General features: G+C 65.2%; 60 protein-coding genes, 1 tRNA gene and 1 pseudogene (2 of these 62 running past the window's edge). 37 read left to right on the top strand and 25 right to left on the bottom strand.

What is annotated here, in order from left to right; translation table 11 throughout:
* Positions 1 to 1,148: pseudogene (purL, locus tag EGH24_RS02440) on the bottom strand (phosphoribosylformylglycinamidine synthase subunit PurL) (it extends 1,054 nt beyond the left edge of the window).
* Positions 1,149 to 1,243: 95 nt separating this feature from the next.
* Between purL and EGH24_RS02445 the strand changes: the two are divergent.
* From EGH24_RS02445 to EGH24_RS02475, 7 genes are all read left to right on the top strand, one after another.
* Positions 1,244 to 1,435 carry a hypothetical protein gene (locus tag EGH24_RS02445; protein ID WP_142978583.1) on the top strand — a complete coding sequence of 64 codons (192 nt, stop codon included), beginning with the start codon at positions 1,244 to 1,246 and terminating at the stop codon, positions 1,433 to 1,435.
* 69 nt (positions 1,436 to 1,504) lie between these two features.
* Positions 1,505 to 2,191, top strand: a complete 687-nt coding sequence (locus EGH24_RS02450; RefSeq protein ID WP_142978584.1) for a PHP domain-containing protein — start codon at positions 1,505 to 1,507, stop codon at positions 2,189 to 2,191.
* Positions 2,188 to 3,354 carry an asparagine synthase C-terminal domain-containing protein gene (locus EGH24_RS02455; protein ID WP_142978585.1) on the top strand — a complete coding sequence of 389 codons (1,167 nt, stop codon included), beginning with the start codon at positions 2,188 to 2,190 and terminating at the stop codon, positions 3,352 to 3,354. The genes EGH24_RS02450 and EGH24_RS02455 overlap by 4 nt, the downstream gene beginning before the upstream one ends.
* A 37-nt stretch (positions 3,355 to 3,391) precedes the next feature.
* Positions 3,392 to 3,892: a hypothetical protein gene (locus EGH24_RS02460; protein ID WP_142978586.1), complete on the top strand. Its 501-nt coding sequence runs from the start codon at positions 3,392 to 3,394 to the stop codon at positions 3,890 to 3,892.
* A gap of 170 nt (positions 3,893 to 4,062) precedes the next feature.
* Positions 4,063 to 4,293, top strand: a complete 231-nt coding sequence (locus EGH24_RS02465; RefSeq protein ID WP_142978587.1) for a hypothetical protein — start codon at positions 4,063 to 4,065, stop codon at positions 4,291 to 4,293.
* A 243-nt stretch (positions 4,294 to 4,536) separates the two neighbouring features.
* A complete protein-coding gene (locus EGH24_RS02470) occupies positions 4,537 to 5,127 on the top strand; it encodes a 50S ribosomal protein L15e (RefSeq protein WP_142978588.1) in 591 nt (196 codons plus the stop codon).
* 132 nt (positions 5,128 to 5,259) lie between these two features.
* On the top strand, positions 5,260 to 7,062 hold the full coding sequence (locus EGH24_RS02475; protein WP_246057871.1) for a methyl-accepting chemotaxis protein: 1,803 nt from the start codon (positions 5,260 to 5,262) through the stop codon (positions 7,060 to 7,062).
* 15 nt (positions 7,063 to 7,077) lie between these two features.
* Here the strand turns inward: EGH24_RS02475 and EGH24_RS02480 are convergent, their stop codons facing one another.
* Positions 7,078 to 7,332: a hypothetical protein gene (locus EGH24_RS02480; protein ID WP_142978589.1), complete on the bottom strand. Its 255-nt coding sequence runs from the start codon at positions 7,330 to 7,332 to the stop codon at positions 7,078 to 7,080.
* 90 nt (positions 7,333 to 7,422) lie between these two features.
* On the opposite strand from EGH24_RS02480, the gene ubaA reads away from it, so the two are divergent.
* From ubaA to EGH24_RS02530, 10 genes are all read left to right on the top strand, one after another.
* Positions 7,423 to 8,247 (top strand): SAMP-activating enzyme E1, encoded by an 825-nt coding sequence (gene ubaA, locus EGH24_RS02485; protein ID WP_142978590.1) that lies wholly within the window; start codon positions 7,423 to 7,425, stop codon positions 8,245 to 8,247.
* 62 nt (positions 8,248 to 8,309) lie between these two features.
* Positions 8,310 to 9,683 carry a bifunctional hydroxymethylpyrimidine kinase/phosphomethylpyrimidine kinase gene (gene thiD, locus EGH24_RS02490; RefSeq protein WP_142978591.1) on the top strand — a complete coding sequence of 458 codons (1,374 nt, stop codon included), beginning with the start codon at positions 8,310 to 8,312 and terminating at the stop codon, positions 9,681 to 9,683.
* Positions 9,684 to 9,746: 63 nt separating this feature from the next.
* A complete protein-coding gene (gene mutS, locus EGH24_RS02495; RefSeq protein WP_142978592.1) occupies positions 9,747 to 12,446 on the top strand; it encodes a DNA mismatch repair protein MutS in 2,700 nt (899 codons plus the stop codon).
* Between the two features lie 240 nt (positions 12,447 to 12,686).
* Positions 12,687 to 12,941 carry a hypothetical protein gene (locus tag EGH24_RS02500; RefSeq protein ID WP_142978593.1) on the top strand — a complete coding sequence of 85 codons (255 nt, stop codon included), beginning with the start codon at positions 12,687 to 12,689 and terminating at the stop codon, positions 12,939 to 12,941.
* 3 nt (positions 12,942 to 12,944) lie between these two features.
* Positions 12,945 to 13,214, top strand: a complete 270-nt coding sequence (locus EGH24_RS02505; RefSeq protein WP_142978594.1) for a DUF7123 family protein — start codon at positions 12,945 to 12,947, stop codon at positions 13,212 to 13,214.
* A 262-nt stretch (positions 13,215 to 13,476) separates the two neighbouring features.
* Positions 13,477 to 13,908 carry an NUDIX hydrolase gene (locus tag EGH24_RS02510; protein WP_142978595.1) on the top strand — a complete coding sequence of 144 codons (432 nt, stop codon included), beginning with the start codon at positions 13,477 to 13,479 and terminating at the stop codon, positions 13,906 to 13,908.
* Positions 13,901 to 16,153, top strand: coding sequence for a DNA mismatch repair endonuclease MutL (gene mutL / locus EGH24_RS02515; RefSeq protein WP_394348356.1), 2,253 nt, complete (start codon positions 13,901 to 13,903; stop codon positions 16,151 to 16,153). The genes EGH24_RS02510 and mutL overlap by 8 nt, the downstream gene beginning before the upstream one ends.
* Before the next feature lie 74 nt (positions 16,154 to 16,227).
* Complete coding sequence (locus EGH24_RS02520; RefSeq protein ID WP_142978596.1) at positions 16,228 to 18,075, top strand: PINc/VapC family ATPase; 1,848 nt, start codon at positions 16,228 to 16,230, stop codon at positions 18,073 to 18,075.
* Positions 18,076 to 18,243: 168 nt separating this feature from the next.
* Positions 18,244 to 19,380 carry a citrate synthase gene (gene citZ, locus EGH24_RS02525; RefSeq protein WP_142978597.1) on the top strand — a complete coding sequence of 379 codons (1,137 nt, stop codon included), beginning with the start codon at positions 18,244 to 18,246 and terminating at the stop codon, positions 19,378 to 19,380.
* A 39-nt stretch (positions 19,381 to 19,419) separates the two neighbouring features.
* Positions 19,420 to 20,598, top strand: a complete 1,179-nt coding sequence (locus tag EGH24_RS02530) for a glycoside hydrolase family 27 protein (protein WP_142978598.1) — start codon at positions 19,420 to 19,422, stop codon at positions 20,596 to 20,598.
* Positions 20,599 to 20,622: 24 nt separating this feature from the next.
* Here EGH24_RS02530 and EGH24_RS02535 read toward each other — a convergent pair whose 3' ends face one another.
* Genes EGH24_RS02535 through EGH24_RS02545 form a run of 3 tightly spaced genes read right to left on the bottom strand, consistent with a single transcriptional unit; the run spans position 20,623 to position 23,515 of the window.
* Positions 20,623 to 20,853: a hypothetical protein gene (locus tag EGH24_RS02535; protein ID WP_142978599.1), complete on the bottom strand. Its 231-nt coding sequence runs from the start codon at positions 20,851 to 20,853 to the stop codon at positions 20,623 to 20,625.
* A complete protein-coding gene (locus EGH24_RS02540; RefSeq protein WP_142978600.1) occupies positions 20,831 to 21,433 on the bottom strand; it encodes a hypothetical protein in 603 nt (200 codons plus the stop codon). Before EGH24_RS02540 ends, EGH24_RS02535 begins: the two co-directional genes overlap by 23 nt.
* Positions 21,434 to 21,484: 51 nt before the next feature.
* Positions 21,485 to 23,515 (bottom strand): glycoside hydrolase family 15 protein, encoded by a 2,031-nt coding sequence (locus EGH24_RS02545; RefSeq protein ID WP_142978601.1) that lies wholly within the window; start codon positions 23,513 to 23,515, stop codon positions 21,485 to 21,487.
* Between the two features lie 103 nt (positions 23,516 to 23,618).
* Between EGH24_RS02545 and EGH24_RS02550 the strand changes: the two genes are divergently transcribed.
* Positions 23,619 to 25,934 (top strand): alpha-amylase family glycosyl hydrolase, encoded by a 2,316-nt coding sequence (locus EGH24_RS02550; protein ID WP_221886696.1) that lies wholly within the window; start codon positions 23,619 to 23,621, stop codon positions 25,932 to 25,934.
* A gap of 37 nt (positions 25,935 to 25,971) precedes the next feature.
* Here the strand turns inward: EGH24_RS02550 and EGH24_RS02555 are convergent, their stop codons facing one another.
* The 6 genes from EGH24_RS02555 to EGH24_RS02580 form a co-directional block, all read right to left on the bottom strand.
* Positions 25,972 to 26,217 (bottom strand): DUF3194 domain-containing protein, encoded by a 246-nt coding sequence (locus EGH24_RS02555; RefSeq protein WP_142978602.1) that lies wholly within the window; start codon positions 26,215 to 26,217, stop codon positions 25,972 to 25,974.
* Entirely contained in the window at positions 26,218 to 26,610 is a 393-nt protein-coding gene (locus tag EGH24_RS02560) for a prefoldin subunit beta (RefSeq protein WP_142978603.1), read from the bottom strand.
* Between the two features lie 99 nt (positions 26,611 to 26,709).
* The gene (locus tag EGH24_RS02565; protein WP_142978604.1) at positions 26,710 to 26,973 is read right to left on the bottom strand and encodes a KEOPS complex subunit Pcc1; all 264 of its coding nucleotides are present in this window, start codon (positions 26,971 to 26,973) and stop codon (positions 26,710 to 26,712) included.
* Between the two features lie 9 nt (positions 26,974 to 26,982).
* The gene (locus EGH24_RS02570) at positions 26,983 to 27,117 is read right to left on the bottom strand and encodes a DNA-directed RNA polymerase subunit P (protein WP_142978605.1); all 135 of its coding nucleotides are present in this window, start codon (positions 27,115 to 27,117) and stop codon (positions 26,983 to 26,985) included.
* Positions 27,114 to 27,395, bottom strand: a complete 282-nt coding sequence (locus EGH24_RS02575) for a 50S ribosomal protein L37ae (RefSeq protein WP_142978606.1) — start codon at positions 27,393 to 27,395, stop codon at positions 27,114 to 27,116. The genes EGH24_RS02570 and EGH24_RS02575 overlap by 4 nt, the downstream gene beginning before the upstream one ends.
* A 68-nt stretch (positions 27,396 to 27,463) precedes the next feature.
* Positions 27,464 to 28,198: a hypothetical protein gene (locus tag EGH24_RS02580; RefSeq protein ID WP_142978607.1), complete on the bottom strand. Its 735-nt coding sequence runs from the start codon at positions 28,196 to 28,198 to the stop codon at positions 27,464 to 27,466.
* Positions 28,199 to 28,318: 120 nt separating this feature from the next.
* Between EGH24_RS02580 and EGH24_RS02585 the strand changes: the two genes are divergently transcribed.
* The gene (locus tag EGH24_RS02585) at positions 28,319 to 29,467 is read left to right on the top strand and encodes an MBL fold metallo-hydrolase (protein WP_142978608.1); all 1,149 of its coding nucleotides are present in this window, start codon (positions 28,319 to 28,321) and stop codon (positions 29,465 to 29,467) included.
* A gap of 27 nt (positions 29,468 to 29,494) precedes the next feature.
* Here EGH24_RS02585 and EGH24_RS02590 read toward each other — a convergent pair whose 3' ends face one another.
* From EGH24_RS02590 to EGH24_RS02630, 9 genes are all read right to left on the bottom strand, one after another.
* On the bottom strand, positions 29,495 to 31,036 hold the full coding sequence (locus EGH24_RS02590) for a cobyric acid synthase (RefSeq protein WP_142978609.1): 1,542 nt from the start codon (positions 31,034 to 31,036) through the stop codon (positions 29,495 to 29,497).
* 1 nt (position 31,037) lies between these two features.
* Complete coding sequence (locus EGH24_RS02595) at positions 31,038 to 31,772, bottom strand: cob(I)yrinic acid a,c-diamide adenosyltransferase (RefSeq protein WP_142978610.1); 735 nt, start codon at positions 31,770 to 31,772, stop codon at positions 31,038 to 31,040.
* Between the two features lie 55 nt (positions 31,773 to 31,827).
* Positions 31,828 to 32,832 (bottom strand): threonine-phosphate decarboxylase CobD, encoded by a 1,005-nt coding sequence (gene cobD, locus EGH24_RS02600; protein WP_142978611.1) that lies wholly within the window; start codon positions 32,830 to 32,832, stop codon positions 31,828 to 31,830.
* A gap of 84 nt (positions 32,833 to 32,916) precedes the next feature.
* Complete coding sequence (locus tag EGH24_RS02605; RefSeq protein WP_321167805.1) at positions 32,917 to 33,573, bottom strand: NTP transferase domain-containing protein; 657 nt, start codon at positions 33,571 to 33,573, stop codon at positions 32,917 to 32,919.
* Complete coding sequence (cobS, locus tag EGH24_RS02610) at positions 33,558 to 34,334, bottom strand: adenosylcobinamide-GDP ribazoletransferase (RefSeq protein ID WP_246057874.1); 777 nt, start codon at positions 34,332 to 34,334, stop codon at positions 33,558 to 33,560. The genes EGH24_RS02605 and cobS overlap by 16 nt, the downstream gene beginning before the upstream one ends.
* Positions 34,327 to 35,256, bottom strand: a complete 930-nt coding sequence (cbiB, locus tag EGH24_RS02615) for an adenosylcobinamide-phosphate synthase CbiB (RefSeq protein WP_142978612.1) — start codon at positions 35,254 to 35,256, stop codon at positions 34,327 to 34,329. The genes cobS and cbiB overlap by 8 nt, the downstream gene beginning before the upstream one ends.
* Entirely contained in the window at positions 35,247 to 35,891 is a 645-nt protein-coding gene (locus EGH24_RS02620) for an HAD family hydrolase (RefSeq protein ID WP_142978613.1), read from the bottom strand. Before EGH24_RS02620 ends, cbiB begins: the two co-directional genes overlap by 10 nt.
* Before the next feature lie 116 nt (positions 35,892 to 36,007).
* Positions 36,008 to 36,616, bottom strand: a complete 609-nt coding sequence (locus EGH24_RS02625) for a translation initiation factor IF-2 subunit beta (RefSeq protein ID WP_142978614.1) — start codon at positions 36,614 to 36,616, stop codon at positions 36,008 to 36,010.
* A gap of 264 nt (positions 36,617 to 36,880) precedes the next feature.
* Positions 36,881 to 36,954: transfer RNA gene (locus EGH24_RS02630), tRNA-Tyr, on the bottom strand.
* 117 nt (positions 36,955 to 37,071) lie between these two features.
* Between EGH24_RS02630 and EGH24_RS02635 the strand changes: the two genes are divergently transcribed.
* The 3 genes from EGH24_RS02635 to ftsZ all read left to right on the top strand — a co-directional run bounded on the left by EGH24_RS02635 (position 37,072) and on the right by ftsZ (position 39,223).
* Positions 37,072 to 37,653 (top strand): double zinc ribbon domain-containing protein, encoded by a 582-nt coding sequence (locus EGH24_RS02635; RefSeq protein WP_142978615.1) that lies wholly within the window; start codon positions 37,072 to 37,074, stop codon positions 37,651 to 37,653.
* Positions 37,654 to 37,853: 200 nt separating this feature from the next.
* The gene (locus EGH24_RS02640) at positions 37,854 to 38,036 is read left to right on the top strand and encodes a ribbon-helix-helix domain-containing protein (protein ID WP_142978616.1); all 183 of its coding nucleotides are present in this window, start codon (positions 37,854 to 37,856) and stop codon (positions 38,034 to 38,036) included.
* Between the two features lie 2 nt (positions 38,037 to 38,038).
* A complete protein-coding gene (gene ftsZ, locus EGH24_RS02645) occupies positions 38,039 to 39,223 on the top strand; it encodes a cell division protein FtsZ (RefSeq protein ID WP_142978617.1) in 1,185 nt (394 codons plus the stop codon).
* Positions 39,224 to 39,304: 81 nt separating this feature from the next.
* Here the strand turns inward: ftsZ and ncsA are convergent, their stop codons facing one another.
* Positions 39,305 to 40,276, bottom strand: a complete 972-nt coding sequence (ncsA, locus tag EGH24_RS02650) for a tRNA 2-thiolation protein NcsA (RefSeq protein ID WP_142978618.1) — start codon at positions 40,274 to 40,276, stop codon at positions 39,305 to 39,307.
* 159 nt (positions 40,277 to 40,435) lie between these two features.
* On the opposite strand from ncsA, the gene EGH24_RS02655 reads away from it, so the two are divergent.
* From EGH24_RS02655 to EGH24_RS02665, 3 genes are all read left to right on the top strand, one after another.
* On the top strand, positions 40,436 to 41,098 hold the full coding sequence (locus tag EGH24_RS02655) for a DUF7095 family protein (RefSeq protein WP_142978619.1): 663 nt from the start codon (positions 40,436 to 40,438) through the stop codon (positions 41,096 to 41,098).
* A 49-nt stretch (positions 41,099 to 41,147) separates the two neighbouring features.
* The gene (locus EGH24_RS02660) at positions 41,148 to 41,393 is read left to right on the top strand and encodes a hypothetical protein (protein WP_142978620.1); all 246 of its coding nucleotides are present in this window, start codon (positions 41,148 to 41,150) and stop codon (positions 41,391 to 41,393) included.
* A complete protein-coding gene (locus tag EGH24_RS02665; protein WP_142978621.1) occupies positions 41,390 to 41,785 on the top strand; it encodes a PIN domain-containing protein in 396 nt (131 codons plus the stop codon). The genes EGH24_RS02660 and EGH24_RS02665 overlap by 4 nt, the downstream gene beginning before the upstream one ends.
* On the opposite strand, the gene EGH24_RS02670 is transcribed toward EGH24_RS02665, so the two are convergent.
* Together EGH24_RS02670 and EGH24_RS02675 are read right to left on the bottom strand one after the other, a co-directional pair.
* Positions 41,786 to 42,601, bottom strand: a complete 816-nt coding sequence (locus EGH24_RS02670; RefSeq protein ID WP_142978622.1) for a class I SAM-dependent methyltransferase — start codon at positions 42,599 to 42,601, stop codon at positions 41,786 to 41,788. It abuts the gene before it with no gap.
* A gap of 3 nt (positions 42,602 to 42,604) precedes the next feature.
* On the bottom strand, positions 42,605 to 43,471 hold the full coding sequence (locus EGH24_RS02675) for a deoxyribonuclease IV (protein ID WP_142978623.1): 867 nt from the start codon (positions 43,469 to 43,471) through the stop codon (positions 42,605 to 42,607).
* 190 nt (positions 43,472 to 43,661) lie between these two features.
* On the opposite strand from EGH24_RS02675, the gene EGH24_RS02680 reads away from it, so the two are divergent.
* The 6 genes from EGH24_RS02680 to EGH24_RS02705 all read left to right on the top strand — a co-directional run bounded on the left by EGH24_RS02680 (position 43,662) and on the right by EGH24_RS02705 (position 50,682).
* Positions 43,662 to 44,657 (top strand): TAXI family TRAP transporter solute-binding subunit, encoded by a 996-nt coding sequence (locus EGH24_RS02680; RefSeq protein WP_142978624.1) that lies wholly within the window; start codon positions 43,662 to 43,664, stop codon positions 44,655 to 44,657.
* A 203-nt stretch (positions 44,658 to 44,860) separates the two neighbouring features.
* Positions 44,861 to 45,304: a DUF1850 domain-containing protein gene (locus EGH24_RS02685; protein ID WP_221886705.1), complete on the top strand. Its 444-nt coding sequence runs from the start codon at positions 44,861 to 44,863 to the stop codon at positions 45,302 to 45,304.
* A complete protein-coding gene (locus EGH24_RS02690) occupies positions 45,301 to 48,015 on the top strand; it encodes a TRAP transporter permease (RefSeq protein WP_142978625.1) in 2,715 nt (904 codons plus the stop codon). The genes EGH24_RS02685 and EGH24_RS02690 overlap by 4 nt, the downstream gene beginning before the upstream one ends.
* Before the next feature lie 76 nt (positions 48,016 to 48,091).
* The gene (locus EGH24_RS02695; protein WP_142978626.1) at positions 48,092 to 49,009 is read left to right on the top strand and encodes a DUF4392 domain-containing protein; all 918 of its coding nucleotides are present in this window, start codon (positions 48,092 to 48,094) and stop codon (positions 49,007 to 49,009) included.
* A gap of 63 nt (positions 49,010 to 49,072) precedes the next feature.
* Positions 49,073 to 49,672 (top strand): DJ-1/PfpI family protein, encoded by a 600-nt coding sequence (locus EGH24_RS02700; protein ID WP_142978627.1) that lies wholly within the window; start codon positions 49,073 to 49,075, stop codon positions 49,670 to 49,672.
* A gap of 95 nt (positions 49,673 to 49,767) precedes the next feature.
* The gene (locus EGH24_RS02705) at positions 49,768 to 50,682 is read left to right on the top strand and encodes a serine/threonine-protein kinase RIO2 (protein ID WP_142978628.1); all 915 of its coding nucleotides are present in this window, start codon (positions 49,768 to 49,770) and stop codon (positions 50,680 to 50,682) included.
* Positions 50,683 to 50,781: 99 nt separating this feature from the next.
* On the opposite strand, the gene EGH24_RS02710 is transcribed toward EGH24_RS02705, so the two are convergent.
* Both EGH24_RS02710 and EGH24_RS02715 read right to left on the bottom strand, forming a co-directional pair.
* A complete protein-coding gene (locus EGH24_RS02710) occupies positions 50,782 to 51,219 on the bottom strand; it encodes a PIN domain-containing protein (protein WP_142978629.1) in 438 nt (145 codons plus the stop codon).
* The gene (locus EGH24_RS02715) at positions 51,216 to 51,509 is read right to left on the bottom strand and encodes an AbrB/MazE/SpoVT family DNA-binding domain-containing protein (protein WP_142978630.1); all 294 of its coding nucleotides are present in this window, start codon (positions 51,507 to 51,509) and stop codon (positions 51,216 to 51,218) included. The genes EGH24_RS02710 and EGH24_RS02715 overlap by 4 nt, the downstream gene beginning before the upstream one ends.
* Positions 51,510 to 51,621: 112 nt before the next feature.
* Between EGH24_RS02715 and EGH24_RS02720 the strand changes: the two genes are divergently transcribed.
* The 6 genes from EGH24_RS02720 to EGH24_RS02745 form a co-directional block, all read left to right on the top strand.
* Positions 51,622 to 51,795 (top strand): hypothetical protein, encoded by a 174-nt coding sequence (locus EGH24_RS02720; protein WP_221886697.1) that lies wholly within the window; start codon positions 51,622 to 51,624, stop codon positions 51,793 to 51,795.
* A 70-nt stretch (positions 51,796 to 51,865) separates the two neighbouring features.
* The gene (proC, locus tag EGH24_RS02725; protein ID WP_142978632.1) at positions 51,866 to 52,636 is read left to right on the top strand and encodes a pyrroline-5-carboxylate reductase; all 771 of its coding nucleotides are present in this window, start codon (positions 51,866 to 51,868) and stop codon (positions 52,634 to 52,636) included.
* Positions 52,629 to 53,495 (top strand): glutamate 5-kinase, encoded by an 867-nt coding sequence (gene proB / locus EGH24_RS02730; protein ID WP_142978633.1) that lies wholly within the window; start codon positions 52,629 to 52,631, stop codon positions 53,493 to 53,495. The genes proC and proB overlap by 8 nt, the downstream gene beginning before the upstream one ends.
* The gene (locus tag EGH24_RS02735; protein ID WP_142978634.1) at positions 53,488 to 54,861 is read left to right on the top strand and encodes a glutamate-5-semialdehyde dehydrogenase; all 1,374 of its coding nucleotides are present in this window, start codon (positions 53,488 to 53,490) and stop codon (positions 54,859 to 54,861) included. The genes proB and EGH24_RS02735 overlap by 8 nt, the downstream gene beginning before the upstream one ends.
* A gap of 70 nt (positions 54,862 to 54,931) precedes the next feature.
* Entirely contained in the window at positions 54,932 to 55,450 is a 519-nt protein-coding gene (locus EGH24_RS02740; RefSeq protein ID WP_142978635.1) for a DUF7342 family protein, read from the top strand.
* Positions 55,447 to 55,846: the 5' portion of a hypothetical protein gene (locus EGH24_RS02745; RefSeq protein WP_142978636.1), read on the top strand. It continues 38 nt past the right edge of the window; the window shows 400 of its 438 coding nt (coding positions 1–400); its start codon is at positions 55,447 to 55,449; its stop codon lies off the right edge, out of view. The genes EGH24_RS02740 and EGH24_RS02745 overlap by 4 nt, the downstream gene beginning before the upstream one ends.

Consider the following 55,846-nt stretch of genomic DNA (forward strand, 5'->3'; position numbering starts at 1 on the left):
ACGCTGTCGAGGTCGTTCATCGGCGCGCCNTCCGCGAGNNANTCNGNGGNNACGTCGACGACGNNCTCNCCCTCGAANGTNCAGNNGTAGTTNCCNTCNNTNACNTCGCCGATGACCGAACAGCCGAGGTCGAACCGNTCGGCGANNTCCNGNACNNNNTCGACGTNNTCGGGANNGACCTCGTAGCACATCCGCTCNTGGGATTCGGCGAGCAGGATTTCGAGTGCGTTCATGTTGGGTTCGCGCTGGTGGACGCGATCCAACTCGATGGCCGCGCCGAAGCCGCCCTTGGCGACGAGTTCGGACGAGGCGCCGCCGAGACCGGCCGCCCCGAGGTCGCGGGCCGACTGGATGAGGTTCTCGTCAATGAGCGTCTCGCTGGCCTCAATGAGCAGTTTTTCGCTGTAGGGGTCGCCGACCTGCACCGCCGGGCGGTCCTCGGTTTCGGCGTCCTCGTCGAGGTCCTCGCTGGCGAAGGAGGCCCCGCCCAGCCCGTCGCGGCCGGTCGCGTTCCCGAAGATGACGAGCTTGTTACCGGCCTGCTGGGCTTCGGCAGTGATCAGCCGCTCCTCGTCGGTCAGCCCGACGCAGGCGACGTTGACNAGCGGGTTCCCCTCGTANNCGTCGTGGAANNCGACGCTNCCNGCNACCGTCGGGACGCCGATACAGTTGCCGTAGTGGCTGATTCCCTCGACGACGCCCTCNAANAGNTACNGGGAGTGTTCGCGNTCGAAGNCGCCGAAGTAGAGNNNNTCGGCNANNGCGATNGGGTANGCNCCCATCGANAGNGTNTCNCGGACGATNCCGCCGACGCCGGTGGCCGCGCCGTCGAANGGNTCGACGTAGCTCGGGTGGTTGTGGCTCTCGATGCCGAGGGTGATGTAGGTCTCGCTGTAGTCCTCGCGCGCCCGCTCGCTCGCGGGTGTGTCGGCGGCGTCGGGTTCGGGGACGGCGATGACGGCGGCATCGTCGCCAGGCCCGATGACGACCTGCTCACCCGCGCTGTCGAAGGCGCCGAGCAGCGGCCGGGACGACCGGTAGGCGCAGTGTTCGCTCCAGAGATTCTCGAACAGGTTCACCTCGGCGGGCGTGGGCTCACGGCCGAGTTCAGCCGTGATAAGGTCGTGATCCGACTCCGGGAGACTCATTTGGGCTCCCTTTCGAATCGCCGGCTTAATCTCTTTCCATGCGGAGGCTACCGAAATCCGATACCTCCTTGTACGACGACCGAAACAGCCGAACTATGAACGAGAACCTCAAGTGGGGCGGCGCGGGGCTCCTGCTCGCACTCGCCGGCAGCGGGTTCGTCGCCAGCGAGATCCAACACGGTATCGAGGTCGGCAACCCCCTGCCGATCGCCTACGGCGCGGCGGTCGTGATCGCAACGCTCGTCGCCGTCCTCCTGATCGCACCGAGCTTCCGAACGGCGAGCTAAGGGCCGACAGCGACGGCCCCGATTGGCTCGACTGAGCAACTTTATTATCATTGCCGCGAAGATAGGGACGTGTTTCGGGTCGAGCTCCACACGCACTCCGAGCTATCACACGACGGCCGCGACCCCGTCGATCTCCTCCTCGAACAGGCCGCGGCCGTGGGGCTCGACGCTATCGCTATCACTGATCACGACGAAATCGACGCCAGCGTCGAGGCCGCGGTGAGCGCGCCCGACTACGGGCTGGTCGGCATCGTCGGCATGGAAGTCACCAGCGCGGTCGGCCACATCCTCGCGCTCGGTATCGACGAGATCGTCCCGCCCGGACTCCCCTACGACGAAACGCTCGACCGCATTCACGACCAAGGCGGGATCGCCGTCGTTCCCCATCCGTTCCAGAAATCCCGCCACGGCGTCGCCCCGCACATCACCGACGACCAACTCGCCAGCGCGGACGCCATCGAGGTTTACAACTCCCGGCTGTTCACCGGCCGGTCGAACCGCCAAGCCGAATCGTTCGCCATCGATCGCGGCCTGCCGATGACCGCCGGCAGCGACGCCCACATCTCCGAACTGGTCGGCCAAGCGATCACCGAAGTTGACGCCGACGAGCCGACCGCCGACGCGATCCTCGATGCGATCCGCGAGGGCCGCACCAGCGTCATCGGCCACCGGACGCCGTGGCGCGTCAGCCTCCGGCAGTTCGGCGGCGGCGCGAAACGCCGCGCCCAGCGGGCGATCCGCGAGTTCTTCCGATGAGCCAGCCACCACAGCCGCCGCTTCGCGGTGCCGACGCCGCTGTCGTCCGAAACGCACTCGCGGCCCGCGATCCACTCCCCGGCGCGAGCGGCCTCGGGCCCGCAGCGATGGGCGGCTTCGGCGGCCGCATCGGCGACCGACTCGTCCGGGACGTGCTGGGTCGCCAGCCGGTCTACAGCGAGGCCGACGCCGCCGACCCGACCGCCGATGGCGCGTGGGCGTTTGCGCCGAGCACCCTCGACAATCCGGTCGTCGTCCCGCCCGGAGGCGTCCGCACCGCCGACGACGACGAGCAGGTACTCACACTGCCAAAGCCGCCCGCTGCCGACCGGGACGAGGCGATGACAGCCGTAACCGACGCGCTCAGCGGCGCGCTCGACGTTGGCGACGATAATAAGAAAACCACAGACGACGTGGCCGTCGCCTTCTCCGGCGGGGTCGACTCGACGCTCGTCGCTAGCGGCTTCCCCGACGCACCGCTCTACGTCGTCGGCTTCGAGGGCTGCCACGACATCACCGCCGCCCGCGAGGCCGCCGCCGGGATCGACCGCACTGCCGACCTCACGGTCATCGAACTCACCCACGACGACCTCATCAACGCCGTCCCGCGGGTCGCTGCCGCGACCGGCCGGACGAACCCGATGGACGTGACCATCGCGTTGCCGCTGCTGGTCGTCGCCGAGCGGGCCGCGGCCGACGGCTACGACCGCCTCGCGCTCGGACAGGGCGCGGACGAACTGTTCGGGGGCTACTCGAAAGTCGTCGAGCCAAGCGAGGACCACCGCGTCGACAGCGAAACGGTTCGGGGTGCGGTGCGGGAAACGATCGATACGCTGCCCGGCCAACTGGAACGCGATGTGTGCGGTCTCGACGCCGTGGGCATCGAACCGGTGACACCCTTCCTGCAGGACCGCGTCGTCGACGCCGCGCTGCGGCTGCCCGGCGAGTTGCTGGCGACGCCCGAGGCACGCAAGATCGCCCTCCGGGAGTTCGCCCGCGAGACGGTCGGCCTCCCCGAGTCCGTCGCCGGCGCGGACAAAAAGGCCGTGCAGTACGGCACCTACGTCAGCCGCGAGTTGGATCGGCTGGCTCGCCAGAACGGCTACAAACGACGGATGGACGACCACGTCGGCCAGTATATTCGAGAACTGTGTGCGGACTGAGAGCCGCGTTTTTCAGCGTCGCGGCTGAACCCCCGCTATGGAGCGACGCGATGTGCTCAGAATCGGCGGCCTGACGCTGGCGGCGACGCTGGCCGGCTGTGTGGACGACTCGCCCAGCAGCGACACGGCTACTGACCCCGAGAGCGATAGCGACGATATGGCCAGTGAGTTGGATCTCCGTGAGGCGAACGTGGTCGGCGTCGAGTTCGAGGAACGCGACGAAGGCTACCGGTTCGACGTGACGCTGCATCACGATGACGACGGCGAGGACGGCTATGCGAACTGGTGGCAAGTCGAAACACTCGACGGCACGCAACTCGGCCGCCGGGTGCTGACACATCCCCACTCCCGCCAGCCATTCACACGGTGGGATATCATCGAAATCCCCGACAGCGTGACCTGCGTCGTCGTGCGCGGTCACGACCAGACCCACGAGTACGGCGGCCGAGCGGTCGTCGTGAACCTTGACTCGGGTGCGCAGAACGCGATCTCACAGGGGTCGGAACGACAGACCGTCAGCGAGAGCGACTGCCCGTAATCGGAGCGGGGAGCCAGCCAGAGAGGTGTGGCTGTTGGGGAGCGTTGTTACAAACTACCGATATTTTAGTTACGTCTGTTCGGTTTTTACCCGTTTGTTAATTGTTTTATGATTTCTAAAACCCAAGAAACCCAAAGAAATTTCACTATAGCCCTGTATGCTAGTCAACTATGAAGCAACACATCAATGGTCCCCGCGAGTTTCGCGTGCTGCGAGAGATGAATTCGAACAACGCAATAAACCTCCTCTGTCCCTCGGCGGATCGGGTCTTCCAGATCGTCGACTACGAGGACCACAACCTCAAAACGGAACTGGCGTCGCTTGAGTCCGGAAAACTCATCGAACTCGACCTCGATCGGATCGCTAGCCGCGCGAACGTCTGGCGAGCGAACTGGCCGTAACGCCGAGCCGGTACTGTCGCCGCAGTCGAAACGTCGTCGACGCCGAGATGTGTTGTTTCCTGTTGTGTCGGTGAGACGCTGTGCGAACGGTTCTCGTATGCAAGCGAGTCCGAAGCGGTTAAACGGGCTTCGCCGGTAGGACGAGTAACTCACTGCGGAGACGGGCAACCAGTGGGCACCCGGTTCGCCGGGACGAAATGTGGTCGGCTTGACCGACTGAATCGCAAGCGCCCGAGGACACCTATGGCACGAAGCGTCTACTCACATATCCGAGAAGCATGGCGAAGCCCCGACGAGGGGAAGCTCGCCGAACTACAGTGGCAGCGCAAACAGGAGTGGCGAAACCAAGGGGCTGTCGAGCGAATCGACCGCCCGACCCGCCTCGACAAGGCCCGCACGCAGGGCTACAAAGCCAAGCAGGGCATCGTCGTCGCCCGCGTCNCCGTCCGNAAGGGCGGGGCNCGCAAGCAGCGNNNCAAGGCCGGTCGTCGCTCGAAGCGACAGGGCGTGAACAAGATCACTCGCCGGAAGTCCATCCAGCGCATCGCCGAGGAACGCGCCTCCCGGAAATTCCGCAACCTCCGGACGCTCAACTCCTACTGGGTCGGCGAAGACGGCTCGCAGAAGTGGTTCGAGGTCATCCTGCTCGACCCNNANCACNNGGCNATCNAGAACGACGACGACCTNANCTGGATCTGCGAAGACCAGCACAAGGGTCGCGCGTTCCGCGGGCTGACCGGGGCCGGAGACAAGGGCCGCGGCATGCAGAAACGCGGCAAAGGCACTGAACACGCGCGTCCGAGCGTCAACAGCGACCGAAACCGCAGCAAGTAACGCGCGTCGCCACCGCGACGACCACGCAGTTTTTACAGTCAATATTTCCGGGTAGTACCACGGCTGGGAGCGATTCCCACGCGATGAAAACGCCCGTCTCGGTTCTTTAGGGAAGTGTCCGTAGGTACAGCTATGTCGCTTACAGCCACCTACGAAGCCGCCCTCTGGAAAACGATGGACTGGCTCCGGATCGCCGATTCGCTGCGCCGGAAGATGGTGGCCGCGGTTGCCATTCAGTTTGGCGTCGCAATCGGCCTGTTCGGCCTCCCGTTCGTCCTCTCGGGGACGCTGCTGACGGCGGCCCAAGCCCTGCTGTTCGCGGGGGCGACCGTGGCGTTCGTGAACACCGTGTTGATCGTCCAACGCGACCTGATCGAGCCGCTGGCCGCGATGGAGCAGGCCGCGGGTCGGATCGCCGACGGCCACGTCGATACCGAGACGGTCGCCGTCGAGCAGGCCGACGAGGTCGGCGAACTCAGCCGCTCGTTCAGCGCGCTGCAGTCGTACCTCACCACCGTCTCCGCACAGGCCGACGCGCTGGCCGACCAGGAGTTCGACGATCCGGCACTCGATGAGCCCGTTCCGGGCCCCTTCGGCGAGTCGCTGGATCGGATGGCCGAAAACCTCGAATCCTACACACAGGAGATCGAAGCCCGCAGCGAACGGCTCGAAGGACTCGTCGACGCCTTCGAGACATCGACGGCCGCCGCTATCGACGGCGACCTCACGGCGACGATCGATCCCAGCGTGATCGACGACGACAATTACACCGTCGTCATCGAGCGGTACAACGAACTGCTACGGACGCTGCAGGAGTCACTCGGCGAAACCGCCGCCTTCGCCGCCGAGGTCGCCCGCTCGACGGACACCGTCGTCGAGAGCACGACCGAACTCGACCGCGCGGGCGACGAGATCGCCGCCGTGACCGACGAGATCGCCGCCGGAGCGGACGAACAGCGCGAACAGCTCCAGACCGCCGTCAACGAGGTCAACACGCTGTCGGCGACTGTCGAGGAGATCGCAGCTTCAGCCGAGGAAGTCAGCCGGACGGCCGAAACCGCAAGCGAGGCCGCGACCGAAGGCCGCGAGGAGGCGACCGAAACCGCCGCCGAACTCGACGAGATCGAATCGGAGATCACCGAAGCCGCCGACAGCGTCGAAGCCCTCGGCAGCCGGATCGACGAGGTCGACGAGATCGTCTCGGTCATCACGGATATCGCCGAGCAGACGAACCTGCTCGCGCTCAACGCCTCGATCGAAGCGGCCCGCGCCGACGGCGATGGCGACGGGTTCGCGGTCGTCGCTAACGAAGTGAAATCGCTGGCTGAAGAGACGAAAGAGGCCGCCGCGGAGATCGGCGATCGCCTCGAAGAGATCCAAGCCCAGTCCGACGAGACCATCGACGAGGTCGAAACCGCCAGCCAGCGCGTCAGCGAGAGCACCGAGGCGGTCGAACGTTCGCTGGGCCGGTTCGACGAGATCGCCGAGGTCGTCACCGAGTTGAGCGACAGCGTCCACGAGATCAGCAACGCGACCGACCAGCAGGCCAATTCGGCCGAGGACGTGGCTGCCGTCGTCGATGAGGTCGCTACGATCAGCGATGAAACCGCCGAAGACGCTGCCAGCGCGGCCTCGGCCGCCGAGGAACAGACCGCCTCGCTGTCGAGCGTCTCGGAGACGGTGGGCGAGTTGGCCGACGAAGCCGACGAACTCGAAGCACTGCTCGCACAGTTCGATCTCGAGGCGGACGGCGAAACGGAGCCACAGCTGACTTCCCCGGCCGGCACGAGCGAGACAGCGAACGGGGCGGACACCTCAGAAGCGACCAACGGTGCCGACACAAGCGAAGCGACCGATACGACCGACAGCGACGTGATCGAACACCGAGAGTCACCGGATTCGACCGACCAGTTCACGCTGCCGGCTGACGATTAGCGCGGGTCATCCACGTTATCGGTCATCCCACCAGTCTTTGATCCGGTCGAGGGCGTCGTCGACCTTCGGGAGCAGATCGGGGATTGACACCTGCGCCTGTACCTCGTCGTCGAGTTCACTGTGCACTTGGGCGGCGATTGCAACTTCGGTGGCGACAAGCTCGGCGATTGTATCATCCCGCTCGGCGACGAAATCGACGAACTCGGAGAGCTCGTCGGTCTCCTGATCAACGGTCAGATCGTCGTTGTTGGGAAAATCGTTCGGTGGCATACACCCTATCATTAAATGTAGAATATCTAATCTTTTTCGGCGATCACGCGTACCCACACCGCTTATTCGCTCCCATCGCAAAACGAGCCCATGAGCCTCTCGCTGGAGTCGACTCAACTCGACCGCTACTCGCGGCATATCATCATGGACGAGATCGGCCCCGAGGGGCAGGCCGCACTACTCGACAGCCGCGTCCTCGTTGTCGGCGCGGGCGGCCTCGGCGCGCCGGTNATNCAGTANCTCGCNGCNGCGGGCGTCGGNACNCTCGGNATCGNCGACGACGACGTCGTCGAGCGGTCGAACCTCCAGCGACAGGTGATNCACGCCGACNNCGACGTNGGNNNGCCGAAGGTCGACNNCGCGGCNGANTNCGTCGCCGACCTCAACCCCGACGTGACCGTCGAACCCCACGAGCGGCGACTGACACCCGAGAACGCCGACTCGATCATCGCCGACTACGACCTCGTTGTCGACGGCTCCGACAATTTCCCGACGCGGTACCTCCTCAACGACGCCTGCCGGCTCGCGGGCATCCCGCTGGTCAACGGCGCGGTCTACAAATTCGAGGGGCAGGTCACGACGCTCGTGCCCGACGGGCCGTGCTACCGATGTCTGTTCCCCGAGGCCCCCGATCCTGGCACCGTTCCCGACTGTGCGACGACGGGTGTTCTCGGCGCGCTGCCGGGGACGATCGGCTGCCTGCAGGCGACTGAGGTCGTCAAACTGCTGGTCGATATCGGCGACCCGCTGGTCGGGACGCTACTCTCGTATGACGCGATGGACCTCTCGACCGAACGCGTGCCCTACCAGCAGTCGCCCGACTGCCCGGTCTGCGGCGAGGACGGCATCGACTCCGTAGCAAGCGTCGAGTACGGCGACGGCTGCGGGATCGACGAGCCGACGACGAACGCTTGAGGGCGACGACGAGGAAGCAGCGAAGCCCCCGACTTTTTACCGAAACCGACGTATCCGTAGCTATGACCCGGACCCACGCGCCCGTCTCCCTGCCGGTCGCGCTCACCATCGCCGGCAGCGACTCCGGCGGCGGCGCGGGCATCCAAGCCGACCTGAAGACGATGGAGGCCCACGACGTCTTCGGCACCTCGGCGATCACCGCGACGACCGCCCAGAACACCAGCGGCGTCGAGGACATCAACGTCCTCCCGACCGACCACATCGCCGCCCAGTACGACGCCGTCGTCGACGATTTCGCTGTCGGCGCGATCAAAACCGGGATGCTCGCTACCGCCGAGGTGATCGAAACCGTCACCGACTGCCTCGCCGACTTCGCGGGCCCGGTCGTCGTCGACCCTGTCATGGTCGCGGCGACCGGTGACCGCCTGCTGAGCGAGGAGGCCGAAGCCGTCTACGAGGACCTCTTCGACCACGCGACGCTCGTGACGCCCAACGCCGACGAGGCCGAACTCCTGACCGACCGGACGGTCGACAGCGTCGACGCCGCCGAAGCCGCCGGCCGCGACATCGTTGAGTTGGGAGCCGACGCCGCGCTCGTGAAGGGTGGCCACATCGACGGCGATAGCGGAACTGCTGGCGACAGCGACGAAGTCGTCGATACGCTCGTCATCGACGAGTCGGCCACCGACGCGACTCACACCGAGCAGTTCACCCATCCCCGCATCGACACCGACGCAACCCACGGCTCGGGCTGTACGCTCTCCAGTGCGATCGCGGCGCGCATGGCCCGCGAGGAGACACTCACCGAGGCCGTCGCCGGCGGCGTCGCGTTCATGGAGCGGGCCGTCCGCTACGGGATCGACGCCGGCAGCGGGCCCGGATCGGTTCACCACCTCGTCGAGATGCGTGAACGCGCCGACCGCGAGGCGACGACGGCCGCCGTCGAGCGGATCGTCGCGCGACTGGTCGAGGCGAACGTCGAAACGCTCGTCCCCCCAAGCGGAATGGATGTCGTCGGTGCGACCCCCTACGCCGAAACACCAGCCGAGGTCGTCGGTGTCGACGGCCGGCTCAGCCGCACCCGAACCGGCATCCGGCACAACGCCGGGGTTCGCTCGGGAACCGCAAGCGACCTCGCCCACCAGTTACTGGCCGCCCGTGAGGCGTTTCCCGCGCTCCGCTTTGCGTGCACCATCCGGTTCGACGACGCCGTCGAACACGTACTCGAAACACTGGATGGCCCGGTCGTCCGCGGCGACCCCGGCACGCCGACCGACGCCGCGGCGGCCGCCGTCGCCGACGCCGACCAACCGCCAGCCGCGATCATCGACCCTGGTGACGAGGGTCGACAGCCAGCAGTGATCCTCGTCGCGGCCGACGCGGCCACGCTCCACGAGCGGACGCTGTCGGTCGCAGACGCCCTGCTTACCGAGTGAGAACTACCGGTCTGTCGCCGGCCGCATCGTAGCGTTTTAGCGACTGTCAGCCCCACCCCCGGTATGTCGCAGGGAATCGTCGGGCAGTTTCACGCACTCAAGGCCGACAGCGACGCCGACCTGTTGGCGATGCAGTGCGGCGATTTCTACGAGTTCTTCGACGACGACGCCGAGTGCGTCGCCGCCGAACTCGATCTGACGACCTCCACCAAATCCTCCGGCGGCGAATCCTATCCGATGGCCGGCGTCCCGGTCGGCGAGCTAACGCCCTACCTCACCGCGCTGGTCGAACGGGGCTACACCGTCGCCGTCGCCGACCAGTTCGAAGACGAGGGCGGCGACTTCTACCGGGAAATCACCCGCCGCGTTACGCCCGGGACGCTGCTGGAAACCACCGACAGCAACGCCCAGTACCTCGCCGCAGTCGTCGCGCCGGACGAGCAAACCGACGACGAATCGACCGGCCCCTACGGGCTGGCGTTCGCCGATATCACGACCGGCCAGTTCCTCGTTACCGAAGTCGACGACGCCGACAGCGCGGTCGCCGAATGCTACCGGTTCGACCCGGTCGAACTGCTGCCCGGCCCGGCCGTCCGCACGGACGACGCGTTCCTCACCGCAGTCACTGACCGCAGCGACGCCGAGGTGACGCTGCACGCCACCGACGCCTTCGCACCGGGGCGGGCGACCCACACCGTGAACGAACAGTTCGGCGACGAAACCGCCGACAGCATCGGCCTCGATTCCGAGTTGGCCGTCCGCGCCGCGGGCGCGATCCTCGCGTACGTCGCCGAAACCGGCGTCGGCGTCCGGCAGTCGATGACGCGGCTCCAACCCTACACGGCCGATGACCACCTGACGCTGGATGCGACAACCCAGCGCAACCTCGAACTCGTCGAGACGATGCAGGGCGACAGCGAGGGGTCGCTGCTGGCGACGATCGATCACACCGAAACGAGCCCGGGGCGTCGCCTGCTGCGGGAATGGCTGACCCGCCCACGGCGTGATCGAGCGACGCTGGATCGCCGCCTCGACAGCGTTGCCGCGATGGCGGCGGCCGCGCTGCGTCGCCAACGACTCCAGGAAACCCTCGACGGCGCGGCCGACCTGGAACGCCTCGCCAGCCGCGTCGCCAGCGGGAGCGCGGGCGCGAACGAGTTGTTGTCGATCCGCGAAACGCTGGCACTCTTGCCCGCTATCGACGCCGAACTCACCGACGGCGAGCTCGCGGACTCACCGCTACCCGCCGTGCTTGACGATATCGACCGCGAGGCCGCGGCCGACCTCCGAGAGACGCTGGCCGACGCCATCGTTGACGATCCGCCGCAGACGGTGACACAGGGCGGGCTGTTCAAACGCGGCTATCACGACGACCTCGACGACCTCATCGACCAACACGAGGCCGCCAAAGAGTGGATCGACGGGCTGGCCGACCGCCTCAAACAGCGGCATGAACTCACCCACGTCTCGGTCGGACGCAATAAGACCGACGGCTACTACATTCAGGTCGGCCAGTCAGAAGCCGACGCCGTCCCCGACTCGTTTTCACACGTCAAGACCCTGAAAAACTCCAAACGGTTCGTCATCGACGAATTGGCTGAACGGGAACGCGAAATTCTCCGGCTGGAAGAACAGCGCGGCGAACTCGAATACGAACTGTTCGAGGAACTCCGTGAGACGGTCGCCGCACAGTCGGCGTTGCTGCAGGATGTCGGCCGGGCTATCGCCGAACTCGACGTGTACTGCTCGCTGGCGACTCACGCCGCGAGCAACGGCTGGCGCCGCCCGACGCTGGCCGAGCCCGGCGAACTCGCCATCGACGCCGGCCGCCACCCCGTCGTCGAGCAGNCCNNCGAGTTCGTNCCNAACGATCTCNNNCTCGACCGCGANCGNNGCTTCCTGCTCGTCACCGGGCCGAACATGAGCGGGAAGTCGACGTACATGCGCCAGGCGGCGCTCATCACCCTGCTCGCNCAGGNCGGNAGCTTCGTCCCNGCCGACGCNGCGNNNGTNGGCNTCGTNGACGGGATCTATACNCGCGTCGGCGCGCTCGATGAGCTNGCANANGGNCGNTCNACGTTCATGGTCGAGATGNNNGAGCTNTCNAACATNCTCCANTCGGCNACCGACGAGTCGCTGGTGNTCCTCGACGAAGTCGGCCGCGGGACCGCGACCTACGACGGGATTTCGATCGCATGGGCCGCGACCGAGTACATCCACAACCGAATCGGCTGTCACTGCCTGTTTGCGACCCACTACCACGAACTAACGGCCTTGGCCTCGCATCTCGACCGCGTCGGCAACGTCCACGTCGCCGTTGCCAACGAGGACAGCGGCGACGGCGAGGAGATCACGTTCCTCCGCACGGTCGAGGAGGGTGCGACCGACCGCTCCTACGGGATTCACGTCGCCGACCTCGCGGGCGTTCCGGAGCCCGTCGTCGGCCGCGCGCGAGACGTCCTCGACAGACTCCGTTCGGAGAAAGCTGTCGAAGCGAAGGGTAGCGGCTCCAAGGAACCGACACAGGCCGTCTTCGACCTCAGTTCGGGTGAGTTCCGCGCGGCCGACAACGGTACGGACGCGGACGCGAGCGCGGACGCAGACGAGGCTGACGACGCGGCTGGCGGGCCCGATCCAGACGTCGAATCCGTACTTTCGGAGCTGCAGGCGACCGATATCGATGAAACACCGCCGGTAGAGCTGATGGCAAAAGTCCAACAGTGGCAGGAACAACTCGACGGGCGGGAGTTCAACCAGCACTGAGGACGCGCCAACGCGGTTCATCGGGAGTTGTTGCTCGCAGTCGAGGAGGTGATCGGTGTTTTGGTGTTAGTTCTCTATTACGCCTTCAGAGTCGTTTGTAAAAAGTCTAACCTGATTTAAGACGTTTGTAAAATGTCATACGAGCCCATTTTTCTACCTTTTACGCCGTGAATTGCCCCGAACGCTCTGTGTATTATATGTGGGTATGGGGTATTGTGTGTGACAGACGGTGAGCACTCGATGACAGGTTCCACATCCAATGTCGGCCACGCCACCGCGGCCGAGACCGACACGGTTGGATCGACGGTTCGGCAGGACCGCACGGCGCTCACACAGTCGATCCGCTGGCTCGCCTTCTGGACGGCCATCGTCCTGCCAGCGATCTACCTGCCAGTCCTCTCGGTCGGTATCGGCGCGAACACCGGCGCGGTCGTCCTTGGACTGCTCGGTCTGCAACTGCTTGCACTGCGTGCTGGACACAGCTACACACCATAATCTATGAGTGCGACACAACCCCTTCCCGCCGACGAATCGCCCGACACCGACAGCCCCCAGTCGAAAGAAGCGCGCCTCGCCGCCTACCTCCGCGAACGCGCGGAGGCCGGCGACATGTACTTCAAGAGCAAGTTCATCGCCGAGGAAGTCGGCCTCTCCGCAAAGGAGATCGGCGCGCTGATCGTCAAACTGCAGGACTCCGTCGATGACCTGTCCATCGAGCGATGGTCCTACACCGGCGCGACAACTTGGCGCGTCGAGCGGACCGCCTAAGCCACCGTCTACCACCCCACTCCCTTCACCCCACTCCTTCGACGCGACACCGGGAGCGGCAGTGCTTCACTGTCGACCCCGGATTTCGATAACAGGACCGTGACACCACGGTGGACCTACCACTGTGGCAACAATGGATTGATAGGCCCCAGTCCCGTTGACACACCAATGCGCCGACGCGCAGTTCCCTCGTCGCGCCGCGCTAGTCGCCGCCGCGTCAGCGGCGGCACCGGTTCGACCACCGACAGCCGGAGGTGGAGCAATGACTGAACAGCCGCTGATCGCCGAAGTCAGCCAGAAGGCGATCATCGAGTCGCCGGACGGGTCGCTGTTGGTCATGCAGATGGACGAGACGACGTGGGAACTCCCCGGCGGCCGAATGGGAGCCTACGAGGAGCCGGTCGTCGGCCTCAAACGCGAGATCAGGGAGGAAACCGGTCTCTCGGTGACTATCGACGAGCCGATCCACACAGCCGCATGGCGAAACGACCAAGGCCGCGGCCGCTACAGCGTGGTCTACGCCTGCGAGACCGAGGAAACCGAGGTCACACTGAGCGAGGAGCACTGCGATTACGAGTGGGTCTCCCCCGAAACCGCCCGCGACGAGTTCCTGACCGTCAGCATCCACCAAGCTGCAATCGACCGCCTGCTGGCTGCCGAATCAGCCGACCAAGCCACAGCACGCAATGACTGACGACGCTTCGTCTGCGACCGAGTCGACCGACGAACCGATGAGCGATATCCACCACCTCGACGAGCAGACGATCCAGCGGATCGCCGCCGGCGAGGTCGTCGAACGCCCGGCGTCGGTCGTCAAGGAACTCATTGAAAACAGCCTCGATGCGGGAGCGACCCGTATCTCCGTCGCCGTTGAGGGCGGCGGCACCGAATTCCTCCGCATCCGCGACGACGGCCACGGTATCCCGGAATCCGAACTCCCGCTGGCGGTCGCCGAACACGCGACCAGCAAGATCAGCAATATTAACGATCTGGATTCGGGCGTCGCCAGCCTCGGTTTTCGGGGGGAAGCCCTCTCGACGATTGGGGCGGTCTCGAAGCTGACGCTCCGCTCCCGGACGGCAGATGCGGCATCCGGGGCCGAACTCACCGTTGACGGCGGCGAGATCGGCGAGATCGAACCCGCCGGCTGCCCGAAGGGAACGACCGTCGAAGTCGAAGACCTCTTTTTCAACACGCCCGCCAGACGAAAGTTCCTCAAACGCGACCGCACCGAGTTCGACCACATCAACACCGTCGTCAGCCAGTACGCGCTGGCCAACCCCGAAGTGGCCATCGCACTGGAACACGACGGCCGGGAACTGTTTGCGACCGAGGGCACCGGCTCGCTCCGCTCGGCCGTCCTCTCGGTCTACGGCCGCGAAGTCGCCGAGTCGATGATCGAACTCGACTACGAGGCTGACGATAACGGGCCGATTGAGGGAATCTCGGGGCTCGTCAGTGACCCCGAAACGACCCGCAGTACCCGGGAGTATCTGGCGACGTTCGTGAACGACCGCTACGTCACTGCAGCGACGCTCCGCAACGCGGTGATCGCCGGCTACGGCGGCCAACTCGCCCCCGACCGCTACCCGTTCGCCGTGCTCTTCGTCGAGGTGCCGCCGGGCGCAGTTGACGTGAACGTCCACCCACGAAAAACCGAAGTCCGCTTCGACGACGAGGCAGCGGTCGAGGCCGCAGTCCAGCAAGCCGTCGAAAGCGCGCTCATCGACAACGGGCTGATCCGGTCGTCGGCCCCACGCGGCCGGTCAGCCCCCGAAGAGACGACGATCCAGCCCGAAGCCCCCGACACCGAGGCTGTCGGCGGCGGTGGCATCGACGACGAGCGATCTGAGTCGCCGGCGGCGGACGCCGCAACCGAGCAAGAGCGCACGACACCAGAAGAGCCAGCCAGCGATCACGAGCCGACTGAGAGTGACTCGACAACCGCTGATCCGGTCGATCCCGCTGCGGAAGATAGCTGGGTCGTCGACGATCTCGACCACTCGGCGTCGCCAACGACGACCGACGACGCATCGGCAAACGAATCAGTGCCGAGCGGTCTCGACTCGGAGTCAGCAGCAGAGGTCGAAACGACCGCGTCAGCGGACGCCGAACCGGCGTCGACGACAACCGAGTCGCAACCGACAGCCGATCCGTCGTCACCGACTGAATCGGCGTCGTCAGCAACTGAACCAGCGTCGTCAACACGAAATCCGGAGGATCCACACGAAACAGTCGCTAACGCCGACGACTCACGGCAGTCGGCAACCCCGACTACCCAACGAACGCTCACCGGTGACACAACGACCGGCGGGCGGCAGTACGACTCGCTACCGGATCTCCGCGTTCTCGGGCAGGTCTACGATACTTACCTGCTGGCTGAAGCCGACGACGGACTACTGTTGATCGACCAACACGCTGCCGACGAGCGGGTCAACTACGAGCGGCTGCAGACTGCCCTCGGGGAGTCGCCAGCGACCCAGCAGCTCGCCGAGCCGGTCACGCTCGAACTCACGGCGCGGGAGGCCGCGCTCTTCGAAACGGCAGCCGAGGGGCTGAGCGAGATCGGCTTCGAGGCCGAGCAGCGCGAGGGCCGCGAGATCGCCGTCACCGCGGTCCCGGCGGTCTTCGAGACGACGCTCGATCCGACGCTGCTCCGTGAGGCCCTGCTCGGCTTCGTCGATGCCGCGGACGACGCCGATACCGTCGCGGCTGCTGTCGATGACCTGCTGGCCGACCTCGCCTGCTACCCATCGGTAACGGGCAACACCTCGCTCACGGAGGGGTCGGTCGTCGAGCTGCTGGAAGCCCTCGACGACTGTGAGAACCCGTACGCGTGCCCGCACGGGCGACCCGTCGTCATCGAGATCTCACGGGAGGAAATCGGCGACCGCTTCGAGCGCGACTATCCCGGCCACGCCGGTCGCCGTGAGGAGTAAGACCCACCTCCGGGGACGACCGGCGAAATCCCCAACGCATCACCCTTATGCCTGCGCCTGAAGTAGGAAGAGACATGAAATTAGTGCCGGACACGAGCGCGGTGATTGACGGTCGTGTGTCCGAGCGACTCGCAGACAGCGACGAGACGCTGACGGTGTTGATCCCCGAAGCCGTCGTCGGCGAACTCGAATCACAGGCCAACGCAGGCTACGACAGCGGCTGGAGCGGGCTCGAAGAACTCCAGCGGCTCGCCGGCCTCGCTGACGAGGGCACCATCAACCTCCAGTACGTCGGCCGCCGGGCCAGCGGGAGCGAGCAGGCCGCCGCCAGCGAGGGCGAGGTCGACGCGATCATCCGCGACGTAGCCGACGACCACGACGCGACGTTGCTCTCCAGCGATATCGTCCAATCAGAGGTCGCGAAAGCCAAGGGCCTCGACGTGGAGTACGTCGAGCCGCGCATCGACAGCGACGAGGGCCTTCCAATTGCCGACTTCTTCGACGAGGAGACGATGAGCGTCCACCTCAAAAGCGGGACCCGTCCGAAGGCCAAACGCGGCGCGCTCGACGGCATGAGCTACAAACAGATCGACGACACCGTCAGCTCCGACGAGCAGATGGACGAGTGGGCCGACGACATCGAATCGCTGGCCCGCAGCAGCAACGAGGGGTTCGTCGAACTCTCCGAACCGGGCATGACGATCATCCAGTACAAGGATTACCGAATTTCGGTTGCCCGTCCACCGTTCTCGGATGGCATCGAGATCACGGCCGTCCGGCCGATTGCGAAGACGACGCTGGACGACTACGCCTTCGATGACCGCCTCCGGGAGCGACTGCTCGAACGCCAGCGCGGTGTCCTCATCTCCGGCGCGCCGGGCGCGGGGAAATCGACGTTCGCACAGGCCGTCGCGGAGTTCCTCACCGACAACGACTACGCGGTCAAAACGATGGAGAAACCCCGGGACCTGCAGGTCGGCCCCGACATCACCCAGTACACCGCCCTCGCCGGCGACATGGCGAAAACCGCGGATTCGCTGCTGCTCGTCCGGCCGGATTACACGATCTACGACGAGGTGAGGAAAACGGAGGACTTCGNCGNGTTCNCCGANATGCGGCTCGCGGGCGTNGGNATGNTCGGNGTCGTCCACGCGACNCGCNCNATCGACGCCTTACAGCGGCTCGTCGGCCGCGTCGAGCTCGGGATGATCCCGCAGGTGGCCGACACTGTCGTCTACATCGAGNCCGGCGANGTNNACACCGTCTACGACGTGNCGACNGAGGTGAANGTNCCCNANGGNCTGANGGNNGAAGACCTCGCCCGACCGGTGATCCAGATTTCGGACTTCGAGACCGGCAAACCGGCCTACGAGATCTACACGTTCAACCGACAGGTCGTCACCGTCCCGCTCGGCGACGAGAAGGGCAGCGACACCGGCGTCAACCGCATCGCCAAACAGGAGATCGAACGCGAGATCCGCTCAGTCGCCCGCGGCCACGTCACCGTCGAACTCACGGGCCAGAACAACGCCATCGTCTACGTCGAGGAGGGCGACATTTCCTACGTGATCGGCAAGGGCGGCGGCCGGATCAGCGATATCGAGGATCGCCTCGGCATCGACATCGACGTGCGAACCCACGAGGACAACCCGAACGCGGGCACCGCGGCCAACGGCAGCGGCGGCGTCGAGACCGAACCCGCCGGCGAGGTCGTCCAACCCGAGATCACCGCTCGCCACGTCGTCATCCGGATGGATGGCCACGTCGGCGAAACCGTCGAGGTCCGGGCCGACGACGACTACCTCTTCACGGCGACGGTCGGCAGCGGCGGCGACATCCAGATCTCCCGCGGCTCGGCTATCGCCGAGGAGTTGGAGGACGCCATCGACCGAAAACAGCAGATCACGGTCGTGCCGGCGTAGAACCCGACGGATCGACGCCTGCGGCGGTCGCTGTTGGCGACGCCGGGCGAGAGACCGGGGTGAGCTGGAATATGTCCAGTTTTTACCGCGTGAACTCCGCAGGGTTACAGTCCCGTAACCGGTACGGAAACGATAACGCTTTTTTGAGGCTACTGAGAAGATAGGTGCATGTCTACCGAGCTGAAGCGGGGACTCGAGGGCGTGGTCGTCGCTGAATCCGATCTGAGCTACATCGACGGGGATGTAGGGGAGTTGATCTACCGCGGCTACGCCATCGAGGAGCTCGCCCGGGAGGCCAGCTACGAGGAAACGCTGTACCTGCTGTGGCACGGCGACCTCCCGACCGAGACGGAACTCGCCGAGTTCAGCGACGCGATGGCCGCCGCGCGCGAACTCGACGACGGCGTCCTCGATGTCGTCCGTGAACTCGCGGAATCCGACGAGGAGCCGATGGCCGCCCTCCGGACGCTCACCTCGACGCTGTCGGCCTACGATCCCGACGCCGACGCCGACGTGACCGACACCGAGGCCAACAACCGCAAGAGCCGCCGCATTACGGCGAAGATGCCGACCGCGCTCGCCGCCTACAACCGGCTCCGCAACGGTAACGAGCCCGTCGCACCCCGCGAAGACTTGGGCCACGCCGAGAACTTCCTCTACATGCTCAACAACGAGGAGCCCGACGAGGTGCTCGCCGAGACGTTCGATATGGCCCTCGTCCTCCACGCTGACCACGGCCTCAACGCCTCGACGTTCGCCGCGATGGTGACCGCCTCGACGCTGGCGGACCTCCACAGCGCGGTCACCTCCGCTATCGGTACGCTTTCGGGCAGTCTCCACGGCGGAGCCAACGCCAACGTGATGCGCATGCTGCAGGAGATCGACGAGGACGAGAAAGACCCCGTCCAGTGGGTCAAAAACGCCATCGACCGCGGCGAGCGCATTGCTGGCTTCGGCCACCGCGTGTACAACGTCAAAGACCCCCGCGCCAAGATCCTCGGCGAGGAGAGCGAAGCCCTCGGCGAGGCCGCCGGCGACACGAAGTGGTACGAGATGTCCGTCGCCATCGAGGACTACATCTCCGGCGAGAAGGGCCTCGCGCCGAACGTCGACTTCTATTCGGCGACGACCTACTACCAGATGGGCATCCCGATCGATCTCTACACCCCCATTTTCGCTATCGCCCGCTCGGGCGGCTGGATCGCCCACGTGCTGGAACAGTGGGAGGACAACCGCCTGATCCGTCCGCGAGCACAGTACACCGGCGACCGCGACGCCGAGTTCGTCCCGCTGGACGAGCGGTAACTGCACTCCGTCGCGGTATCCCTTTTTCACGTCGTTGCAATGACTGACCATCACAACATGACCCGACTGGTGGCAACGCCGCCGCTGGGTTGGAACTCCTGGAACGCGTTCAGTTGCGACGTAACAGAAGCCGACATCCGCGACGCTGCCGACGCATTGGTCGAGACCGGCCTGCGGGACGCCGGCTACGAATACGTCGTCGTCGACGACTGCTGGATGGCCAGCGAGACCGACAGTGAGGGCCGCCTCCAGCCGTCGGCTGATTTTCCCAATGGGATGGCCGCCCTCGCCGACTACGTCCACAACCGTGGCCTCAAATTCGGCCTCTATTCGTCGGCCGGCACCGAGACCTGTCAAGGCTACCCCGCGAGTCTCTGCCGCGAACGACTCCACGCCGAACAGTTCGCCGACTGGGGCGTCGACTACCTCAAATACGACAACTGCGGCGACCACGCTGGCCGCGACGCTATCGACCGATACGCCGCGATGGGCGCCGCGCTCGCCAGCGTCGAGCGCGACATCGTCTACAGTATCTGCGAGTGGGGCCAGAACCGCCCGTGGGAGTGGGGCCGCAACGTCGGCGGCCACCTGTGGCGGGCGACCGACGATCTGGTCGCCAAATGGCGGGCCGATCCCGACGAGTTCGGCCTCGGGGTCGCCGACGCCCTCGACCGGATGGCCGACATCGACGCAGCCGCGGCCCACGGGCCGAGCGGCTGGAACGATCCCGATATGCTGCAGATCGGTAACGGTCCCGACTCCGGACAGTCCGAACACGAAGCGGTCGACGTACAGCGACCGTTGACCGAGGCCGAACGGCGCACGCATTTCGCGTTCTGGTGTCTCTTGGCCGCGCCGCTCATGGTCGGCACCGATCTCACGTCACTGTCGGGTTTCGACCGCGAATTGCTGACCAACGAGCGGCTGCTCGCTATCGATCAGGACCCGCTCGGCATTCAGGGAACGCCGGATCGGCGCGGTGACGACGCAGAAATCTGGAGTAAACGCCTTCGGGACGGCGGCGCGGTCGCCTTCCACAACCACGGCGAGAGCGACCGTGAGATTTCGACGCACGTGTCCGCTGTCGACGTTCCGGCACGAGCCGACCGCTACCGAGTGTATGACTGCTGGACCGGCAACAAGTGGGAGACGAGTGGCTCGCTTGCGATGACCGTCGAACCGCGAGATACCGCTATCGTTCGCGTGACGCCGCAGTAGAATAGGCAGCCGAATTCGGCCTTGTCACTCCTTGTCGTCGAGTACGTCGTCGGCGAACGCTCGAATCCGCTCGATTTCCTTGGGTGTCCGCTCGACGGCGGCCGCGCTGTCGATCTGTCCGTCGACGACGGCGTTCTGCTGTGGCCCCCACACTTCCGGTGGATTCTCCTGAATGTACTCGGCCCAGCGAACGACCGCCTCGAACCGGGGCTCGCGGGACGGCGTGTCGGCCTCAGAGATCGGTGAGTCGGGCATATTCGTCCTCGGTATCGAGTTTCTCGACCCATTCTTCGAGCCGTGCGGTGGAAAGCGTTTCCCCGAACAGCGTATACAGGTGGGCGGCGTCTTCGAGATCGGTGCGACCGCCGAGCGCGAGCTTGTAGGCGATCTGTAGCTCAAGCGGGCCAATCGGGATCGTGTCACCGTCGATAGTCGCCGAGATCGCGTTCGATAGCGATGCTCGGTCGAACTCGTCGCCGGGGAATTTCACTTCGAGACGCGGACTCATCTCGCCGTCGGGGGCAACCCAGATATTCGTCCCGTTAGCGAGGTTGTCGTACATCTCCGCGAGCGGCATCGCCGGCCCCCAGTAGTCGGCGGCTTCGAGTTCGGCGACGAACTCGTCGATCTCTGCGGCCGAACAGGGTTCGATGAAGACATCGATATCCTCCGTTGATCGAGAGCGGCCGGTGAGGATCGCAACGTAGCCCGCCACGAAAACGTGGTCAATGTCGAGCCGTGACGCGATAGCGGAAAACTCGATTGCGAGTTCGTCGAACCGATTCGGCTCGCGGTCGACGACAAGTCCGCTATCAGTCAGTTCGACGCCACCCATACGTAGTGCTCACGCGGTGTCAGCAAAAAACTCCGGGCGTGAGACCAGTTCTCAGTCGTCGGCAACAACCTTGTGAGCGGCGTACAACATGCCGCGTTCGTCCATCAGCGAGACGGTCGCCAGCCGCAACGCGTGCGGCCATCCCAGCGGCGTCGCACTGTCGGGTTCGCCCGTATCGAAATACTGCTCGGGGAGGTAGCTGGTGTCCTCACAGAGCACACCGCCCGGGAGGACGAGTTCCAAGAGTTCCCGGGCCCGTGAGGCGGCTTCGACCGCGCGGTCGTCGTCGTTGTCGGCCATGAGGGCAGCCAGTTGGGCGGCGGCGTTGGCACCCCAGCCGGTCGAGACGGTCCAGATTTTCTCGTGGCCCTGCTCGCCCTGTCGCCAGCCGTCGCCCTCGTAGCGGAACAGCCCCGCGATGTCGCTGTCGTCGGGGTCCTGCCAGAGGGCTTTGATCATGGTGTGGACGTGAGAATCGAGGCGGTCGAGACGGTCGTCGTCGACGGTGCCGATCTTGTCGTAGGCCAGATGCGCGCCGATGAGACCCAGCGTCGAGGAGTCGGCCCGGCGGTCGAGGCCGCCCTCGCCGTGTTCCCGGAGTGCGTAGATGCCGCGATCCGACAGCCAGAGGTGGTCAACAGCGTCGTACACGCGGGTAGCTTGGTGGCGGGCGTGGTCGGCGATCGGGAGATCCGTCGCCGCCAGCGCGCTGTAGGCTTCGAGGAAGGTTGCTGTCGTGTGTGTGAATCGACCGATGGAATCCTCCCACGCGTTCTGACAGACCATCGGGCGGCCGTCATCGAGCAGGGTTTCATCGAGGCTGTCGACAGCGTCTTCAAGCGTGTCGATAACGCGTTTTTCGAGTTTTCTGTCATCGATGCCGGCGGCATAATAGCTGGCCAGGAAGGCGATGACGCTGCCGGTCTGGTCGGCCTGATAGTCGACGCCGTCGCCGGCTTCCAGCCGGGCGTTGGCCCAGCCGGGCGCGAGCGCGCCGTTGTGCGGCCAGACGCGATGGGGCCAACTGCCGTCGGCGCGTTGGGTCTCACAGTAGGCTCGCGCGCTGCGGGCATGCCAATCCGCCAAGTCGAGGTCGAGATGCTGGTCGGATTCCAGCACGAACAGCGCGATTTCGGCGTCGTCGCGGAACCACGTGTAGCCGTAGCCGCCCGAATGGCGGTAATAGGGGTCGAAATCCGGGCCGGCCATCCGGAGGCCGGTGTCGCCCGTCAAAAGCGAGAGTACCCGCACGTCGGCAGCGACCGACTCGTGAAGCGGGATGTCAGCGTCGGGATCGACTGGAGCCCTCTCGTCGGCCGCCGCGGTGAACGCCTCGCGGTCGGTGAACTCCGAACTGAGAGTTTCCATCCGATCGAGGGCGTCGCTACGCTCGGTTTCTTCCCAGTCGGTCAGCAGCGTGATCAGCGTCGTCGAACCGTCGTGCAACGGGAGCCAACAGACGAGGTCGCCGCTGAGGCGGTCTTCGGCGTAGCGACCGTCGTGTGGCGGTCGCGGGTACTCCGTCGGTTCGTCGGAAATGAGGTCGTCAAAGGTCGCGGGAATCTGCCCGCGGAAGCCTGAAAAGCCGGTCGAACTCCCGAGGAAGTCGTGTTCAGTCTCGTGGTAGACCTCGATCACGTCCTCGTGGTGGAGTTGGCCGACGCGGCTGTGGCGGCCATCAGGAGCCAGCGAGACGTAGGCGATGATCTCGGCGTGTTCGATCTCGGTCTCGAAGCCCGTGAGGTGGGCATCGCCGAGCGTGAGATCGAGTTGGGTGACCTCGCCGATCGGCGTGTCGTGGGTCGTCACGACGAGGCCCGTGCCGTCGTGGTACGTCTGCGTGGAGGCTTCGTCGTCGAACCAGTGTTTGATGCCGTCGACCGTGACGCCGAACCGTGATCGAACCATCCCCGTCAGCCCCGAGAGTGGGTAGCCGAAGTCACGGAGGACACCCTCCTCAACGTGGACAAGCCGCCCGTCGCCGCCCGAAAACCGGCCGGAAAGGGTTCGTCGCTCGCCCGGGAACAGGGTCTCCTCGCCCGACGCCCGTTTGTAGTCGTCGAGCGCGTCACGGAGTCGCATACCGCTTCTCACTCGGCCACCCGTATTAATCCTTGGTGTATTTGTTGTTCACACGTTTTCACGAACGCCAACAATCAAGACGATTCCGCGAGAGCACCCACGTATGTCCGATCCCGGGCCGCCACGGTTCGTCGCCGTCGACGAGACGGTGCAGTTGGCTCCCGCCGCTCCCGACCCAGACGCCGCCTACCGCTGGTCCCTCCGCGACGGGCCGGCCGACAGCCGCGTATCCGTCGGCGACGACGCCGTCATCGAAGTCACGCCCGACGTAGCGGGGAGGTATCGGTTCGAACTCGACGGCCCCGACGGCACCGCCACCCAGACCGTCCGGGCGTTTCCGAACTGTAACACGGCAGTCGAACTCGAACTCCCGTTCGAGGACGTTCCCGATGACGTGGAGGAAATCGACTCGGTCTCCGTCGTCGGCTCGTTCAATGACCAACTGGTCGGCCGCGATCGACCGCGGCGCGACACCGGCCGGTTCGTCCTCGACGTTGAGTTGCCACCGGGCGAACACCACTACGGCTTCTGTTTCAACGGCGATCTCGGGCTCCAAGTCCACGACTCGGTGACGATTCCCGGCCCGGGGCGGCCGCGCTGTGGACTCGAAACGAGGATCGACAGCGACGACGAAACCGACACCCTCGTCGTCGAAGCCGACGCAGCCGCTGCTCCCGACAGCGAGTACGCCGACAGCGACCTCGCTGTCGAGTTCGTCGTCGACGAGCGCGACGCCCTCCCCGACGCAGCGATCGAAACTGACGACCGAACGCTCCGGGTGCCGGTCGCCGACCTGCCCGAACGAACGCGGATTCACGCCGTCGCCGTCGGCGAGCGACACTCGGTTGCCGACACGGTCGATGTTCGCCGCGACGGAACTGGCGTCACCGCCCGGCAGCCCAACGAACCGCCGGCGTGGGCCGAATCGCCAACTGTGTACGAGATATTCGTTCGCTCCTTCGCCGGCGAGACGTTGTCGGCGACGTTTGCGGAGATCGAGCGGCGGATCGAATATCTCGAATCCCTCGCGGTCGACGTGCTCTGGCTGACGCCGATCCTCGCCAGCCCGACCGATCACGGCTACCACATCACCGACTACTTCAGCACCGCTGACGATCTGGGGAGCCGCGCGGCCTTCGAATCGCTGGTCGATCGGTGCCACGAAGCAGATATCCGGGTCGTCTTTGATCTGGTCATCAACCACACCTCCCGGGATCACCCGGCGTTTCAACTCCACTCGGCGGACGTCGCGGGCTACGACGACTACTACGCCCGGGTGCCGCGGGAGCGGGACGGCACCGGCATCGACTGGGCCGGCGAGGATGCCCCGGAGTTCTACTTCAACTGGGAACGGATTCCCAACCTCAACTACCGGTCACTCGACGTGCGGGACTGGATGCTCGCCGTCGTCGACGAGTGGGCCGATGTGGTCGACGGTTTCCGGTGTGACATCGCGTGGGGCGTCCCACACAGCTTCTGGAAGGAGGTCCGCGAGCGCGTCCCCGAGGACTTCCTCATGCTCGATGAGACGATCCCACGGGATCCGCAGTTCCACGAAGCCGAGTTTCAGATGCACTACGACAGCACGCTCCACAGCACGCTCCGGGAGGTCGGCTGCGGCGAGACCCCCGCCAGCACGGTTTTCGACGCCCTCGACGACACGCGCTGGCAGGGCTTCCCCGACTCGGCCGTCCACCTCCGGTACGTCGAAAACCACGACGAAACCCGGTATCTCGACGACTGCGGCGAGGCGAGTCTCCGGGCGGCCGCGGCAGCGACGTTTACACTGCCGGGCGCGCCGATGCTCTACTACGGCCAGGAGCGCGGGATGACGAGCCAGCGCGGCCCGATGAAATGGCACGACGGCGACAGCGACCTGACGGAGTTCCATCGATCGCTGGCGTGGCTGCGTCGAGACCAGCCCGTGTTGCGAGACGGCAGCGTCGAACCGCTCGACCTGCGCGTCGTCGAAATCACGAAGGAAAGCGAAACAGGCGAGAAAGCGGTTGTCGACGACGATTCGGATGTTTATACTGACGACGACGATGCCAACGATGCCGACGATACCGACGATAACGCCGACACTGACCCCGCGACCGACGATGACGACGCAGCGACGGAAACAGCGGTGGACGACGAGGACGACACGGCGGAATCTGACTCATCGGTCACCATCGAAATCGACGACGACCCCGACCGCGTCATCGGCTTCGCCCGCGACAACGGCGACGACCGGCTGCTGGTCGTCCTCAACTTCAGCGAGACGGCGAAAACGGTCGCGCTGCCGACCGCTGTTGGCGACACAGATCTCCGAACTGACACCCCGCTCAGGAAGCGGTACGATCCGGATGCCAGCGACGGCGACACCGCTGGCGACTACGTTGTCGTTGACGACGTGCTGATCTGTCGGCCAGCGTAGCAGCGGCACCGCTCAGCGGGAAAAGATCGAGGCCGACTTACTCGAAAAGGTCGTCGACAGCTGATTCAGCGGCTTCGACGGCTTCGGTAGCGACTGCCTCGGGGTCGGCCTCGGCGTCGTCGGTCGTGTTGAGGTAGACATCGAGATCCAAGACGCCGTCCTCAAAGCTGACCGTAATATCGAGATCCGTGACCGATGAGTTCGCAAACCGCGAGAGGACAAGGCCCTCAGCGGCCTCAGCGGCGGTTTCGACGACCGTTTCGTCGCTCGGCTCCGTACTCATTTACGCGCCGCCAGCGCCACCCGGACCGGCCGGGCCCTGCGGGCCGCCGGCACCGCCGAGCATCTGCTGGAGTTCGTCCTGCAGGTCCTCGAATTTCTCCTGAACGCGGGACTCCTGTTTGTCGAGTTTGTCGACGCGGACTTCGAGGTTCTCGACTTTCTCTTCGAGCTGCTCGCTGGCGGACTCGTAGTCGGTCTCGATGAGGAGTTCGCCGATCTCACGGTACATGACCGTGTCGTCGTCGACGCCGTCGAGGGCATCGAGGGCGGCTTCGGCGTCCGCGAGGGCACTCTCGGCACCCTGTTTCTGCTCGGCGACCTCTTGGGCCGTCTCCTGAAGGTCCTGCAGTGTTTCGAGTTTGTCCTGGGCTTCCGGCGGTAGATTACCCTGCATACGCCGTCGGAGGGTCGCCACATGGAAAAAGCCATGCAATTCCGACGCGGCGGCTAACCCAACGACGGCACCGACCTTGAGGGCCAACTCGACCGGCGACTACGTCGGTCGACCGAGCACGTCGTCGGCGACGGTCTCAGCAGTCGCCACGTAGCGACACCAACTGTTGATACCCGCCCGGAGCGCGACCCGATCGGTCGCCTCGATTGTGACAGTGAGGACCGCCGCCTCGCGGGCAACAGTGGCTCCCGAGCGGTCGTCGTCGAGTTCGCCGACTTCGACGGCGATGCTACGCTCGACGCGGCGTGCGGCCGTGGCTGTCGGGTACTCGAACCGCAAGACGGTAGAATGAGACTGCGACACGACCCGCCGTCAGTTCACGTCGACTTCTTTGATGCCGCCGCCGCGTTCCTTCAGCAGGACGCGGTGNCCGCAGTACGGACAGCGGACGCCNCCGTACTCGTCGAGNNTCACGTCGCGNTTACAGCGGGAACANTTGTANNTCATAGACGCCTTACTCGTCGTCCTCGNGCGAGTGCTGCGCGGATCGAGCGGCGGACCTGTCGGCCGCCCGGGGTCTGGGGCTTGTACGCGCCGCCGGCGAACTTCTCGCCGGTCTCCTCGTTGACCCAGATACCGGTGCCGACGCGAGTGACGCTGTCGCCGTCGACCTCGGCGTTCTGCATTCCTGCTTCGATCTCCTTGACTCGTTTGCGGGATACACGTCCGTACCGCGCGCCGAACCGGCCGGCGCTCCCGGTGGATCGTGCCTTGTCCTCGGCCATAGTGCAACACGGTACCGCCAGCGCGGATAAAAAGCTGTTGAGTCGCCCCGAGGCACGCCCTGCCGCCACTACTCGCGGGCCGCCCTTTCGAGTCGCTGTCGCTCCTTGCGGAGGAACCGCTCCCAGACGCCGAACAGCGCGCTGTTTAGCCCGTAGACCGCGTCGATTTCCCGCACCCATTCGTCGTCGGCGAACAGCGCGGCCTGAAACCGCCGCACTCGCGGCGACAGCGACTCGCGGTGGCCGGTGTAGTACGCGAGGCTCTCCTCGTGGGTTCGTTCGACCAACGCCTGTGGCACGCTAATCCCGGACTCGCGGGCGACGTGGACGAACCATTCGAGATGCAGGATCGCGTCCGCCAGCACGAACCGCTCGCGGAACCCCGAGAGATGAGACGGGGCCGGCCGGCCGTCGACCAGCGCGTCCCCCGGGCTGCTGAACCGGGGCACCGACACGGCGAGATCGCGGCTGTACGGCGCGGCGACTCGCCGGAGTCGGTACTCGCCGTAGCGCACCGGCCCAAGCAGGCTGAGCTCGTACCACACCGGCAGCCACTCACAGAACGGTTCGGAAAACACGGCGTCAGCAAGCAGGTCGGCCGCGATCGACCGGCAGATCGCGGGATCGAGTTCGTTCGGCGGCCGGCCCGACCGCATTGCGTCGACGCCAGTCTCGTAGGCGACGAAGTCGGTGGTGTCAAATCCCATCTCGTCGGCGACGTATTCGACGTACTCCGCGCCGATCCGATACCAGTCAGCGAAGTCGGCAGCGGTGCGAAGCCGGAGCAACGAGAGGACGCTCACACCGCTACTCGGACCGGCGACTCCTTAGCTTAGCACCGTCGGCGAGGAGCAGCGGTGGCGCGGTGTCGGCAACGACGACGCCGACGTGAGGCTTTTCGTCACGCCGGCCGTGGGTTCGATATGACACGGCTGATTTCTGCCGAAGCGTTCCGTGACCGCCTCGACAGCGGCGAGTCGCTGACGGTCGTCGACACCCGCGACGACGAGGGGTTCACGGAGTGGCGGGTGCCCGGCGCGATCCAGTACACCTACAAGCCGTTTCAGGCGTTCGACCGCGCCGAATTCGAGGCCGAAACCGGGCTCGGGCCCGAGGAGACCATCGTCATGATGTGTGCCAAGGGGAAATCCTCCGAGGCACTCGCAGATGATCTGACGGCGGCCGGTTACGAGGACGTAACGGTCGTCGAGGGCGGGATGGAAGCGTGGAGCGCGGTCTACGATCACGTCACCATCGCCTACGAGGACTTCACCCTCGTGCAACTCCAACGCCGCGCGAAGGGATGCCTGGGCTACGTCGTCGTCAGTGACGGCGAGGCTGCCGTTATCGACGCGACGCGGCACACCGACGAGTTCCGCGCGGCCGCCGACCACCTCGACAGCGAGATCGTGGCCGTCTTCGATACCCACATCCACGCCGACCACCTCTCCGGCGGCCGCCAACTCGCCGCCGACCTCGACGTGCCCTACTACCTCGGCGAGGACGCCGCCGACCGCGGCGTCGACTACGACTACGACGCGCTGGCGGCCAACGAGGTCGTCCAGATCGGCGACCTCTCGATTAAGGCTCTCTCGACGCCCGGCCACACTTCCGAGATGGTGAGCTACCTGCTGGGCGACGAGGCCGTCGTCACGGGCGATACGGTCTTCGTCGACAGCGTCGGCCGAACCGAACTCCAGTTCGGCGACGGCGAGGCGACGACCGGCGCAGAGTTGCTGTACAACTCGCTGCACCGCACGCTTTTGGCCGAACCCGATGCCGTGAACGTCCTGCCCGGCCACTTCTCGGTCGCCAGCGACGGGACGACGCCGATCACGCATGGCGAGCCGGTAGATACGACAATTGGCACCCTGCGGACGACACTTGACGTGTTGCAGTCCGACCGCGAGGCCTTCGTCGAGCGTGTAACCGCCACACTACCTGAGAAGCCGCCGAACTACGAGACGATCATCGGGATCAACAGCGGCCGCGACGCCGCCGACAGCGAGCAGGCAGCTATCGAACTCGAACTCGGGCCGAACCGGTGTGCGGCCGAAGTCGACGCCGACTGAAGGCCGTAGATCGTGGCTAACACGGGATCAGTCGAGATCAAGGAAATCGAGCGAACAGTGGTCAGCGATCAGGTCGGCGGCCTGCTCGTACGGCGAGGCACTAGGCGTCGATTCCGTTGGTCGCTCGCGGCCGGCCGCATCGAAGACTTGCTCGACGAACGCGGTTCTCGCCGTCTCGTTTTCAAATAGACCGTGGAGGTAACAACCGAGCACATCGCCGTTGCTGGCACCGAGTGCGGCACTCGCTTCGCCGTCACGGGCGAACGGCATTTCGACGGCCTCGGTCGCTTCTGTGGTTCCCATGTGTATTTCGTAGCCCGAGACAGATCCCGCTGCACCCGCAAGCGGGCCCGTACCGTCGAGGTCGAGCGTCGTGTCGACGACGCGTTTGGTCTCGCTGAACGTCGTCGTCACGGGCAGCAGTCCGACGCCGTCGAGCGTTGCGTTCTCGTCGTCGACTTCGGTGCCTTCGATTTCGGCGTTATCAATCTGGTCGCCGAGGATCTGGTAGCCGCCACAGAGGCCGATGATCGGGCCGTCGAACGCGCGGAGCTCGTCATCGAAGCCAGCCTCCTGTATCGCCAGCAGGTCGTCGACCGTGTTTTTCGTCCCCGGGATCACGGCCGCGTCGGCGTCGTCGAGCGACGCGTTGAGCGGAACGTAGGCGACCCGGACGCCCGGCTCGGCGGCCAACGGTTCGAGATCGGTGAAATTCGAGACCCGCGGGAGCCGCGGGACGGCCACCGTCACCGAGTGCTCGGGGGCGACACCGTCGTCATCGCCCCGGATCGCGCGCTCGTCGGTCGCCGGTAGATCAACGCTATCCTCGGCCGGGAGGCCAGGATCGTCGTACGGCAGCACGCCGAGTACGTCGATGCCGGTTCGCTCCTCGAAGGCGTCGACGCCGCTGTCAAGCAGCGAGCGGTCGCCCCGGAACTTCGTGATGACGACACCGACCACGCGTTCGCGGAGGTCATCGGGCATGAGTTCGAGCGTGCCGACGAGCGACGCGAAGACGCCGCCGCGCTCGATATCGCCGACGAGCAGGATGTCGGCATCGGCGAAGCGGGCGGTTTCGATGTTGGCGAGATCGCGGTCGTGGAAGTTGATCTCCGCGATCGAGCCCGCGCCTTCGGCGACGATCACGTCGTGGGCGGCCGCCAGCCGGTCGTGGGCGGCGACGGCGGCCTCGCGGGCTGTCTCCCAGTGGTCGTCGTAATACTCCCCGGCCGCGTAGTGGCCGACGGCGACGCCGTCGACGACGAGTTGGGATTCGCCCTCGCCGCGGGGTTTGAGGAGAACGGGGTTGCAGTCGGTCGTCGGCGAGACGCGGGCGGCGCGAGCCTGGACGTACTGGGAGACGCCGATCTCGCCGTAGGCGTCGCCGTCGCCGGCATCGTCCGTTGTTTCGGGGGCGCGTGGCACCGCTCGCGCGTTGTTGCTCATGTTCTGAGCCTTGAACGGCGCGACCGAGACGCCACGGTCGGCCAGCAGGCGGCAGAGGCCCGCCGCGACCGTCGACTTGCCGACGTGGGAGGCGGTGCCGGCGACGAGGACAGTGCGGGTCATCTCAGTATTCGGTCCCGGACCGGGCGCGCTGGCCGGCGTCGATCGGGTGTTTTCGCTTGCTGATTTCGGAGATCAGGTCGGCGGCGTCGTCGAGATATGTCGGTTCGGTGTGGCTGCCGGTGAGCACGAGTTCGAGGTTCGGCGGCTTGGTCTCGATGAGATCACAGACCGCCCCGGGTGCGACGAGATCGCGGTCGGCGGCATAGAGGATTTCATCGAGGATCAGCATGTGAACACCATCTTCGGGATCGCTGTCGAGTGGAAACGGTGCCGTGAGGTCGGCGTCGGCTGCGGCGGCGATGAGGTCTCGCGTCCGTTCGAGCCCAGCGTCGGCTTCCGTTTCGTGATCTTCCTCGCGGCTACCGTCAGCCATGTTGTGCCAGCCGTAGTGGCCCGTATTCTCGTAGGAGAAGCCCGGCATCGCCGCGATGGCGTTGTACTCCCCGCGCACGTCGTCGACGCTGTCCGCGCCGCCCTTCATGAACTGTAGCATGTGGACCCGGTAGCCGTGGCCGGCGGCGCGAAAGCCCATCCCCATCGCCGCGGTCGTTTTGCCCTTGCCGTCGCCCCAGAAGGCCTGTACGAAGCCGAACTCGTCGGGCGCGGCGGGCTCGATGGGACGGGCCTCGGGAGCGACACCGCCACCCGGCGTTTGGCGGTGAGCGGGGGTATCAGCGGCGGGCTGATCCGCTGGCGTGTCGGACGCGTCGGATCGGCCCGCTGGCTCGTCGGTCATACACGCTCGTTGGACGCCACGCGTATCTGGGTTGCGTTCGGTGGCGGTCCGACGATCACACGTCGAGTGCGGCGAGCAGGCGGTCGTTCTGCTTGGGGCGTTTGACGGCGACGCGGATGTGGGAGTCCAGTCCGCGGAACGTCGTCGCGTCGCGGACGACGACACCCCTGTCGCGGGCCGCGTCGACAACCTCGTCGACGGACTGGTCGGTCTCACAGAGGAGGAAGGGCGCGTCCGACGGAGCGACATCGAAGCGGGTTTCGAGGCGGTCGCGCATGCGCTCGCGTTCGGCGGCGACCTGCTCGCAGGTCTCCTCGACGAACTCGGTGTCTTTGAGACAGTGCGCGCCGACCGCGGCGGCGGGCGTGCTGAGCGTCCACGCCGGTCGAGCCACGTCGAGCCGTTCTCTGAGGTCGCCAGTCGCCACCAGAAATCCGGCTCTGAGGCCAGGAAGTCCGAAAATCTTCGTCAACGAGCGGGCGACGACGACGCCCGGTGTGCCAGCCATCGAGGGGCGGTCGGTAAAATCGAGGAACGCCTCGTCGACACAGAGTACGGTATCGGCCGCTGCACAGCGGTCGGCAAGGGAGCGCAGTGCGGCTGTCTCGTAGGATTCACCGGTCGGGTTGTTCGGGTTACAGACGATGACGAGGTCGTGAGCCGTCGGATCGACAGCCATCACCTCGTCGTGGGGGACGAACTCGGGAGTGCCGCCCTGTAGTCTGATTTCGCGGTCGTACTCGCCGAAGCTCGGCGTCGGGACGACAACGCTGTCGCCGTCGTCGACGACGACCGAAAACAGCAGCCGCATCCCGGTCAGCGAGCCGGCCGCGGGGATGATCTCGTTGCCAGTAACCCCGATGTAGTCGGCCGCAGCGGCGCGGAACTCACAGTAGTCGTCGACAGGGTACTGTCTGGATGCCGGCAGGGCCGCCTCGTAGACGGTAGCGACTCCCGAGGGTGTTCGCGGATTCGTGTTCGCACTGAAATCCAGTAACTGGGGGTCTGCTTCGCCGCCGTGGGCCACACGGCTAAGGGAGTCGATTGCCTCGGGGTCCATCACCCGAATATATGCGTCAGTTCATATAAATATTAGTTCCTAGTAGTGTAAATTTGATTTTGGTTTGCAGTGATATTCTTGGGTTTACTGATGATCGAGCCACGCCTCGACCGCGCGGAGATCCCCCGGCCGATTAACGTTGTACGCGAGCCGGTTGTCTTGCCAGACAACCGTTCGCTCGACCCCATCGCCGACGACGTTGAGACCGGTCGGCACGACGGACTCGCCGTCGTGATCGATCGTCGTCTCCGCGCTAACGCCGAGATCAGCGGCGAGCGAGGCCGGCACACAGACAGTCAGCGAGTCGCCGGCGGCAATCGCGACTGCTCGGTCGACGTGGTTGGCAGTTACCAACGGGAGGTCGGCCGCGACTGTCACGGTCGGCGTATCGAGCCGTGCCAACGCCTCGCGGAGATCAGCGACGTAGCCCTCGCCCGCCGTCTCGATGCACTCGATACCTTCCAGTCCGACGAGATGAGCGGCCGTCTCCGGTGTCGCCGGCGAGACCGCCGCCGCGACCGTCGTGAGCGAACTCGCTTGCAACGCGGCAACGACCCGGTCAATCATCGGCTCATCGCCGACCTCGACGAGCGGTTTTTCCGTGTCACCGACTGCCGGCCGAAGGCGGCTGCCCTCGCCGCCGCACATGACGAGGCCGGTCGTCGCCCGCGAGTCGTTGCCGTTCGTCGCTCGGGTGTCGGTCCCGGCCGTCGCCGGCGGATCACTCACGTCAGAATCCATACCGACACCCCCACGTGGAGTGCGAGTGCCCGGGCCATCTCGTTGGTCGCACCGAGCAGATCGCCGCTCACGCCGTCGAGCGTGCGGTGGCCCCACGTCAGTACCGCCAGCCCAACCGCCGGCCCGGTCGCCACCGCAGCCAGCAACGCGATCGCCAGCCCTTCAGGCGCGGCCGCGACCGCCGGCAGCGACACCAGCAGGGCCGGCCCGAACGCCCGGTAGCTGAGTTCGCCGACGAGTTGGGCACCGAGACCGTCGTGAGCCGGCCGACCGTAACAGGCAAGCAGGGCCATCCCGAGTTTCGCGCCGACCTCCGCGGCGACAACGAGCCGGAACGCCCGCCACGAGCCGATGCCAGCGAACGACAGCACGCCGAGTGCTAACACGAGCAGCGTTACACCCAGCAGGAGCGCGCCGCCGACGCCAGTAGCCGAGTCCTTCAGGACCTCCCGCGTGCGATCGACGTCGCCGTGGACCGCCAGCGCGTCGCCGAGGTCAGCCAGCCCGTCAGCGTGGGTGACACCGGTAATCAGGTAGAGACCGACGAGGTAGGCTGCCACCAGCGTCGGCGGTTGGACGGGGAGGAAAAACACGCTCCCGACGAGGCCGCCGACGAGATAGCCGACCAGCGGCAGGCTGTAGGCCGCCCGGCGGAACGCCTCCCAGTCGGCTTCGCCGCCGCCGACTGGAATCCGCGTCAGGAAGCCGACCGCACCGCGGATCGCGCGGCCGACGGCGAGCAGCGGGTTCGATTCAGACACCGACGATCACCGCCGTTGTAAGCGTCGTGAGCCAGCCAGCCCGGCGGACGAGGGCGACACCGCGGTGGCCCTCGGTCGTCGTCGGCAGCGATGCGACCGGATTGAGCGTGTAATGATCGGGCTTTTCGAGTGTGACACCGAGGGCGGCCGAAAGCGTCGCCATCGGCCAGCCCGCGTTCGGGGAGGTCGGTGCCCGCGCCCAGCGTCGCCCCGTCAGCAGCGGATCGGGCGATAGCGCGGCCGCCGAGATGGCGAACGCCGTCAGCCGCGCGGGCAGCCACATGACGAGGTCGTCGAGGCGCGCGCTCGCCCAGCCGACCGGTTTCGAGGGATACCCCACCATCGAATCCATCGTGTTGACGGCCTTGATCCACGCCGCCGCCGCGGTCGCCACCGCCAGCGTTGCGAACGGCGTGAGCCACCGGCCGGCAACGACGCTGGCGACGCCGAAGCCGGCCAGCGGTGCGACGAAGCCGTCCGACAGGTTCTCAGCCGCGCTCTCGACGGCCGCGCTTCGGACGTGACCGGCCGACAAATCGGCGGCATCTCGGCCAGCCAAGGCCAGCAATGCCTCGCGTGCGCCCGCGATGTCAGTATCCGTTCGATCGAGGACGTCGCCGGCTGTCGTACAGAGCAGCCGGAGGCTGATCGCCGAAAAGAGGACGACGGCGGCGACGACGCCACCGGCCAGCGGTGCGATGTTGCCAGCGAACCACACCGCGAGGGCGACGACCCCGGCTGCGAGAAGCGGGAGGCCGACGGCGGCGACGCTTCCGACGAGGCGTGGCGTACGCCACTGACGGTCGAGGGGGCCGACCAGCCGGCCGAACCACGCGACAGGATGCAGCCGATCCGGTGGCTCGCCGACAAAATGATCGAGTCCGACAGCCGCGAGCACGACGCCGGCGGCCATCAGCGACATTGCTGGCCCTCGGTAAGTCTCGTTCGGAGGTCAGTCAGCGGCGTTTCGGTCACGTCGATGAACTCCCCGCCGCAGTCGGTGATGCCGCCGTCAGTCGCGGGCGTGTCGCCGACGACGACGAGGGCAGCGGCGTCGACGCCGAGTTGGCGAGCCAGCGTGTCGAACGCCCGCGAGTCGGGTTTCCGCCACCCGCAGGCGACGCTGGAGACGATAGCATCGAAGGCATCGCGGTCGAGCGCCGACCGGATCAGCGTTCGGTTGACCAACTCGGGGACCGAACAGTTCGACAGCAGTCCGACAGGGCCGATCTCGCTCGCGGCAGCGACGGCCTCAACCGCGCCGTCTCGCGTCTCAACTGCGGGATCGAAGGCGTTGACGACGGCCCGGCGGGCGGCGTTGCCCGACGCGTCGATTCCGCGGCTGTCGAGTGCGGCGGCGACGTGAGCGGGCAGCGGGACTTCGGCTCCTTCGGGGGCGTCGATGTGAGGTTCGCTGTAGGCAGTCGCCCAGTCGTCGGGGACGCTGACGTCGATGGCGGCGAGTTCGTCGGCGACGGCGGCCGCTGGCTCGGAGGTGTCGTCGACGGCGACGAGCGTGCCGAACAGATCGAAGGCGACGGCGACCGTGGAAGTCACTACCAGTGGGTTCGCTACCAGCGGCTTGAAAACATCGGTGAGCGGCTGTCAGTCGAGTGTCGACCGGGTGAGAGTGAGAAGGTGAGAGTAGGAGAGTGCGTCGGGAAGGGTCTGTCTTACGCGAGGCGCGCGAAGGCGAGCGTCCCGCTGATGTTCTTGATGTAGATCTCGACCTCGTCGCCCTCCTCGGCGCCGGGGACGAAGATGGTGTACTTGCCTTTCTCGGCGACGCCGTCGCCCTTGCGGCCGGTGCCAGTGATCTTGACCTCGTAGGTCTCGCCCTCTTCGACGTCCGGGCGGTCGGACCGCTGGGAGCTCGACTGCCGTTTGGCGACCGGGCGGAACGCGCCGCAGGCCTCACAGCGCAGCATCTGGGTGCGGTCCTCGGTGACGAGTCGGGTGTCGGGCAGGCCACACTCCGAGCAGGTGACGTACTCGGCGATGTAGGCGTCGATGGCGGCGTCGAAGTCGCTCGCCGAGAAGTCGCCGTTGTACCGCGCGCGGCCGTCGTCGTACTGGCCGGCGGTCCCGAGTTCCTGCTGGATCGAACTGTGGATGTGTTCGGGATCGCGGTTGAGCGCGTCGCCGAGAGACGCGAGGTTGGTCAGTCGTGTAAACGCGCCGTCCTTCTGGGCTTCGGCGTCCGGCACGTCGAGCCGTTCGTCCGACCCCTCGAAGTCCGGCAGATCCTCCATTGCCCGGTCAAGCGTCGCCTCGTAGTCCATACGTGTGGTGATGTAGTCGGCGGCTAAATGCGTTGTGAGACAGGAATCCACATCCGTCGCCGCGCATACGCGAACGTACGACCATGATTCGGTGGCTCGACGGAAACACCGAAATCGACGACAAATCGGCTGGAAAACGGATCTCCGTTGGTCGGAGGAGAAGTCCGCCCTCCCCGAATTGAACTCACTCACTCCCGCCGGTCGTTCGCTGCTCAATACGGGTCGGGACGGAGTTTACACTGCTCACTTACGTTCGCAAGAAAATCCGCCCTCCCCGAATTGAACGGGGGACAAGTCGATCTACAGTCGACTGCTCTACCAGGCTGAGCTAAGGGCGGGCACTCCCTCGTATCCCGGTCGCACAATTAAGGGTTACTGTTCCGAGCGCGGCAGCGGCAGACGCGTGTCAGACATAGTGGGAAGATTGATAATCCTGTGTAACACACGTATGTCACATGAGTAAGATCACGTTCCGCGCCGACGACGACCTCGTCGGCCGGTTAGAGGCCTTCGACGCCTCGAAATCCGAGGTTATGCGGGAGGCCCTCCGCCAGTACCTCGACGGGACGGAACGTGAGACAACCGCGCAAACGACTGACGCACCCACGCATACGTCCGACGCGGAGTCGATCGACGACCTCATCGACGAGCGAATCGACCGCATCGTCGCCGAACGCGTCGATTCCGCGCTGGCGGCCCGCCGCGAGACCGCCGACACCGGCACCGACGTATCGGTCAATATCACCCTTGACGGGGTCGATGAGGGGGCATCAGTCACCGAACAGACCGTCGAACGTAAGACAAACGCAGTCGAAACCGACCCCCAGCCGGAACCGACTGACGCCGACGCCAGCGCGCACAGCTGCGGCCAGTGTGGCGAAGACGTGGACAGCGAGCACGTCTACTGCCCGAACTGCGGCGAAAAGGCCACTCGGCGGCTGTTCTGTGACTGCGGCGACGAGCTCCGCTCGGACTGGGCGTTTTGTCCTGGCTGCGGTCGTCGCACCCCCGCAGCCGACGTGTTGGACAAACAATGACAGACACTCACCCCGATTTCACGGCGTCATGTCTGCCACGATAGGCGGAACGTCTTACATCCTGCATTAACTTTATATACCCTCGGTATAGTGTTACGAGTGCGTAAGACAATCGTCTTACAGCGCGCGTCGAGTGCGGTCCGCTCGGGCGCGTTGTGGGGCTGTCGGCTCCGCCGACTGTCTTACCGGGGAATGTAACCATGGAGCGTGTGACACTACGAATTCCAAAGCAGCAGATCGACGAGGTCGAGGAAATGGTCGAAACAGGCCAGTTCCCAAACCGGAGCGAGGCGATCCGGTCGGCCGTCCGAGAGATGCTCAACGAAACTGATGGTACAGAGCCGCGACGACGAAACAACGACCGCAGCTGGGCTAAGGTGTAACGATGCAGGATATCGTACAAGACGCCCTCGACAACGCCGAAGCCGAGAAGCGGGATATGGACGCCAGCCTCGACGACGAGGACGACGAGTTCGGCGACCCCCGAATCGTCATCGTCGGCTGCGGNGGNGCCGGCAACAACACCGTCAACCGCCTGTACAACATCGGCGTCGACGGCGCCGACACCATCGCCATCAACACGGACAAACAGCACCTGCAGATGGTCGAAGCCGACACGAAGATTCTCGTCGGCAAGTCGCTCACGCAGGGGCTCGGCGCCGGCGGCGACCCGTCGATGGGCGAACGCGCCACGGAGATGGCACAGGGCACGATCAAGGAAGTGCTCGGCGACGCCGACCTCGTGTTCGTCACCGCCGGCATGGGTGGCGGCACCGGCACCGGCGCGGCGCCGGTCGTCTCGAAAATCGCCAAGGAGCAGGGCGCTATCGTCGTCGGCATGGTCTCGACGCCGTTCAACGTCGAGCGCGCCCGCACGGTGAAAGCCGAGGAGGGCCTCGAGAAGCTGCGCGGTGAGGCCGACTCCATCATCGTGCTGGACAACAACCGCCTGCTCGACTACGTCCCGAACCTGCCCATCGGCAAGGCGTTCTCGGTGATGGACCAGATCATCGCCGAGACGGTGAAGGGCATCTCGGAGACCATCACCCAGCCGTCGCTCATCAACCTCGACTACGCCGACATGACCTCCATCATGGGGCAGGGCGGCGTGGCCGTGATGTTGGTCGGGGAGACGCAGGACAAGAACAAGACCCAGGAGGTTGTGAAGGACGCGATGAACCACCCGCTGCTCGACGTGGACTACCGCGGGGCGACGGGCGGGCTCGTCCACATCACCGGCGGCCCCGACCTCACGCTGAAGGAGGCCGAGGGCATCGCCCAGAACATCACCGANCGGCTNGAGGCGANNGCNAACGTCATCTGGGGNGCNCGNATNCAGNANGANTACAAGGGNAANGTCCGCGTCATGGCGATCATGACCGGCGTCCAGAGCGCGCAAGTGCTCGGCTCGACGACGCAGAAACAGGCCGATCAGTCACGCGCCAGCATCGAAGGCGACACCGCCGAGTTCGACGCCAGCACCAACGTCAACTCCGACACCGCAGCGTGGGAGTCCGACGGTGGCCGCGAGGAAGTCGAACAGAACAACGGTCTCGACGTCATCCGCTAACCGTTTTTTCAGCGCGACGGTCGTTTTACACCGAGAAAATCATTCTACACAGCCGCGATCGACGACACGACCGATCAGCTTCTACACGGCCGCAATCGATTCCAATAGCCGACACTTCCGGCAGATCCGACTCCCGGTCATCGAGCCACACTGTTCACACTCGCTAAGATCGCTGTTTTCCTCATCGTTGCCGCCATAGCGGTCGGCAGCCAACTCCGCGAGCTCCTCGTAGCCGGACATGATCGAGTGTCGCGTCCCGGGATGGTTTTCCTCAAGTTCCCACAACAGCTCCTGAATCTCCCCGCGGTAGGCCTCGCTGGCGTGAGGACACTCGGTGATGTGGGCGGGCAACTCCCGGATGCGGGCATAGAGGGCGACTTCCTTTTCAGGAATGTCGCGCAACGGTTTGGCGCGCGGGACAAAATCATCCTGCTCGGTTCGGTCGTCGAAACCGCCGATGCTCGCATCGAAGTGTTTGGCGATCTGNTTNANNTCGCCCTCNAGAANGTTCATNAGCGCGGTCTGGGCCTCGTCGTCGAGGTTGTGNCCGGTNAGNAGNTTGTCNGCGNCNNNCTNCTCNGCGTACNNTTCCAANAGGTCNCGNCGNAANACNCCNCAGTANGCNCAGGGAGCCATNNNNTCGGGGTCNTCNTCGNCGACNTCGTCCATNCGGANNCCGAACTCCTCCTCGTAGCTGACGAGTTCGTGGCGNANNTCNAGNNCNNCNGCGAGNTCGACNCAGGCGTCNACGCTCNCGTCNCGGTANCCCTCGATGCCCTCGTGGATCGTCAAGGCCAGCATCTCGACGCGGGGGTCCTGCCCGAAGGTTTCGTCCAAAATATGGGTGAGGACGACGCTATCTTTCCCGCCGGAGAGGCCGATTACCCACGTTTCGGGCTCGTCGGGTGTCGCCTCGGGATCAAGTAGCGTATCCTCCCGAATCCGGCGTCGGACACGTTTCTCGACCGACCGGCAGAAATGCGTCTCGCAAAGATGGCCGCCGGAGTACGCCGCCTGCATGACGGCGTCACGGTCGCACTTGTCGCACTCCATTACCGGATCGTTGCCCGCCAGCGGGCATACCGGTTTCGCTCTGCGGTATTGGTCGCTGTCGCCAGCCACACAGCGTGTCATACGACGCTCGCTCCCCCTGTCATACGCGCTGCAATCCGGGTCGAAACCGGTTTGTGTCCTGCGGTCCCACTGTCACCAATGACAGCCGAGGCGACACTCGACCGAACGGCCGCCATCGACCGTGTCGTCGAGTTGATCGAAACGATCGAAGCCGAGCCGATGCCCGTGCCAGTCCGGGAAATCTGGGTCTACGGCGATGTCGCCCTCGGGCTCGATCCGATCGACCGCCTCGATATCTACCTCACGAAGGACATCCTGCTGCGCGGCGACACCGACGCTGCCGAGCAGTATTACCAGCAACACGGCGTCAAAGGCGTCGGTCAGAGCGTCGACGCCGAGTGGGCCGAGGAATTTCCTGAATACATCCGCGCCAACGACAACGGCCACGCGGCCCCCGAGAAGTGTCTGGCGGCCCACCTGCTCGGCGACGACGAACCGATTCATTTGGAGGTCTGCAACGCGAGTTTCGACGAGAACGTCACCCAGCGGCTACGCGGCGCGCTCGCCAACGAGACCTACGAGCAGATTCTCGATCCCCGCGGCGTCTGTCTGTGGGTCGACGGGCAGTGGGACGACGACCTCCTCGACAGGCTTCGCGGCGGCGAACTCCCGTTTCCGACGCTGTCGGGCGCGCTGGAGTCCCTCGGCGTCGACGAAGAGACCGCAACCGAAGCGGCCGACACCGTCAGTCGCTACCGGACCGAACAGACCGGGGCGAGCGTTCGCGGCGACGTGATCTGACCCGTTCGCGGGCGTAAGGCTCTTAGATGCGTATATCCGAATATATGNTATGGTCAAAACGATCCGTGTCTCCGAGGAGTACCACGAGTGGCTCCATGGGCACAAGCGAGCCGACGAGACGATGGAGGAGACATTGCGGCGTATGACACGCGGCCCGGACCCCTCCGATGTCGCTGGACTGCTCTCCGAAACCGAGGCCGAGGAGGCAAAAGCGGCCGTCCAGCGGCTCCGCAGCGGCGACCGCGACCGGTTCAGTGCTGCACGAGAGGCGTTTGAGGGCGAGCGATCCGAATGATAATCGACTCGTCGTACCTGTTCGATCTGATGGCCGGCGACGACGACGCGTTTTCGAAGGGTGTCGAACTCGTCGAACGCGGCGAAATGCAGTGGTTGCCCACGCCGGTCGTGGCCGAGGCTTACTACGGCGTTGCCACAGCGGGAAGCGACACGACCGAACAAGAGGTCCGTAACCGACTACTGGGATATCCGCGTGTCAGCGTCGACGACGAAATCGCCCGCGTGGCGGGGGAACTACTCGCTGAAGCGGACGATACTGTCGGCGGCGATGCGGGTGTTGGCTCGAACGGCGCCTACATCGCGGCGATGGCGTCCGTGCTCGACGACGCGGTGCTCACTGACAACGTCGATGATTTCGAGACCTTGGGCGTTCCAGTCGAAACGTACTGATTACTCGATTTCGTCATTGGTCTGGACCTGTCCGACAGTCACGGTGAACGGCACCGTTTCCACGCGCTCGTATGACTCATCTTGCATCTGGTCGATGACTTCACGACCCATCTCACGCCAGGCTCGCCGGAGCGTGTCATACGTCGCCTCGTCGTCGAGCCCACAGCGGATTTCGACCTCGTGGTCGGCCAATCCCTCACCGCTGGCTTTCCGTTTCGCGCTCCGCAGGGCGTCCTCGCTGTACGGCGGTTCGATGCGCTTCTCGTGGTCGTACTGCCGGGTCGAGAGCGGTTCGATCCCAGCCTCCGCAAAGAGCGCTTCGACCTGCTCGCCGAGGGCAACGTCGGTGTCGACGCCCCGGAGGTACGCTTCACGGACCCGTGCTTCGAGGTCGACCTCACTGTCGACCGTCGAGTCGACGCTGACGGCGGCGTTGTTCGGCTCGATGGCGGCGACTAGGTCCGTCGAGACGCGGGCGAACTCGCGGAGCGCGGCCGCTGGCTCGGGGAGATTGATCAGGAGGGCCTGACAGACGACGAGGTCGACGCTGTCGTCAGCAAACGGGAGTCTGAGTGCATCACCGGCGACCGTGGGAACGTGGTCGTTGGCAACGTCAAGCAGCCGGCGGTCGGCGTCGACGCCGACGACCTCGGCGTCGGACTCGCTCGCCAGGACGCGCGTGAGTTCGCCGGTGCCGCAGCCGACATCAAGGACGCGCTGGCGGTTCGGGAGATCGAGATCGGCGAGGGCCGCCCGCGAATCGGCCCACATCCCCTCGCGGGTGCGTTCGAGATAGGCGGCTGAAAACCGGCGCACGGCTCAGTTACGGAGTTCTTTCACGCGCTCGATGTTCCACGCGAAGCCTTTGCCGTCCTCGGTCGGCGTTTCGAGTGCGAACGGCAGATCACGCAGGTCGGGATGGTTGACGATGGCGGCGATGCCGTCCTCGCCGATGTAGCCCTCGCCGATCAGTGCGTGTTCGTCCTTGTGGGTGCCAACGTCGTGTTTCGAGTCGTTGAGATGGATGTATTCGAGGTGTTCGAGGCCGACCACGTCGTCGAACCGCTGGACCGTTTCGTCGACCGCCTCGGGCGTCGTCAGATCGTTACCGGCGACGAGCGTGTGGGCGGTATCGATGCAGATGCCGATGTCCTCGTCGGTGCGCTCGATAATCCCGGCGAGGTGCTCGAACTCGCCGCCGAGTTTCGTGCCGCTGCCGGGATCGCTCTCGATGAGGATCTGGACGCCGTCGGGCACGTCAAGGTCGTCGATCACGCTGGCGGCGTTGTCGAGGCCCCCCTCGACGCCCGCGCCAGTGTGCGCGCCGAGGTGGGCGTTGACGTAGGGAACCCCGAGCTTGTCGGCCGCATCGAGTTCGGCCTGCATGCTGTCGAGGGATTTCTGCCGGAGATCGTCTTTCGGCGTACAGAGGTTGACGAGATACGCCGAATGGATCACCCACGGGCCGTCGAGTTTTTCGGCTGTCAGCTCGCGGAACCCCGCTGCTGCGTCGTCGCTGATCGAGGGGTGTTTCCAGACCTGCGGCGAGGTGGTGAAGATCTGGCCGCAGTTACCGCCGAAATTCAGTTGGCGGTCGACGGCGTTGCGAATGTCGTCGTACTCGGGTGTCTCGGTGTCGGATGAAACGCGGGACCCGGAGATCGAAACGTGTGCGCCGACGTGCATGCCTCCCGGTTGGACGAGGCCCCTCAAAGCGGCTTCGGTGCCGACCGCATGCGGGCCGCTGACTGCTACACTCGGCCGATTCGCTCCGCCGGTGGTCGGTGTGTCCGCCGAAGTAGTCGGTGTATACCAATTACTGAATTGTCATATAGAGTACGTAATTATATACGGTGAGGATTATATGTCCGAATGTATGCCAACGGATAAGACACGACGTCGATTCCTCCAGGTAGCGGGCGTTTCCAGTGTAGCGGCTCTCGCCGGCTGTGCCGGCGGTGGCGGCGGAGATGGTTCGGAAGACGACGGCGGCGATGGCGGCGACGACGGCGGGACCAGCAACCGGCTGAGCTGGCACGCCGGCGGGACCGGCGGGACGTACTTCCCGCTGTCCAACGAGATCAAGACCATCGTCGAGGCGAACACGGACTTCTCGCTGAACGTCCAGTCGACGGGTGCCAGCGTCGAAAACGTCGGCAGCCTCGCCGACGGCTCGGCTGACTTCGCGCTGATCCAAAACGACATCGCCTCCTTCGCCAAGAACGGCACCGGCATCGACGCCTTCGAGGGGAGTCCCATTGAATCCCTGCAGGGCGTCGCCACACTGTACCCGGAGACGATCACGCTCGTCACGCTGGCCGGCAACGATATTTCGAGCATCAGCGACCTCAGCGGCGCGACGATCAACACCGGCGACCTCGGCTCGGGGACGCAGGTCAACGCCAACCAGATCCTCGAATCCGCCGGCATCAGCGACTTCAACGAGCAGAACGCCGGCTTCTCGCAAGCCTCCGAACAGCTCGCCAACGGCGACATCGACGCGGCGTTCGTCGTCGGCGGCTGGCCGGTCGGCGCGATCGAGGACCTCGCCAACACCAACGACATCGAGATCGTCCCGATCAGCGGCGAGACCCGCGAGACGATCAAATCCGACGCCTCGTGGTTCGCCAACGATACCATCCCCGGCGGCACCTACAGCGGCGTCAGCGAGGCCGTCGAAACCGTCGCCGTCCAGGCGATGATCGCCACCAACGAGGGCGTTCCAGCCGAAACCGTCGAGACGGTCACCGCGGCCATCTTCGACAACCTCGATGACCTGTCGATCAAGACCGACTTCATCACGGTCGACAGTGCCCAAGACGGCATGTCGATCGAACTCCACGAGGGCGCGGCGGCGTACTTCGACGCCTGAGCTGTGTGCTGCGGTGACGACGCCGCCACCGATGCTGTTCGCTGTTCGTTGCTGCCACAGGGCGTGATCAACCGAGCATCGACGCCGATGCTCGAACCGAGCGATAGGCAACTCCGGGTGGACCAGTGGCTCACGACCGATTCATCGCGCTACGTCACAGCGTGTCCGGGCGATGGTGGCTCGTCGCTGTCCTCGTAGCGGCGGTGCTCGGTGCCGGCCTCGTCGGGACGCTGTCCGCCGAAAGCGTCCTCGTCGTCGAAGATATCGAGACCGGCGAGCAGTACCACAGCGAGCCGGTCGAAAACGGCAGTACCGTCGCACTCGAATACACCCACAGCGTCGAGAAATCCCGCGTCTACGACGCCTACCGCGTCGACGGCGAGACGTTAGTCAACACCCGGATGGAGTTCGAATCCTACGGGTGGGGGTTGCCAGCCCGCGTCAACGTCACCACCGTCAACGGGACGTTCGTCTACGCACCCGACGAACCGATCGCAGAACTGGAGAGTCTGTCAGTGTCTCCCGGTCGGATCGCCGACCATACATTGATAATTGATGGCACACGACATGATCTCGTTGCCCTCACCGACGCCCGCGACGTTCGTATTCACATCGAACACCGATCCCTCATCGAGCGTATCCTATGAGCACATCCACCCCCGCCGACGACGGCAATGAATCGGACCAAGAGCTCTCACAGGCGGAAGCCGACGAGCTGATCGACGAGATCGAACGACGGCGGTCGTTGCAAGGTGTCGCCGCCGTCGCCGTCGCGGCCATCGGCATCCTGTTTTCGCTCTTCCAACTGTTTCTGGCGGCCAAGAGTTTCACGTTCACCGTCCCGTTACCGCTGGTCGCCGACTGGCAGGTCTCCCTGCAGTTGCTGCAGGCCAACGCGGTCCACGTCGCCTTCGCGCTCGTGATCACGTTCCTGCTGTTTCCCGGGAGTACCGGCGACGGGTTCGTCGCCCGCTACCTCGGGCGTGTCGTCCCCGCGCTGACAGAACAGTTCGGCGAGGAAAACCCACTGACGCGGGCGGCGAGCGGCCTGCGGCGTGGGTTCCGGTGGGCGTTCCTCGATCCCGAGATGGAGCGCGTGACGGTGTTCGATCTGGTCTGTATCCTCGGCGCGGTGTTGTCGGCGTTTTATTTCCTGACGGAGTTCGCCGAAATCCAGAACATGCGGGTCTTCGGCATCGACTCCGGCCGGCCGGTGACGGCGGTCTACACGTTCCTCGATCCGATTCTCGGAAGTATCCCGTTCGTCAGCGAGTATTCCTACGCGATGGCCCTCGGCGTGATCGGCATTCTGCTGGTACTCGAAGCCACGCGGCGGACGCTCGGCCTCCCGCTCATGCTCATCGTGGCGAGCTTCATCGTGTATGCGCGGTGGGGCTTTCTCATCAGCGGCAACACGCCATTCATCGGCCTGCTGGCGATCCCGGAGCTAACGTGGCCGGATATCATTCAAAATCTGTGGTATAACACCGAAAACGGGGTCTTCGGGATACCGGTCACGGTGTCGGTGAGCTTCATCTACATCTTCATCCTTTTCGGCTCGTTCCTCGAAATGAGCGGCGCGGGCCAGTGGTTCATCGACCTCGCCTACGCCGTGACCGGCAAACGCAAGGGCGGCCCCGCAAAGGCGAGCATCCTCGCCAGCGGCTTCATGGGAACGATCTCGGGCTCCTCGATTGCGAATACGGTCACGACGGGCGCGTTCACCATCCCGCTGATGAAGCGATCCGGCTACTCACCGGAGTTCTCCGGAGCCGTCGAGGCATCCGCGTCCTCGGGCGGACAGATCCTCCCGCCGGTGATGGGTGCAGCCGCGTTCCTGATGGTACAGTACACCGCGACGCCGTTCCGCGAGATCATCATTCTGGCGACGATCCCGGCGATCGTCTTCTTCTTCGGCGTCTGGGTGATGGTCCACCTCAAGGCAGTCCAAGAGGGGATCGGCGGGCTCGAAGACGAAACGGTCGGCCTCGTCGACCACCTCAAACGCGGGTGGTTCTACCTCGTCCCCATCGGCCTGCTGTTGTACTACCTCATCATCGAGCGACTGTCGGTCTCGCGGTCGGCGTGGTTCACGCTCGTCGCCCTCGTCGCGTTGATCGCCGTCGTCTCGGCCTATAGCCATGAAACGCGGGGGCGACTCGCCGCCGTCTTTGCCGCCGTCGTCGGCCTCGAAGTGGCGAGTTTCACCCTCGCAGGTGTGCCGGTCACCGGCCTCATCGGCGGGGCCGGCGCGGGACTGCCGCTCGGCGAGGCGGTTGGGATCGTCGGCTCCCGGATCGGCTGGTACATGATGTTCGCCGGTGCGGTCACGCTGCTCTCGAAGCCGAATCTCAACGCCGAGTACCTCGATCTCAATCCGAAAGTCAAGGAATCGACCGAGGCAGTCGGTGAGAAGCTCGGCCGCGATATCGACAGCCAGCCCGCCCGCCTCGGCGCGTTCGTCGTCAAATCGATGGACGAGGGGGCGCGTACCGCCGTCCCGGTCGTCATCGCCGTTGCCGCCGCCGGCATCATCCCCGGCGTCATCAGCGTCTCCGGGCTCGGGCCGAACCTCACCTCGCTGTTGCTCGCGCTGTCGGGCGGCTCGATCGTCGTCATGCTGCTTGTGACCGCCGTCGCTAGCATCATCCTCGGGATGGGGATGCCGACGACGGTGACCTACATCATCCTGATTTCGATGTTGGCGAGCCCGCTCGTCGAGTTCGGGATTCCGCTGTTGGCGGCCCACCTGTTCATCCTGTATTTCGGTGTCATCGCCGACATCACGCCGCCGGTGGCGGTGGCCGCCTACGCCGCCAGCGGGGTCGCCAAATCCGACCCCTTCGAGACCGGCGTCAAGGCCTTTTCGCTGTCGTTGAACAAGGCCATCGTCCCCTTCGCGTTCGTCCTCGCGCCGGGGATCGTGCTACTGCGTGAGAAGGCCAACGCCGCCGAGTTGCCGATCCGCGATCAGTACCGCGTCGTCGGCTTCAGTGATCTGGCCGAACTCTCCTACTCAGTCCCGGAGATCATCATCCCGGTGATCGGCGTCTTCCTCGGCGTGATCGCCCTCGGTGCGACCGTCATCGGGACGCTCTACACCCGTGTCGATTCGGTCGGCCGGGGCGGCTTCGCGCTCAGTTCGCTGCTGTTGATGGCCCCAGGCCTCCTCTCGGAGAGCGTTTTCGACCTGCTCAGCCTCGTCGGCGTGACGCCCTCCCCCGACGCGCTGCTGCTCGATCTGACGCTTCGGGGTGTCGGGCTCGCGCTGTTCGCCGCGCTCACGGTGCGGAACCGTCGCAAACTCGATACCGATGGCAGCGAGCCGACTGCGAGCGTCACGGCCGAAAGCACGTAACGGCCACCAGTCGCCAGCGCATCTCTTTCTCCGCGCCGCCCGCTACGTTTAGGCTGCTCGCCCACCGAGAAACGGTATGTTCGCGGCTATCGACCAGCAACTCACCGTCGACCTCGGCGGGCGAAACACCCAGCAGCTCTACGCCGCTGCCCGCGACGACGAGCCACTGGTCGAAGCCGCCGCAGGACCGCTTCAAACAGCCGCTGACGCCGGCGAAACGGTGTTGCTAACGACCGGATTCCCGATCCCGCCGTCGAACGAGCCCGAAACTGACGGCCCGCTCGGGACGGTCGTGCTGGCAGGCGCGCTCCGCGACCTCGGCGCGAAGCCGATCGTCGTCACCGAACCGCGGGGCGAGGCGACGATCACCGCCGTCGCCGACGCGCTCGGAATCGACTCGCCGGAACTCGTGTCGCTCGCGCCGCCGGAGTCGGTGGCCGCCGGGGCGACGAGTGATGCGACACCCGAGACGACCGCGCGGTCGCTGCTCGATAGCTACGAGCCCGGTGCCGTCGTCGCCATCGAGAAACCCGGGCGGACAGCCGACGGCAGCTACCGAACCGCGGCCGGCGAGGACATTACCGCACTTGTCACAGCGGTCGATCCGCTGTTCGCTGCGGCTCACGACCGCGGGATTCCGACGGTCGCCGTCGGCGATGGCGGCAACGAGGTCGGGATGGGCAGGATTCGGTCGGCAGTCGAAACCCACGTCGACGGCGGCGAGACGATCGCCTGTGTGACGCCAGTCGACGAATTGGTCGTCGCGGCCGTCTCGAACTGGGGGGCCTACGGGCTCGTCGCCGCGCTGTCGATCGATTCCGACCGCAATCTGCTCCATACGGGTGATACCGAGCGGGCGTTGCTGGCAGCGGCCGTCGACGCCGGCTGTATCGACGGGGTCACCGGCGCGGCAACCGAGTCGGTCGATGGAATCCCTGCCGCGGTTCACGCCAACGTCGTCGATATCCTCCAGCACTGTGTGACCGCCCAGTGAGCGGGATCGCTCAAATATTGTGGCAGCAGGTGCTTGTTTGTAACTCCCTCCCAAGCAGCGGGTATGAACTGCGTCATCCTCCTCTTCGACGGGTTCGACGAGTTGGACGCGATCGGGCCCTACGAGGTCTTCGCAAACGCCGCGAACGCCGGTGCCGACTGCACGCCGTCGCTCCGAACCATCGACGACACCGACCGCGTCACGGCGGGCCACGGGCTCCGTGTCGAACCCGACGGCCGACTCGACGCGGTCGAACCGGACCTCCTCGTCATCCCGGGCGGCGGATGGAACGACCGCGGTGAAACCGGCACATGGGCCGAAGCCGAACGCGGCGTAATCCCGGAGGCGATCGCCGAGGCAGCCGACCGCGAAGCCACGATCGCCGGGGTCTGTACCGGCGGTATGCTCCTCGCGCGGGCCGGCATCCTCGATGGCCGACCGGCAGTCACCCACAACGGCGCGCTTTCGGATCTCCGGGCGACGGCTGCCGACGTGGTCGAGGCCCGCGTCGTCGACGACGGCGACGTGCTGACCGCGGGTGGGGTCACTGCCGGCCTCGATCTCGCCGTCCACCTCGTCGACCGGCTGTTCGGCGCGGAGATCGCCGACGCGGTCCGGACGGAGATGGAACACACGCCACAAGGCTCGGTCCACGTGTCGTAGCCGACCGATACGGATTTTGTATCGCGGTATGTGATTTATTACCCGGCTATTCCGGGACTCGTCGGGCTTTTAGGCTGTGCGAGCGAGGCTTCCCTATGGTCGACAACGTCGCCGAGTTCTTTCGAGAGCTCGAACCCGAGGATTTCTATCTGCTCTCGGGGATCGAGCAGGGGATGCGGTTCTCCGAGTGGGTCCAACACGAGGAGATCCCGAAATATGCGGATCTGACGGCCGAAGAGGTCGACTACCGGATCGACCGCTGTATGCGCCACGAGCTGATCGAGCGGAAGACGATCCAATACGAGGGCTACCNACTCNCCTTCGAGGGGTACGACGCNCTCGCNCTNCGNACGTTNNCGGAGCGNGACANCATCGANGGCGTCGGNGCNCCGCTGGGCGTCGGCAAGGANAGCGACGTCTACGAGGCGATTTCGTTCCAACCGATGGCCCTCAAATATCACCGCGAGGGCTATACCAACTTTCGAGAAGTCCAGCGCGAACGGGAGTACACCGCCGACCGCAACCACGTCTCGTGGCTCTACACCGCTCGCAAGGCCGCCGAACGGGAGTACGACATCCTCGAATCGCTGTATCCCGACGTGTCGGTGCCGCGGCCGGTCGATCAGAACCGCCACGCGATCGTCATGGAGAAACTCGCGGGCGCGGAGCTCTCGCGGGCCGGGCTGGAATCCGAGCAGGTCGTCGGCGTGGTGGATCTCATCATCGACGAGATGGCCGCCGCCTACGACGCGGGCTACGTCCACGCCGATATGAGCGAGTACAACGTTTTCGTCGATACCGACGGCGTGACGATCTTCGATTGGCCCCAAGCCGTCTCGACCGACCACGACAACGCCCGCGAACTGCTGGCGCGGGACCTCGAGAACATTCATAGCTACTTCCGCCGGAAGTATCCCCGCGAAACGCCGAAATCGGTCGATTCAGAGGCTCTCGCGGACGCTGTCGTCGACAACGACTTCGAGACGATCACGGCGTTTGCTGAATCATAAACTACTGAGCGCGATACAAAATTTCTCGAAGCGGCCAACCACGGCGATTCTGGATAGCTGTGGCTCGGACGGCGGCTTCCCTGAAAACGTGGATGCCTCTTAGGCAGGTTCAGTTCGGAAGCGTTCGATGAGATGCTCGAAATCGGCCGCAGCCTCGAACGCGTCGTAATCGTCGTCAGCACCGACGAGGAGAGTGACGCCGTCGGTGTCGGCATCAAGTTCGGCGGCGGTGGCAACGGCGTATGCGTCCCCAAGCGAGGGGTTGTATTCGACTTTCAGCTCCGAGGCCGCCTGCCAGAGGTCGTCGGCAGCGTACTCGGAGACACCCAGTTCTCGGAGACGAGAGATGTGCGCGTCAGCCTGCTCGGGAGAGGCCTTCCGCGCTGCGATGTACCGGAACTCCGCGAGGTTGACCGTCGAGACGTAGCCAGCGCGGTCGCCGTCGTAGACACGATCAAGCCAGTCTTCGACAGCTTCGGCCCCCGGCTCGTCGAACGCAAACGCCAACAGCGGCTCGGCGTCGAAGACGACCGTCATTTGTCGCCAGTGAGCCCGTGCTGTTCGTCACGCTCCGCCTTCTCTCGCGCCCGCTCCTCGCGGAGGAGTTCGGTGGCCGACTGTTCGTCGTCGGCTTCATCGGACGCCAGCGCGCCGCGGAGTTCGGCAGGCCGCTTGACCGGGCGGATCACGACCTCGCCGTCCTCGGTTTCGACGAACCGGACGCGTCCGGGGGTGTCGATCCGAAGCTTCTCGCGGTAGGCTTTCGGGATCGTCGCCTGTCCCTTGCTCGTGACGGTGACGGTAGTCCCCTCCTCGGATTCGGTCATGTGTAATGGGTTAGATAGCGTAATACTTCAAATTTTGTAATACACCAGCCGAAACAGGCCACGATCCGATCCCATAACAATGAGGTAGATGGCTGGTAACGTTCCACCACCGATGAGCGAAGCCGATCCCATCACGCGAATCGAGCTTGCTGACGTACAGACGAAAACCGGCGACTACCACGATGTCGGCGTCGAGATCTATCCGAGTTGGGTGATGATCGAGGACGACACCGGGATTCGGTGGATCGCACGCGATACTGTCACCGAGATTTTCGAGCGCGAATAGCTCCGGCGGTCGCTACATCGGCAGCACCGAAATCAAAGTGCCTATGTCCGTCTCGCTCGCTTGGTGAGACATGACTCATCTGAGCGTTGTTGGCTGCGGCAACATGGGCGGTGCCTTGCTGCAGGGCCTCGCCCGGAGCGGCGATCACACGCTGGTCGGCTGCGATATCGATGCCGACGCCCGCGCGGCGGTCGCCGACTACTGTGAGACAACCGACGACCTCGCGGTCGCCGCCGAGGCCGACTACGTCGTGTTGGCAGTCAAACCCGACACCGTCAGCGACATCCTCCCCGCGCTCGACCTCGAGGGCGACCAGACCCTCATTTCGATTGCGGCCGGTGTTTCTATCGATTATCTCGACGATCTCACCGACGCGAAGATCGTCCGCCTGATGCCGAACCTCAACGCCGAAACCCGCAACATGGCCGCCGCCGTCACCGGCGCGGTCGACGACACGGTGCGCGCGCTCCTCGACGAAGTCGGCGAGTACGCCGAAATCGAGGAGTCCCAAATGGACATTGCAACCGCGGTCAACGGCAGCGGCCCCGCCTTCGTCTTCTATCTCATCGGCGCGATGGCCGACGCCGGCGTCGACAGCGGCCTCGACGAGAAACAGGCCGAAACGCTGGCCGCCCAGACGTTCAAAGGCGCGGCCGAAACCGTCCTCCAATCGGAGAAATCCATCGACGAACTGATCGACGCGGTCTGCTCGCCGGGCGGGACGACCATCGAAGGGATGGAACTCCTGTGGGACAGCGATGTCGAGGCGGACGTGGGCGCGGCCGTCCACGCCGCCGAGGACCGCTCCCGCGAGATGGCCGCCGAATTCGCCGATGAGTGACGCCGCCGATGCCGGCGACGCGGCCAACACGGCCGCAATCGACGCCGATGCAGTAACCGCCGCCCGCGAGCAGGCCGCCACGGCCGACCGTGTCGTCGTCAAGGCCGGCACCAACTCCCTGACCGACGACGAGTCGAACCTCTCGCTGCAGAAACTCGACAAACTCGTCGACGACATCGCCGACCTGCGGGACCGCGGCAAACAGGTCGTCCTCGTTTCCTCGGGCGCGGTCGGCGCGGGCAAAGGCCGGATCGGCTACGAGGAGGAGACCGTCGAGGAGTCCCAAGCCCTCTCGACGATCGGCCAGAGCCAACTGATGGCGGCCTACAGCGACAGTTTCGACCGCTACGACACCAAGGTCGCCCAACTGCTGCTCACCCAACACGACCTCGATAACCCCGACCGCTTCACGAACATCCGCAACACCATCGAAACGCTGCTGGAGTGGGGCGTTGTCCCCATCATCAACGAAAACGACGCCATCGCCACCGAGGAGCTTCGGATCGGCGACAATGACCGGCTCTCGTCGTCGGTCGCCATCGGCATCGAAAGCGATCTGCTCGTGACCCTGACTGACGTGGGCGGCGTCTACACCGGCAACCCGAAAACCGACGACGACGCCGAGTTGATCGATGCCGTCGGCCGTAACTACGACGCGGTCCAGTCCATCGTCGACGAGAGCGCGACCGGCGGGTTCGGCGGGATTCGCACCAAAGTCGAGGGCGCGCGCCGCGTCAGCGAACACGGGATGCCCGGGATCATCGCGGGATCGACCGCGCCGGACGTGCTCGCCCGCATCGCCGACAGCGAAACCGTAGGAACGATATTTCTCCCGATCAACGGGACAGACAATGAGTGATACCGACGCCACCGGTGACGGTGCCGTACCGACTGACCAAGCCATCGACACGAAGGTCGATGCCGCCGAGACCGCCGCGCTCGACCTTGCCAACGTCGACAACGAGGACCGACAGGCCGCGCTGCACGCTATCGCCGACGCCATCGACGACAACCGCGAGGCGATTCAGGACGCTAACGCCGCGGATGTTGAGGCCGCCGAGGAGATGTTGGAGGCTGGCGAGTACACTCAAGCCCTCGTCGACCGCCTCAAACTCTCCGAGGCCAAACTCGACAGCATCGTCGAGATGGTCCGCAGCGTCGCCGGCCAGGACGACCCCCTCGGCGAGACGCTCGTCGCCCGCGAACTCGACGAGGACCTCGAACTCTACAAGCTCGCCGTCCCCATCGGCGTCGTCGGCACCGTCTTCGAGTCACGGCCCGACGCGCTGGTCCAGATCGCCGCCCTCGCGCTGAAATCCGGTAACAGCGTGATGCTCAAAGGCGGCAGCGAGGCCAGCGAGTCCAATCGCGTCCTGTTCGAACTCATCCGCGAGGCGACTGCCGACCACGACGCGATCCCGGAGGGCTGGGCCCAACTCGTCGAGGCGCGGGCGGACGTGACCGCGATGCTGGAGATGGACGACCGCATCGATCTGCTGATGCCACGCGGCAGCTCCGAGTTCGTCGAGTACATTCAGGACAACACCTCGATCCCAGTGTTGGGCCACACCGAGGGGATCTGTCATGTCTTCGTCGACCGCGAGGCCGACCTCGATATGGCGACCGAGGTCGCCTTCGACGCCAAGGTCCAGTACCCCGCAGTCTGCAACGCGGTCGAAACGCTGCTCGTCCACGAAGCCGTCGCCGAGGAGTACCTCCCACAGATCGCCAAACGCTACGCCGCCGCCGATGTGGAGGTCCGCGGCGACGAGCGAACCCGCGAGATCGTCGACGTGGCGGCCGCCAGCGAAGCCGACTGGTCGACCGAGTACGGCGACCTGATTGTCTCCGTGAAAGTCGTCGACTCGCTGGACGACGCTATCGGCCACATCACCACCTACGGCTCCAAACATACCGAGTCGATCATCAGCGAGGACGCCGACCGCGCCGGCCGGTTCATGCGGAGCCTCGATTCTGCAAGCGTCTTCCACAACGCCTCGACCCGGTTTTCCGACGGGTATCGGTTCGGCCTCGGCGCGGAGGTCGGCATTTCGACCGGCAAGATCCACGCTCGCGGCCCGGTTGGCCTCGAAGGCTTGACGACTTACAAGTACCACCTCGAAGGTGACGGCCACCTCGTGGCGACCTACGCCGGCGACGACCCTCGCCCGTTCACCCACGAGGAGTTCGACGGCGAGTGGGTGCCCGGCAAACTGTCGCGGTAGGACGGGACACGCTGTCGAAATAATCCCAACGCGGCAAAGTTATTTCTGAGTTGCCGGCCAAGTAGTCCGCATGAGCAACACTGAGCGACCCAGCTGGACGGAGTCGGTGTCGGCCGCCGACCGCGTGCGGTCGGTCGCAACAACAGTGGGCGAGCCTCGAACCGTCAACTGGATCGCGGGCGAAGCCGAGGTCGCCCACGAGACGGCCAGCAAATACCTCGACCAGCTGGTCGCGGACGGCAAACTCGAAACGAGCGAGGCCGGGGGGAAAACGGTCTATCGGCCTGACCCGGTCGGCCAGTATCTCGCCGAAATGCACAGCCTCTATGCGGAACACACCGCCGACGAGCTGGCCGACCGCCTGACCGAAATCACCGACCAACTCCGACGGTGGCAGAATGAGTACGATATCGAGACACCGAACGAACTCCGCGCAGCGATCAGCGAGACGACCGAGGCGGCGACAGCCGAGGAGTACCGCCGCGTTGCCAGCGAGTGGGAGCAGCTTCAGTACCGCCAATCGCTCATCGAAGACACCCTCCGGCTCTACGACCGGTTCGCCGACGACCCGGCTCCAACGCCAGTATGACACCGCCGGGGGCACCCAACCCGGCTGTCTACCGCGAACTCCGCGATGTCCTCCGGCGACAGCCCGAGATTACCGAGACGTGGTACGAACCGGATGCGGTTCAACAGCGGTATCTCGTCGCGTCGGTCGCGCCCTCGCGGATCGAGCCACCCACGGGGCCTGACGCGCCACAGATTGAGGTGCGGTGGCGCGCCGGCAGCCCGACCCGCTTTCGGATCGATTACACCGATCCGAATACCGGGTTTCACTGTGGCTGGCACCGCGACGACGATCATCCCGATCTCGGCGCGACGCATTTCCAGTACGAACGGCCCGCTGACGACGAGCCGAGCCATGAGTCAGCCGACTTTGCGGCGACGACACCACCGAAGCTACTGTGGGCGTGTCTCGATGACC

It is taken from the genome of Halonotius terrestris, assembly GCF_006861665.1.
In the GTDB taxonomy this organism is placed as follows: Archaea; Halobacteriota; Halobacteria; order Halobacteriales; family Haloferacaceae; genus Halonotius; species Halonotius terrestris.

Excerpts from the sequence above, each read along its gene's own strand:
- EGH24_RS02445 (WP_142978583.1), top strand. The coding sequence starts at position 1,244 with ATGAACGAGAACCTCAAGTGGGGCGGCGCGGGGCTCCTGCTCGCACTC.
- EGH24_RS02455 (WP_142978585.1), top strand. The coding sequence starts at position 2,188 with ATGAGCCAGCCACCACAGCCGCCGCTTCGCGGTGCCGACGCCGCTGTC.
- EGH24_RS02460 (WP_142978586.1), top strand. The coding sequence starts at position 3,392 with ATGGAGCGACGCGATGTGCTCAGAATCGGCGGCCTGACGCTGGCGGCG.
- EGH24_RS02465 (WP_142978587.1), top strand. The coding sequence starts at position 4,063 with ATGAAGCAACACATCAATGGTCCCCGCGAGTTTCGCGTGCTGCGAGAG.
- EGH24_RS02475 (WP_246057871.1), top strand. The coding sequence starts at position 5,260 with ATGTCGCTTACAGCCACCTACGAAGCCGCCCTCTGGAAAACGATGGAC.
- EGH24_RS02480 (WP_142978589.1), bottom strand. The coding sequence starts at position 7,332 with ATGCCACCGAACGATTTTCCCAACAACGACGATCTGACCGTTGATCAG.
- thiD (WP_142978591.1), top strand. The coding sequence starts at position 8,310 with ATGACCCGGACCCACGCGCCCGTCTCCCTGCCGGTCGCGCTCACCATC.
- EGH24_RS02500 (WP_142978593.1), top strand. The coding sequence starts at position 12,687 with ATGACAGGTTCCACATCCAATGTCGGCCACGCCACCGCGGCCGAGACC.
- EGH24_RS02505 (WP_142978594.1), top strand. The coding sequence starts at position 12,945 with ATGAGTGCGACACAACCCCTTCCCGCCGACGAATCGCCCGACACCGAC.
- EGH24_RS02510 (WP_142978595.1), top strand. The coding sequence starts at position 13,477 with ATGACTGAACAGCCGCTGATCGCCGAAGTCAGCCAGAAGGCGATCATC.
- mutL (WP_394348356.1), top strand. The coding sequence starts at position 13,901 with ATGACTGACGACGCTTCGTCTGCGACCGAGTCGACCGACGAACCGATG.
- citZ (WP_142978597.1), top strand. The coding sequence starts at position 18,244 with ATGTCTACCGAGCTGAAGCGGGGACTCGAGGGCGTGGTCGTCGCTGAA.
- EGH24_RS02530 (WP_142978598.1), top strand. The coding sequence starts at position 19,420 with ATGACTGACCATCACAACATGACCCGACTGGTGGCAACGCCGCCGCTG.
- EGH24_RS02535 (WP_142978599.1), bottom strand. The coding sequence starts at position 20,853 with ATGCCCGACTCACCGATCTCTGAGGCCGACACGCCGTCCCGCGAGCCC.
- EGH24_RS02540 (WP_142978600.1), bottom strand. The coding sequence starts at position 21,433 with ATGGGTGGCGTCGAACTGACTGATAGCGGACTTGTCGTCGACCGCGAG.
- EGH24_RS02545 (WP_142978601.1), bottom strand. The coding sequence starts at position 23,515 with ATGCGACTCCGTGACGCGCTCGACGACTACAAACGGGCGTCGGGCGAG.
- EGH24_RS02550 (WP_221886696.1), top strand. The coding sequence starts at position 23,619 with ATGTCCGATCCCGGGCCGCCACGGTTCGTCGCCGTCGACGAGACGGTG.
- EGH24_RS02555 (WP_142978602.1), bottom strand. The coding sequence starts at position 26,217 with ATGAGTACGGAGCCGAGCGACGAAACGGTCGTCGAAACCGCCGCTGAG.
- EGH24_RS02560 (WP_142978603.1), bottom strand. The coding sequence starts at position 26,610 with ATGCAGGGTAATCTACCGCCGGAAGCCCAGGACAAACTCGAAACACTG.
- EGH24_RS02585 (WP_142978608.1), top strand. The coding sequence starts at position 28,319 with ATGACACGGCTGATTTCTGCCGAAGCGTTCCGTGACCGCCTCGACAGC.
- EGH24_RS02590 (WP_142978609.1), bottom strand. The coding sequence starts at position 31,036 with ATGACCCGCACTGTCCTCGTCGCCGGCACCGCCTCCCACGTCGGCAAG.
- EGH24_RS02595 (WP_142978610.1), bottom strand. The coding sequence starts at position 31,772 with ATGACCGACGAGCCAGCGGGCCGATCCGACGCGTCCGACACGCCAGCG.
- cobD (WP_142978611.1), bottom strand. The coding sequence starts at position 32,832 with ATGGACCCCGAGGCAATCGACTCCCTTAGCCGTGTGGCCCACGGCGGC.
- EGH24_RS02605 (WP_321167805.1), bottom strand. The coding sequence starts at position 33,573 with ATGGATTCTGACGTGAGTGATCCGCCGGCGACGGCCGGGACCGACACC.
- cbiB (WP_142978612.1), bottom strand. The coding sequence starts at position 35,256 with ATGTCGCTGATGGCCGCCGGCGTCGTGCTCGCGGCTGTCGGACTCGAT.
- EGH24_RS02625 (WP_142978614.1), bottom strand. The coding sequence starts at position 36,616 with ATGGACTACGAGGCGACGCTTGACCGGGCAATGGAGGATCTGCCGGAC.
- EGH24_RS02635 (WP_142978615.1), top strand. The coding sequence starts at position 37,072 with ATGAGTAAGATCACGTTCCGCGCCGACGACGACCTCGTCGGCCGGTTA.
- EGH24_RS02640 (WP_142978616.1), top strand. The coding sequence starts at position 37,854 with ATGGAGCGTGTGACACTACGAATTCCAAAGCAGCAGATCGACGAGGTC.
- EGH24_RS02655 (WP_142978619.1), top strand. The coding sequence starts at position 40,436 with ATGACAGCCGAGGCGACACTCGACCGAACGGCCGCCATCGACCGTGTC.
- EGH24_RS02660 (WP_142978620.1), top strand. The coding sequence starts at position 41,148 with ATGGTCAAAACGATCCGTGTCTCCGAGGAGTACCACGAGTGGCTCCAT.
- EGH24_RS02665 (WP_142978621.1), top strand. The coding sequence starts at position 41,390 with ATGATAATCGACTCGTCGTACCTGTTCGATCTGATGGCCGGCGACGAC.
- EGH24_RS02675 (WP_142978623.1), bottom strand. The coding sequence starts at position 43,471 with ATGCACGTCGGCGCACACGTTTCGATCTCCGGGTCCCGCGTTTCATCC.
- EGH24_RS02680 (WP_142978624.1), top strand. The coding sequence starts at position 43,662 with ATGCCAACGGATAAGACACGACGTCGATTCCTCCAGGTAGCGGGCGTT.
- EGH24_RS02690 (WP_142978625.1), top strand. The coding sequence starts at position 45,301 with ATGAGCACATCCACCCCCGCCGACGACGGCAATGAATCGGACCAAGAG.
- EGH24_RS02695 (WP_142978626.1), top strand. The coding sequence starts at position 48,092 with ATGTTCGCGGCTATCGACCAGCAACTCACCGTCGACCTCGGCGGGCGA.
- EGH24_RS02700 (WP_142978627.1), top strand. The coding sequence starts at position 49,073 with ATGAACTGCGTCATCCTCCTCTTCGACGGGTTCGACGAGTTGGACGCG.
- EGH24_RS02710 (WP_142978629.1), bottom strand. The coding sequence starts at position 51,219 with ATGACGGTCGTCTTCGACGCCGAGCCGCTGTTGGCGTTTGCGTTCGAC.
- EGH24_RS02715 (WP_142978630.1), bottom strand. The coding sequence starts at position 51,509 with ATGACCGAATCCGAGGAGGGGACTACCGTCACCGTCACGAGCAAGGGA.
- EGH24_RS02720 (WP_221886697.1), top strand. The coding sequence starts at position 51,622 with ATGAGCGAAGCCGATCCCATCACGCGAATCGAGCTTGCTGACGTACAG.
- proC (WP_142978632.1), top strand. The coding sequence starts at position 51,866 with ATGACTCATCTGAGCGTTGTTGGCTGCGGCAACATGGGCGGTGCCTTG.
- proB (WP_142978633.1), top strand. The coding sequence starts at position 52,629 with ATGAGTGACGCCGCCGATGCCGGCGACGCGGCCAACACGGCCGCAATC.
- EGH24_RS02735 (WP_142978634.1), top strand. The coding sequence starts at position 53,488 with ATGAGTGATACCGACGCCACCGGTGACGGTGCCGTACCGACTGACCAA.
- EGH24_RS02740 (WP_142978635.1), top strand. The coding sequence starts at position 54,932 with ATGAGCAACACTGAGCGACCCAGCTGGACGGAGTCGGTGTCGGCCGCC.